Below are 57,671 nucleotides of genomic sequence, written 5' to 3'. Positions count from 1 at the left end.
GCCGTCCCGCCGCTCTCCCTGAGCTCCTCCTGGCCGGCGGCCCCGGAGGCCGGGCCACCCGGCCTGCTCGCCGCCCCCGACCCGGCTCCGTCGCCGTACCCCGCGGCTTCCCCGGCCGCCTCCTACCCTCCGGTTCGCTGACGGGATCTGCGCGCCGGTCCGCGGACCTGATTGAATCCGGGGTGGCGCCAGAGCCCTTGGAGCCGACGATCTGCGGCCAGCTGCGGGGGAGAACATGAACGAGGGGAAGCCCACGAAGGCGAAGTGGTGGAGTCGTCCCCGCTCGTCCGAAGACGCACCCGACGGCGACTTCGAACTGGAACGCCCCCGCCCGCCATACACCACGGGCACGGCCCCCGGCGACCGGGCGGCCGACGGGGGCGACTTCGAGCTGGAACGCCCGGCGGCACCTCGCGCGACCGACGACGGCGACTACGAGCTGGACCTGCCCACGCCCGAGCGCGACGATCCGACGGGCGCACCCCCGCACCCCCGCACGGCCCGCGACGCCGACCCCGCGGCAGCCCCGGACCCGCACCGTCAGCCGGGCGGCGGCGCCCCCGAGCCGGCGGAGGCCGCTGGGCTCGGGCGGGACGGCCTTTCCTCCGGTCCTCAGCGGCAGCAAGGCGCCGAGATCCCCGAGCCGCCGCAGGACGCCGGTCTCCCCCGGCAGGGCAACCGGCTCGCCACCCCGCCGGCGGACGCGGTGCCGCCACCCCACACGGGACCCGACTCCGCACCGGCTGCCGATGCCGCGCCCGGGGCCGCGCCTGCCGCCGACGCCACGGCTGGCTCCGCGTGGCTCGCCGACGGCGCGTCCGGGTCCGTACCGGCTGCCGATGTCACGCCCGGGGCAGTGCCTGCCGCTGACGGCACGGCTGGGTCCGTATCGGACGCCGGCGGCTCGTCCGGCGTCGAGCGGCCCAAGCCGTTGCACGAACCTGATCCGTACAGCACCCCGCCGTACGGGGAGCCCGGTCCATGGGCTCCCGCGCCGCCGGTTCAGCACCCCGCGGCCACCCCGGCGCACGGCACGGCGTCACCACCCGCACCCGCGCCGGTGTCTCCGCCTCCGGGCGCGGTGCCGGACCCGGCGTTCGCGGACGCTCCGCCTCCGGTGGCGCGGGGGCAGCACGCGGGGCCCACCCCGGCGCACGGCAGGGTGACGGCGTCGGTGCCGCCTGCCCCGGTCCCGTCCGCGACGGCGGACTCGCACGCCCCGGCCCCGCTTCCGCCCCCGAGCGCGTCGTCGGTGTCCCCGACTCCCGGGGCGGCACCCGACCCGGCGTTCGCGGACGCCCCGCCTCCGGTGCAGCGGGCCGCACAGGGGCAGCACCCGGCGGCTGCCCCGGCGTACGACACGGCGCCCCACGCCGTCGCTCCGGCGTACGACACTGCGCCTCACCCCCTCGCCCCGGCGGCTGCCGCGGCGTCCGCCGCGCCGCCCTCCGACCCGTGGGCCGGGCCGGCGGCCCCGGCGGCCGGTGCCGAACCCGCCGCCGATCCGTGGGGGCGTTACGACCCCTGGGCCGCGGCCCAGCACCACGACGCGGCCGACCGCGCACCCGGGCGGCGACGGCGTCCGGCCGCGAAGGTGCTCGTCGGCGGGGCGCTGCTCATCGCCCTGGTCTCCGGCGGCATCGGCGGCGCCGTGGGCGCCCACCTGGAACGGAACGGCGGTGTGGGCACCGTGGAGCTGCCCCAGGCCGGACCCGAGGCCGCCGGGCGGGACCCGGACAGCGTCGCCGGCATCGCCGCGCGCGCCCTGCCCAGCGTGGTGACCCTGCACGTGAGCGGCAGCGAGGCGGCCGGCACCGGCACCGGGTTCGTCCTCGACGACCGCGGTCACATCCTCACCAACAACCACGTCGTGGAGCCGGCCGGCTCCGGCGGCGAGATCACCGTGACCTTCAACAGCGGCGACACCGCCGAGGCCACCGTCGTCGGCCGGGACAGCGGGTACGACCTGGCCGTGGTGAAGGTCAAGGGCGTCACCGGCCTCACCCCCATGCCCCTCGGCAACTCCGACAATGTCCGCGTCGGCGACCCCGTCGTCGCCATCGGCGCCCCGTTCGACCTGGCCGGCACGGTCACCTCCGGCATCATCAGCGCCAAGGAGCGGCCCATTACCGCGGGCGGCGAGGAGGGCGACGCCAGTGACGTCTCGTACGTCGACGCCCTTCAGACCGACGCGCCCATCAACCCCGGCAACTCCGGCGGCCCCCTCCTGGACACGCGGGGCCGGGCCATCGGCATCAACTCCGCCATCCGCTCCGCCGACAGCGGCAGCGCCGAGTCGGACGGCGGCCAGGCCGGTTCGATAGGGCTGGGCTTCGCCATCCCGATCAACCAGGGCAAGCGCGTCGCCGAGGAGCTGATCAACACCGGCAGGGCCACCCACCCGGTCATCGGCATCACCCTCGACATGAACTACACGGGTGACGGCGCCCGCGTGAGCGCCAAGGACGGCGACGGCGGCCCCGCGGTCACCACCGGCGGCCCCGGCGCCAAGGCCGGCATCAAGCCCGGGGACGTGATCACCGCCGTCGACGGGCAGCGCGTGCACTCCGGCGAGGAACTGATCGTCAAGACCCGCGCCCACCGCCCCGGCGACCGCCTGGAGCTGACCCTGGAACGCGGCGGCAAGGAGACGAAGGTCTCACTGGTACTCGGCTCCTCCGGCGGCGACTGACCGTCCGGAAGGCCCCGACAACGTGCCAGGAAGGCAAATAATTCGGAAAGCGGTCACGTACACCCAGTCAGGGCTCTCGGGACAGTACCGGTCGGACGGGGTCGGCGGGTACCGTGGTGGCGGCCCGGCATCCCAAGGAGCTTCAGGTGTTCAATGACATAGGCGCACTCGAGCTGGTGACGCTCGTCGTCCTCGCCGTGCTCGTCTTCGGTCCGGACAAGCTCCCCAAGGTCATCCAGGACGTGACCCGCACCATCCGGAAGATCCGGGAGTTCTCGGACAGCGCCAAGCAGGACATCCGCGAGGAGCTGGGCCCCGAGTTCAAGGACTTCGAGTTCGAGGACCTCAACCCCAAGACGTTCCTCCGCAAGCAGCTGGACAACGACGAGCTGGGGCTCAAGGAGATCCGCAACGGCTTCGACCTGAAGAAGGAGATGGCCGAGGTCACCGACGCGGTCCACGGCCGTGACCCGGAATCGTCGTCGTCCGGATCTTCGTCGTCCGGATCGTCGTCCTCCGCGTCCTCCGGCTCCGGCGGCGGTCGGATCGACATGTCGAAGAAGCCCGAGACGCCGGGCAGGACCGACAAGCCCGGCGACGACCGTCCGCCCTTCGACATGGACGCCACCTGATCCCACCCGTCCGCGGCCGGCCCGTCGGCCGCGAACGTGACGTGTCTCATACTCCGGACGGGGCGCACAGGCCCCGAAGGCGACGCCCGCGCGGCTCACGCGCCGGGCGATTTCCCGGCTGCCGCCAGCGGGGTGGCTATGCTGCCCGAGTTGTTGTGCGGACCGGACGAGTGCGCCCGAAGGGGGGCGGGCCGTTCCGGCCCGACGAGAGCGAGGAGGCGTCCGGGCACATGGAGACGACGAGTCGGGCAGTCGCGCAGGCGCCGGCCGCGGAGGGCGGACCACAGTCCCCCTCCGGCCGGCGTACGGTCGACGGCTACCTGCGTGCGCCCTTCCCGTGGTACGGCCTCGACGAGGCCTTCACGGGACGGCGCTGGCTGATGCAGATCGGTACGGCGGCCGACGGGGCCGTGGAGCACGGCTCGATCGGGCACGGCGACGAACCGTCGGTGCGCAACGAGCACGTGGCGGGCGACGAGCAGGACGCCAAGGAGAAGTTCGCGGTCGTCGTGACCGTCGCGGCCAACCCCGACCGGCGCAGCGCCGACGGCACCGGCCTGCTGGAGGCCACCTCGGTGTCCTCGGCGGCCTGGCTCGCCGGAGTGGGCCTGCTGTCCTTCACCTGGCCCGGCCAGATGGACCACTCGCTGCGCGACGACTGGCTGGAGCAGCAGACGGAGACCGCGTGGGTCCTCGCGGACGACCTCGACGGCGAGGACTGGACGGCGCTGTCTCTCCCGGTGGACGGCGTGCCGACGCCCTTCCACTACCGGGAGTCCGAGTTCGGCTGGGTGCTGGCCGGCTCGACCGAGCAGGGCGTCCACCTCGGCGCGTACGGGCGGGGCATGAGCGCGTACGGGCTGGCCTTCGCCGTCGTCAAGGACATCGCGGCCTACGCCTAGCCGTCGGTCGCGCGTACGACGAGGGGCGCCGTCCTGCCGGACAGCGCCCCTGCGTGCCGTACGCGGGTCCCGTACGAGCGTCCCGTACGGGTCGTCAGAACTTGTTCTTCGGCGTGATCCCCAGCGACAGCCCGGAGAGGCCGCGCTGGCGGCCGCCGAGCTTGCCGGCGATCGAGCGCAGGGCCGCGCCCGCCGGGGAGTCCGGCTCGGACAGGACGACGGGCTTGCCCTCGTCGCCGCCCTCGCGCAGCCGCACGTCGATCGGGATGGCGCCGAGAACCGGCACCGACGCGCCGGTCGTGCGGGTCAGGCCGTCGGCGACCGTCTGCCCGCCGCCGGTACCGAAGACGTCGACCATCTCGCCGCAGTGCGGGCAGGGCAGCCCCGACATGTTCTCGACGACGCCGACGATCTTCTGGTGGGTCTGCACGGCGATCGCGCCCGCCCGCTCCGCCACCTCGGCGGCGGCCTGCTGAGGGGTCGTCACGACCAGGATCTCGGCGTTCGGCACGAGCTGCGCCACCGAGATCGCGATGTCGCCGGTGCCGGGCGGCAGGTCCAGCAGCAGGACGTCCAGGTCGCCCCAGTACACGTCCGCCAGGAACTGCTGGAGCGCGCGGTGCAGCATCGGGCCGCGCCAGACCACCGGCGCGTTGCCCGGGGTGAACATGCCGATCGAGATGACCTTCACGCCGTTGGCCGAAGGCGGCATGATCATGTTCTCGACCTGGGTGGGCCGCCCGTCGGCGCCCAGCATGCGCGGCACCGAGTGGCCGTAGATGTCGGCGTCCACGACACCGACCTTCAGGCCGTCGGCCGCCATCGAGGCCGCCAGGTTCACCGTCACCGAGGACTTGCCGACACCGCCCTTGCCGGACGCCACCGCGTACACCCGGGTCAGGCTGCCCGGCTTGGCGAAGGGCACCTCGCGCTCGGTCTGCCCGCCGCGCAGCGCGGTGGCCAGCTCCTTGCGCTGCTCGTCGCTCATCACGTCCAGCTCGACGTCGACGCGCGTGACGCCCTCGACCCGCGCCACCGCGTCGCTCACGCGCTGCGTGATGGTGTCCCGCATGGGGCAGCCGGAGACCGTCAGGTACACGGCGACCGCGACCGCTCCGTCCGCACCGATCTCCACCGACTTGACCATCCCCAGCTCGGTGATGGGCCGGTTGATCTCGGGGTCGTTCACCGTCGCCAGTGCTTCGCGCACCGCGTCTTCCGTAGCCATGGGGTCGATGGTACGGCGCCGCCCACGGGGCACGGAAAGCCCCGTCAGCGGTCGCGTACGTCACGCCCCGCGGACCGATCCGCCGGGAATACCCCGCGGTCGGGGTGATGGCCGTTCTGCCGCTCCTCCAGGTCCCTGACGAGGTCCTGGAGCTCGGAGCGGATCCAGTCCCGCGTCGCGACCTCGCCGAGCCCGATGCGCAGGGCGGCGATCTCCCGGGTCAGGTACTCGGTGTCCGCGATCGACCGCTCGTTCTGCTTGCGGTCCTGCTCCAGGTTGACCCGGTCCCGGTCGTCCTGCCGGTTCTGCGCGAGCAGGATCAGCGGGGCGGCGTAGGAGGCCTGGAGCGACAGCATCAGCGTCAGGAAGATGAACGGGTACTCGTCGAAGCGCAGCCCGCTCGGCGCGGACACGTTCCACACCACCCACAGGATGATGACGACCGTCATCCAGACGATGAACCGTCCGGTGCCCAGGAAGCGCGCGACGCGCTCCGAGAGCCGGCCGAAGGACTCCGGGTCCCACTCGGGCAGCAGCCTGCGGCGCGGCGCGCGGGGCTGGTCGAGGCGGGCCCGGGCACGGGAGGACGCGGTGGCCCCCGACGTGGCGCGCTCCCGGGTCGTCGTCTCGCGCTCAGGCACCATCGGCGCCCACCTCCCCCGTCGCCTCGGCCGTGTCGTCCAGGTGGTACTCGGTCTCCCGCCAGTCGTCGGGAAGCATGTGGTCCAGTACGTCGTCCACGGTGACCGCGCCGAGCAGCGCCCCCGAGTCGTCGACGACGGGCGCCGCGACCATGTCGTACGCGGCGAAGAACCCGGCGACCACGGGCAGCGCGGCGTCCGGCTCCAGGGGTTGCAGGTCGTCGTCGAGGATCGAGCCGACCAGCGTGTACGGGGGATCCCGCAGCAGGCGCTGGAAGTGCACCGTGCCCAGGTACTTGCCGGTCGGCGTCTCCTCGGGCGGCCGGCAGACGTAGATCTGGGCGGCGTGCGCCGGAGACAGGTCGGGGTTGCGGATGCGGGCCAGGGCGTCGGCGACGGTCGCGTCGGGCCGCAGCACGATCGGCTCGGTCGTCATCAGACCGCCGGCCGTGTGCTCCTCGTACGCCATCAGGCGCCGCATGTCGGCCGCGTCGTCGGGCTGCATCAGGCTCAGCAGCCGCTCCTTGTCCGCCTCGGGCAGCTCGCCGAGCAGGTCGGCCGCGTCGTCGGGGTCCATCGCCTCCAGGACGTCCGCGGCGCGCTCCTCCTTGAGCTTGCCGAGGATCTCGATCTGGTCGTCCTCGGGCAGCTCCTCCAGCACGTCGGCCAGCCGGTCGTCGTCGAGGGCGGCGGCGACCTCGGCGCGGCGCTTGGCGGACAGGTGGTGCAGGACGTTGGCGAGGTCGGCGGGGCGCAGCTGCTCGAAGGTGGCCAGCAGGTTCTCGGCGCCCTGCCCCTGCTCCTCGACGGAGAACCCGGAGACGCCGGACCACTCCACGGTCAGCGTCTCGCCCTTGTTGCGGCGGAAGGCGCCGCCCTTCCTGCCCTTGCGGACGAAGACCTTGTCGATCTCCCAGTCCCGGCGGGCGGGCAGCTGCTGCACCGACAGGTCGAGGACCGTGACCTCCTCGCCCGTCTCGGTGAGGGTGACGCGCCGGTCGAGCAGCTCGCCGAAGACGAGGCGCTCGGTGGGCCGCTGCTCGAAACGCCGGACGTTGAGCACGCCGGTGGTGATCACCTGGCCGGACTCGATGCCGGTGACCCGGGTCATGGGCAGGAAGATCCGGCGGCGGGTGGTGAGTTCGACGACCAGCCCGAGGACGCGCGGGGGTTTGCGGCCGACGCGGAGCATGACGACCAGATCGCGGACGCGTCCCACCTGGTCACCGGCCGGGTCGAAGACGGCGATGCCGGAGAGGTGGGAGACGAAGATCCGGGGGGCGCCCGCTGCCATGGCCGCGGCCTCCTTTCCTCACGCTGCGCGGAGTCGAGTGGGAGTGCGTGAAAGTCGAGTGGGAGTGCGTGAAGGCTGATTCGTACGGTGTCTCTTTTCCGAATTGCCCGCTCGGACGCGCTTCAGGCTAGCCCGTCCCGATCGGCCTCGCCCTGGTGGCCGGTCCGGACGGACTGGGTCCGTTCGCCCCGCACGGCCCCGGTACGCTGCGCCGTGGCCCGGTCGGTTCGCCGCCGACGTCCGTCGGCCCCGTGTCCGCCCTGTCAGAAAGGCAGTCCTCCCTGTGTCTGTGACTCCCCGGCGCCGAATCCGCAGGGCCGCCTGGCTGGGCGCGGTGTGCGCCCTGTCCGTGGCGGGAGCCGGGCTGACGGGATGCAGCGGCGAGGACCCCGACGCGGGCACCAACGGGATCGGGAAGCTCCCGGCCGACAAGATCCAGGCGAAGGCCGGCGCGGCCGCGCAGGCCGCCGACACGGTGCGCCTGCACGGCACGGTGGACGCGGGCGGCAACAGGTACACCCTGGACATGCGGCTGAAGGCCGACGGCGGGACCGGTTCGGTCGCCGCCCAGGGGACCACGTTCGGACTGCTGCGCGTCGGCGAGCAGCTCTTCCTCAAGGCCGACGCCGGGTTCTGGAGCCACGACGACGGCGACGCCAAGGCGGCCGACAAGCTCGCCGGCAAGTACGTGAAGGTGCCGCAGAGCGACCCCGTGTACAAGAAGTTCAGCGGCTTCACGGACAAGGACGTCCTCCTCGGCGGTCTGCTGACCCTGCACGGCACGGTGAAGACGGACGGCCGCCACGAGCAGGCGGGCGTGCGCACCATCCGGATCACCGGCGACGACGGCGACGGCGGCTCGCTGGACGTCTCCCTGGAGGGCACTCCCTACCCGCTGCGCCTGGTGCGGGCGGGCAGCGCGGGCACGATCGGCTTCTCGGACTGGAACAAGGACTTCGCGCTGGAGCAGCCGGCCAAGGACGAGACCCTGGACTACGGCAAGCAACTGCCGTCGTCCTGAGACCTCCCGCGGCCGGCCGCCCGCGGCCGCCCGCGGCCGTCAGCGCCGTCAGCGCCGTCAGCGCCCTCAGCGCCGTTTGCGGCGCTTCAGGAGCAGGCGCGGCAGCCCTGCCGGCGCCGGCTGCCGGGTCGTCGCCGGGCTCGGCAGCGGTGCCTCGGCCAGCGAGGCGTCGGGCAGCGGCGCTGTGGTCCCCGTCGGCTCCAGGCGCAGCACCCGGCACTCGCGGGCCCAGCGGTCGGTCATGGCCTCGCCGTCCGGGGCGTTCAGCCGCTTGCCCTTGAGGTCGCCGACGGCCGCCTGCCACGCCTCGGAACCGGCCGGCAGCTCCACGACCCGCGCGGCCCAGGAGACCAGCCGGCCGCCCTTGTCCTTGCTGCGCACCGTCACCTCGGCCGCCGCCCCGTCGGACAGCCCCGGCAGCGGCTGCTCGCCCGGCCCGTCGCCGACGACGCAGGCCGCGCCCTCGTGCCAGACGTGCCACAGCGCCCGGGCGGGCACCCCGGGGCCCTTGACCCAGATGAGCCCGGACTTCTTCGTGGCCTCCTCGACGAGGACCTGTGCCAGCAGCTCGCTTGTCATGCGCTCAGCCTATCCAGGGGCCCGGGCACGGCTTCAGAGCCAGCCGTTGCGCTTGAGCGTGCGGTGGATGCCCAGGCAGATGCCGACCGTGATCGACAGGACCAGCGGATAGCCGTACCTCCAGTGCGTCTCCGGCATGTGGTCGAAGTTCATGCCGTACACCCCGCACACCATCGTCGGCACGGCGATGATCGCGGCCCACGAGGTGATCTTGCGCATGTCCTCGTTCTGCGCGACGGACGCCTGGGCCAGGTTGGCCTGGAGGATGGAGTTCAGCAGTTCGTCGAAGCCGATGACCTGCTCCTGCACCCGCGCCACGTGGTCGGCGACGTCCCGGAAGTACTTCTGGATCTCCGGGTCGATCAGCCGCATCGGCCGCTCGCTGAGCAGCAGCATGGGACGCAGCAGCGGCGCCACCGCCCGCTTGAACTCCAGTACCTCGCGCTTGAGTTGGTAGATCCGGCCGGCGTCCGTGCCGCGCGGGCTGCCCTTGCGGCCCGGCGAGAACACCTCCGTCTCGACCTCGTCGATGTCGTCCTGCACCGCGTCGGCGACCGCGATGTAGCCGTCGACGACGTGGTCGGCGATGGCGTGCAGCACCGCCGAGGGGCCCTTGAGCAGCAGCTCGGGGTCCTCCTGGAGCCGGCGGCGCAGCGCCCGCAGCGAGCCCTGCCCGCCGTGCCGGACGGTGATGAAGAAGTCCCGCCCGGTGAAGCACATCACCTCACCGGTCTCGACCACCTCGCTGTTGGCGGTGAGCTGGTCGTGGTCGACGTAGTGCACGGTCTTGAACACCGTGAACAGGGAGTCGTCGTAGCGCTCCAGCTTGGGCCGCTGGTGGGCCTGGACCGCGTCCTCCACGGCCAGCGGGTGCAGCCCGAACTCCCGGGCGATACCGGCGAACTCGTCCTCGGTGGGCTCGTGCAGACCGATCCACACGAACCCGCCGTCGCGGCGCACCTGGCGCATCGCCGTGTGCGGGGTCAGCGGGACGTCGGTCTCGACGCGGCGGCCGTCGCGGTAGACGGCGCAGTCGACGACGGCCGAGGTGGCCGCCGGGTCCCGGGTGGTGTCGTAGGGGCCGCTGTCCTTGTGCAGGGAGACGCGGGACGGGCGGACCGCGGCGCGCAGGTCACGGATCATCGACATGGCAGGCTCCTTCGCGGCAGGCAGCGAACGAGGCCGGTGACGGGTGGAACCACCCGGAATGAGGACGTCCTGACCACGCGTGCTCGGCGCGTCCACAAAGCGGGGGGCACCGCGCCGTCGCGGTGGCCGACTTCGCTGCTGATTCAGCTGCTGACACGGATCGATGCGGTCGACGCGGATCGACGGTGAACGCATCGATGGATCGGATCAGACAAAAGATCAGGAAAAAACGGGACGAAGTGCTCTTCCGTGGGAAGGCGCGCAGGAGACGCTGCGGCAGGAAGGCCGGAACAGCCGCGTCAGCGGTCGGAAGAGCGGGTGGTACTGCACGGTCGACTTCGGTCCATGCCGCCCACCTCCTCCGGTCGGTCCCTCGTGAGGGACGATCCATTCCCCTTGTTTGAAGGGGTTCCCCGTAGGGGAGAGTTCACAGCGTCGGGGGCTTGATCGCGACGCGCTGCGTGCTGCCCCGAACCGCTGGCCCACAGTACCAGCCGTGCGACGTGTCAAGGCGCCGCTTTGCCTCTTCAGGACGAGTTCTATGCTCGCCGCATGGCTGATGTTCTTCCTCTGGTCGAGGCCCGGTTGCACAGTGCGCTGGGCGAGCCGGACGCGCGCGCGGCGGTCACCTTCCTCGGTACCGACCGCATCGAGGTGCTGCGGTTCCCCGCCTCCGGCCAGGAGGGCGACGTCGTCCGCTACGCCACCCTCGGCATGTCGGCCCAGCCCATGGCGGACCCCACGGCCGCGCTCGCCGACCCGGTCAAGGGCCCCCGCGCCGAGCTGCTGCTCTCCGTGCGGGCCGGGGCGGCCGACACCGACAAGGTGCTCCGCCCGCTCGCCGTACTGGCCGCGTCCCCGCAGGTCGAGGGTGTGATCGTGGCGCCCGGCGCGTCCCTCGACGTCGGGGAGCCGCTGTGGCCCGGGGCCCCGTTCACCTCGGTGCTGGTCGCCGAGCCGGGGGGCCTGGTCGAGGACCTGGAGCTGGACGCCCCGCTGGACCCCGTGCGGTTCCTGCCGCTGCTGCCGATGACGCCGAACGAGGCCGCCTGGAAACGGGTGCACGGCGCGCCCGCCCTCCAGGAGCGCTGGCTGAACCACGGGACGGACCTGCGCGATCCGTCCCGCAGGTCCGTCCCCCTGGACTGAGGCAGCCGAGTCACGGGACCGGGTGACGCAACTCACCGGCCCCGTCTCGTCAGTTGGCGAAGACCGTGACCGAGTCCTCACTGGCGTGCCTCGGCTCCAGCTCCTCGGCCTCGTGCGTGAGCGCGCGACGCCGTACGACGACCACGACCGCGCCGAGCAGGGCGGTCACCGCGGCCACCACGAACGGGATGTGGACGTCGGTCCACTCCTCGATCTTCGGCGCGAAGTAGGGCGCGGCCGCCGCGGCGAACCAGCGCACGAAGTTGTAGCCCGCGCTCGCCACCGGACGCGGCGCGTCCGAGACCCCGAGGGCCAGCTCGGTGTAGACGGTGTTGTTCACGCCGATGAACGCGCCGGACAGGATCGTGCAGACGATCGCCGCGGTGTGGTTGCCGTAGCCGAGGACCAGGACGTCGGCCGCGAGCAGCACCAGTGAGCCGCCGAGCACCTTGAGCGAGCCGAACCGCCGCTGCATGCGCGGCGCCACCAGCACCGAGAAGACGGCGAGCAGCACGCCCCACGCGAAGAACACGGCGCCGGACTTGTACGGCGTCATGTTCAGCACGAACGGGGTGAAGGCCAGCACGGTGAAGAACGTGTAGTTGTAGAAGAAGGCCGAGACCGCGGCGGAGGCGAGGCCGCCGTGGCCCAGTGCCCTGATCGGGTCGAGCAGCGAGGTCTTGCGGGCCGGCTTCGGCTGCTCCTTCAGGAACACCGTGATGCACAGGAAGCCGATCGCCATCAGGAAGGCCGTGCCGAAGAACGGGTAGCGCCAGCTGGCGTCGCCGAGCAGCGCGCCGAGCAGCGGGCCGCAGGCCATACCGAGGCCGAGGGCGGACTCGTAGAGGAGGATCGCGGCGGCGCTCCCGCCGGCGGCCGCGCCGACGATCACCGCGAGGGCCGTCGAGACGAACAGCGCGTTGCCCAGGCCCCAGCCGGCCCGGTAGCCGACGAGCTGGCCGACGGTGTCGGAGGTGCCGGCGAGGCCCGCGAAGACCACCACGAAGGCCAGGCCCAGCAGCAGGGTCTTGCGCCCGCCGATGCGGCTGGAGACGAAGCCGGTGACCAGCATCGCCAGCGCGGTGATGAGGAAGTACGAGGTGAACAGGAGGGAGACCTGACCGGCGCTCGCGTCCAGGCCCTTGGCGATGGACGGGAGGATCGGGTCCACGAGCCCGATGCCCATGAAGGCCACGACGGACGCGCCCGCGGTCGCCCACACGGCCTTGGGCTGCCGCAGGATGCCGCCCGCACCGGCGTCGAAGGGATCCATGCTTGCTCTCCAATACCGAGAGGTCGATGCCAAATGGTTGGTGTATACACATAGTAAGTTAGCTCCGCTAATTAATGCAACATGCACCTAGTTGTTCGGGGGGCTGCCTGGTCGGAGCCCTTCCGTCCGGATGGGTGATCGTCCTTGACGTGGGGGAGCGAGGGTAGGACCGTGGGGCTCTATGAGGGGCGAACCCAGTTGCCCGAAGTGTGGTGGCCGGGTCAGGGCTCCCGGCCTCTTCGCCGATTTCTGGCAGTGCGACCTGCACGGCACCGTGCACCCGGTCCAGCCCGTGATCCCGCCCAGCGTCGAGGCGCTCGGCGTCGTGGTGCACCGCACGCAGGTGCCGGTGTGGATGCCCTGGCCGCTGCCGGTCGGCTGGCTGTTCACCGGCGTGGCCTGCGCGGGCGACGACCGCAGCGGGGGCCGGGCCACCGCCGTCGCCTGCTCCGGACCCGGTCCGCTCGGGGGCATCGGTGAGCTGATCCTGGTCGCCGAGGAGCTCGGCGTCGGCCTCGGCGCCCGGTACGCGGGCCTCGACGCCCCCGACCCCGGGCCGTACCTGGACGTCGGGAAGCCGCCCCAGGTCAAGGTCCTGGCCGCGGGCCGCCCCACCCCCCTCTGGCACGTCTCCGGCGGTCCGGTCGACCGGGCCGTCTTCGCCGGGGAGGCCCTCGGCATGTGGCTGTGGGCCGTCGTGTGGCCCGAGCGGTCCGGGCTGCTGATGTACGAGGAGCTGGTGCTGACCGACCTGCGCGACGCGGGCGCCGAGGTGGACCTGGTGCCCTGCGGGGCGCTGTCGCCCCGGCTGATCGAGCCGACGGTGCCGTAGTGCCGTGCCGCGCGGGGTTCCTCGACGTGCGGGGCAGGGCGTAGCGGGGGTTCCTCGACGTGCGGGGCAGGGAGTAGCGGGGGTTCCTCGACGTGCGGGGCAGGGGGCGTAGGGGGTGCAGGGGTGCTGCGGGTGTGACGGCGGGGGGCCGAGTTCCGGTTATCCTTGAGCGTCCCCGTCCGTCCCGTCACCGCTTGGAGTCAGCGTCGTGCGCATCGATCTGCACACCCACTCCACCGCGTCCGACGGCACGGACACACCGGCCCAGCTCGTGCGCAAGGCCGCCGCGACCGGTCTCGACGTCGTCGCGCTGACCGACCACGACACCACCCGCGGCCACGCCGAGGCCGCCGCCGAGCTGCCCGAGGGACTCACCCTCGTCACCGGCGCCGAGCTGTCCTGCCGCCTCGACGGCATCAGCATGCACATGCTGGCCTACCTCTTCGACCCCGAGGAGCCCGCCCTGCTCGCCGAGCGCGAGCTGGTCCGGGACGACCGGGTGCCGCGGGCCCGGGCCATGGTCGCCAAGCTCAACGAACTGGGCGTGCCCGTCACCTGGGAGCAGGTCGCCCGGATCGCCGGGGACGGCTCGGTCGGCCGGCCGCACGTGGCCACCGCCCTCGTGGAACTGGGCGTCGTCCCGACGGTGAACGACGCCTTCACCCAGGACTGGCTGGCCGACGGCGGCCGGGCGCACGTGGCGAAGCACGAGACCGACCCCTTCGAGGCGCTCCGGCTGATCAAGGGCGCGGGCGGGGTCGCCGTGTTCGCCCACCCGGCCGCCGCCAAGCGCGGCCGCACGGTGCCCGAGGCCGCGATCGCCGGCCTGGCGGCCGCCGGGCTCGACGGCATCGAGGTCGACCACATGGACCACGACGCGGCGACGCGGGCGCGGCTGCGCGGGACGGCGAAGGAACTGGGCCTCCTGGTGACCGGCTCCAGCGACTACCACGGCAGCCGGAAGACCTGTGTGCTCGGCGAGTACACGACCGACCCCGAGGTGTACGGGGAGATCACGCGACGGGCGTTCGGGGCGTTCCCCGTGCCGGGGGCCGGCGGGGCCTGAGCCTCACCTCCCGCGCGACCCCTTCCACCTTTCCCACTCCTCCGCAAGGCCAGTAGCTCACCCATGTTCGACGTCGCCGTCTTCGGCTCCCTTTTCCTGACCCTTTTTGTCATCATGGATCCCCCCGGGATCACCCCGATCTTCCTCGCGCTGACCTCCGGCCGCCCCGCCAAGGTGCAGAAGCGGATGGCCCTCCAGGCGGTCTGCGTCGCCGGTGGCGTGATCACGGTGTTCGGCCTGCTCGGGCACCAGATCCTGGACTATTTGCACGTGTCCGTGCCCGCCCTGATGATCGCGGGCGGGCTGCTGCTCCTGCTGATCGCCCTCGACCTGCTCACCGGCAAGACGGACGAGCCGAAGCAGACCAAGGACGTCAACGTCGCCCTCGTACCGCTGGGCATGCCGCTGCTCGCCGGGCCCGGGGCGATCGTGTCGGTCATCCTGGCCGTGCAGAAGGCGGACAGCGTGACCACGCAGGTCTCGGTGTGGGCTGCGATCCTCGCCATCCACGTGGTGCTGTGGCTGGTGATGCGGTACTCGCTGCTGATCATCCGGGTCATCAAGGACGGCGGTGTGGTCCTGGTGACCCGCCTCGCCGGCATGATGCTCTCCGCGATCGCCGTACAGCAGATCATCAACGGGGTCACCCAGGTGATCCAGGGCGCGTGAGCACGAGAAAGGGCCCCGCACGGAGTTCCGTGCGGGGCCCTGTTCTCGTGTGCGAAGGTCCGCGCTACAAGGCCGAGGGCTCGGCGGGGCGGATCCACAGGCGCTGCCCGATGGCGGCGGCCTGCTGAACGATGCGGTTCACGGAGGCGGCGTCCACGACAGTCGTGTCCACGGGGGTCCCGTCGACGTCGTCGAGTCGCATGACTTCAAAGCGCATGGCCTCTCCCTTGATCTGGTCATCCTCCTGCGGAGAACTACTGGTGTGGCTCCTGGGTCGTCGGTGCCCGGGCTTCCGTAGGGATCAACGGCATGCCCTCTGCAAACATTCCCTACGCTAAGGAAATTTTTCGCACGACTAATTACTGACAGATAAGTGGCTTGTTACCGCGCGATAGGTGTCTCGTACAAGACTGACCGGGACCGGTTGTGTTCGTAGCGTGACCGCCGGGACAATGGAGGCGATGAACGACGACCTCGCGCCCCTCAACGCTCGTATCGATCGCACGAACGAGCTGCTCCAGCGCATGCTCGCCGAGGTGGCCAAGACCCCCTCGACCCACGCGATCTTCGTCGACGCCGGCTATCTGTACGCGGCGGCGGGGCGGCTGGTGGCCGGGACCGAGGACCGCCGGGCCTTCGACCTGGACGCCGAGGGGCTCATCGAGGCTCTCATCGACCGGGCACGGACCATCTTCGCGGACAGCCGCCTGCTGCGCGTGTACTGGTACGACGGCGCCCGTCGCCGCATCCACACCGCCGAGCAGCAGTCCATCGCCGAGCTGCCGGACGTCAAGGTGCGCCTGGGCAACCTCAACGCCAACAACCAGCAGAAGGGCGTCGACTCCCTCATCCGCACCGACCTGGAGTCCCTCGCCCGGCACCGCGCCATCAGCGACGCGGCCCTGCTCGGCGGCGACGAGGACCTCGTGTCGGCGGTCGAGGCCGCCCAGGGGTTCGGCGCCCGCGTCCACCTGTGGGGCATCGAGGCCCCCGAGGGCCGCAACCAGGCCGAGCCGCTGCTCTGGGAGGTCGACAGCCAGCGCACCCTCGACCTCGACTTCTTCAAGCCGTACGTCTCCCGGCGCACGACCCACACCGGCGAGGCGCCCGGGGCACTGCGCCCCGGCCGCGAGGACGTCCGCTTCGTGGGCGCGCAGATCGCGGCGAAGTGGCTGGCGTCCCGAGGGCGCGACTCCCTGGTGGAGCTGCTCCCGGGCCACCCCTACCTCCCCGGCTCCGTGGACCAGGACCTGCTGGTGGAGGCCGAGGGACTGCTCCAGTACTCGCTGCGCGGCCAGGCCGACCTGCGCCGGGCGCTGCGGGACGGCTTCTGGGAGCATCTGCGGGCGCAGTACTAGGGCATGTCCGCGGAGTGCCTGGGGCCTGTCCGGCGGCGAGCCGCGAGCGGGGTGCGGCGAGTGGGGCGCGGCGAGCGGGGAGTGGGGCGCGGGAGCGCCGCCGCGGCCTCAGCGCACGTACGGCCGGGGCGGTGCGGGGTGGTCGTCCCAGAAGTCGGCCAGCGCGCGGGCCGTGGGCAGGGGCTGGTCCGTGTTGGGGGAGTGCTCGGCGCCCGCGACGACCGTACGGCGCGCGTTCAGTCGCGTCGCCATCTCGTCCAGAAGGGGCACCGGCCAGGTGTCGTCGAAGGCGCCCGACAGCACATGGAAGGGCAGCGGTGCGGCGGCCAGCTCGGCGACACGGTCCGGCTCGGTGCACAACTGGCGCCCGGTGGCGAGCAGTTGCGCCGGCCTGGTGCCCAGCCAGCGGTCGCGCAGCCGCCGCGGGTCCTCCGTGCCGTGGGCGGGGTCCGGGGCGCCGGCCTCCTCCGGCGGTCCCATGGCCTGCATCACCTTCCAGACCTCCGCCATCGTCATCGTGTCCAGCGCGTCCCGCAGGAGCTTCACCCGCTGCCGCTGCGACTCGGAGATCCGCGCCGGGCCCGAGGACATCAGGGTGAGGGACAGGAACGGGGCGGCGTCGAGCAGGACGGCGGCCCGGGCGATCTGGCCGCCCAGGGAGTGCCCGACGAGATGCACGCGCGTCCCGAGGACGGCGGCCTGCGCGAGCACGTCCCGGGCCAGCTCGGGCCGCGCGTACACGGACTCGTCGTGCTCGGGCCCGTCCGACTCGTACTGCCCCCGTCCGTCCACGGCGACCGTGCGGTAGCCGCGTGCGCCGAGCGGCCGGTGCAGCAGCGTGAAGTCCTCCTTGCTGCCCGTGAACCCGGGCAGCAGCATCACCACGCCCCTCGGCGCGACCCCGTCGGCCACCGGCGAGTCGACGACGGCGAACTCACCGCGCGCGGTACGCAGTCGGTACGCGCGGGCGTCCGGGGGCGGGCTGAAGGCGGCGTTCCTGCTCACGGACAGAGGCTATCGGGCGGGGACCGCCGGGCGGTGACACGGGCGGTGGCACGGGGTGGCAGGGGCGGTGGCAGGGGTGGCGGCATGGGGTGGCACGGGGTGGCACGGGGGTGACAACGCCGTCGGCCCGGCCCCGCGTGGATCGCGGGACCGGGCCGACGGTCTGGGTCGAGCGGTGAGGATCAGCTCTCGCCGGCCTCCGCGGGCTGCGTGGTGGCGGCGGCCGCCTTGCGGGTGCGGCGGGCCTTGGGCTTCGCCTCCGCCGGGTCGGCGGCCGCTGCCGGCGCCTCGACGGCTGCCGCTGCCTTACGGGTCCGGCGCCGCGGTGCGGCCTCCGGCTCCTGCGAGGCCTGGGCCGGGATCTCGGCGGCGGCCTCGGGGGCCGCGGCGGTCTTCCGGGTGCGGCGGGCCTTCGGCTTCGCCTCCGTGGCCTCGACCGTGTCGGCGGCGGCTTCCGCCTTGGCGGCGGCCGTCTTGCGGGTACGGCGGGGCTTGGCCTCGGCCGCTGCCTCCTCCGGAGCCTGCACGGCAGGCTCGGCGGTCTTGCGGGTGCGGCGGGTCTTGGGCTTCGCCTCGGCGCCCTCGGCGGTGTCCGCTGCGGCCTCCGCCTTGGCGGCAGCCGTCTTCCGCGTGCGGCGGGGCTTGGCCTCGGCCGCTGCCTCCTCCGGAGCCTGCGCCGGGATGTCGGCCGCGGCCTCGGTGACCTCGGCAGGCTCCGCGGTCTTGCGGGTGCGGCGGGCCTTCGGCTTCGCCTCCGTGGCCTCGACCGTGTCGGCGGCGGCTTCCGCCTTGGCGGCGGCCGTCTTGCGGGTACGGCGGGGCTTGGCCTCGGCCGCTGCCTCCTCCGGAGCCTGTACGGCCTCGGCGTCGGCGGCGGCCGCCTTGCGGGTGCGGCGGCGCGGCTTGGTCTCGGCCGGGTCGGACGTGGGCTCGGTCGCCCCCTCGGCCGTGTCGAGCGCGGCCTCGGCGGCCGTGGCCTTGCGGGTGCGGCGGCGCGGCTTCTCGGCGGGCGCCTCGGCGCCGGGTGCCTCGACGACCGTCGGGGCCGCCACGGCCGCGGGGGTCTCCACGACCGTCGCCTCGGTGGTCGCCGTCGCAGCGGTTTCCAGCGGGGCCTCAGCGGACTTACGGGTGCGGCGGCGGCGCGGCTTCGCCGGGGCCTCCACGACCTCCGTGGCCTCCGCCGTTTCGACGACCGTGGCCTCGGAGGGCGCGAGCGCGGCTTCCTCGACGGTCTGCGCCGCCGGGGTGTCGACCGTCGCGGCGGCCTCCGGGCGGCGCGACGGCTCACCATTGCGCGTACGGCGCCGGCGGCGCAGGGTGCGGGGACCCTGCGCGGCGTCGGTGCCCGCGTCGACGGCGCTGTCGGCACCGCCGGTCACGGCCTCGGCCGCGGCCGTCGCGGTGGTGGCGGTGTTCTCCGCGTCCACCGGCGCACCGCCGCGCATCCGACGGCGGCGGCGCGGTGTCGTACGGGAGGAACGGTCGCGGTCGCGGTCGCCGGAGCGCGCGTCGTCGCGGCCACCACGGCCACCGCGGTCGCCCCGGTCGCCGCGCCCGCGGCCACCGCGGCCGCCGGGCTCGCCCAGGTCCTCCAGCTCCTCCGCTTCGAGCCCGGCGCGGGTGCGCTCCGAGCGCGGCAGGACGCCCTTGGTGCCCTCGGGGATGCCGAGGTCGGTGTAGAAGTGCGGGGAGGTGGAGTAGGTCTCCGCCGGGTCGCTGAAGCCCAGGTCCAGCGCCTTGTTGATCAGCTGCCAGCGCGGGATGTCGTCCCAGTCGACCAGCGTGATCGCCGTACCCTTCGCGCCCGCGCGGCCGGTGCGGCCGATGCGGTGCAGGTACGTCTTCTCCTCTTCCGGCGACTGGTAGTTGATGACGTGTGTCACGCCCTCGACGTCGATGCCGCGGGCGGCGACGTCGGTGCAGACGAGGACGTCCACCTTGCCGTTGCGGAAGGCGCGCAGGGCCTGCTCGCGGGCGCCCTGGCCGAGGTCGCCGTGGACCGCGCCGGAGGCGAAACCGCGCTGCTTGAGCTGGTCGGCCAGGTCGGCCGCGGTGCGCTTGGTGCGGCAGAAGACCATGGCCAGACCGCGGCCGTCGGCCTGCAGTATCCGGGCCACCATCTCGGGCTTGTCCATGTTGTGCGCGCGGTAGACGAACTGCTTGGTGTTCGCGACCGTCGCGCCCGCGTCGTCCGGCGAGGTGGCGCGGATGTGCGTGGGCTGCGACATGTAACGGCGGGCGAGTCCGATGACCGCGCCCGGCATGGTCGCCGAGAACAGCATCGTCTGGCGCCGGGCCGGAAGCAGGTTGATGATCTTCTCGACGTCGGGCAGGAAGCCCAGGTCGAGCATCTCGTCGGCCTCGTCCAGGACCAGGCTCTTGATGTGCTTCAGGCTCAGCTTCTTCTGGCCCGCGAGGTCCAGCAGACGGCCCGGGGTGCCGACGATCACGTCGACGCCCTTCTTCAGGGCCTCCACCTGCGGCTCGTAGGCGCGGCCGCCGTAGATGGCGAGGACCCGCACGTTGCGGACCTTGCCGGCGGTGAGGAGGTCGTTGGTGACCTGCTGGCACAGCTCGCGCGTCGGGACGACGACGAGGGCCTGCGGAGCGTCGGTCAGCGACTCGGGCGCGGCCCGGCCCGCCTCGACGTCGGCGGGAACGGTGACGCGCTCGAGGAGCGGGAGGCCGAAGCCCAGCGTCTTGCCGGTGCCGGTCTTGGCCTGGCCGATCACGTCCGTGCCCGACAGGGCCACGGGGAGTGTCAGCTCCTGGATGGGGAAGGGAGTGGTGATGCCGACGGCTTCGAGGGCTTCGGCGGTCTCGGGGAGGATCCCGAGGGATCGGAACGTCGTAGTCAGGGTGCTGCCTCTTCTGTGTACGTGGTGCGAGGCGAGCGCGCGGGTCGTGCCGGACCGTGTCGGGGACGTCGGCTGCCTTACGGGTGAGCCGTAGGACACGGGACCTCTGTCGACGCTCCAGCGCTCGTACCACTGAGGGTCCCCCTCCGGATTCCGTACGCAGTGTGGCGTACGGCAGGGAGGGCTGTCGGGTCGGAGCCGATCGGGCCACCGACCGGGCATCCTCATGCGTGCGGCCCGACGACGATGTCACGTACCCGTACGTCACATACTCGGCAGGCGCATTACCACCATACCCCGGATTCGCGCACACGCGATGGCCGATTTGCTCACGTAGTCGTCGTCACACTGATTGACCAGGGACTTACCACCGGCGAAGAGCGGGCTATTGTGCGCTGCATGACGAGCTCTGACAAGCCTGGCACCGCCGCAGACGCCCCCGCCGAGACCGCCGGAACCACCGGTGCCGCCGGAGGCACGTCGGTCGCCGCCCGCGACTGGGCGACGGCCGCGTCCGACCCGCAGTACCGCGCCGCGGTCGTGGACCTGCTCGGCGCGCTCGCGTACGGCGAGCTGGCGGCGTTCGAGCGGCTCGCGGAGGACGCCAAGCTCGCGCCCACGCTGGCGGACAAGGCGGAGCTGGCGAAGATGGCGTCGGCGGAGTTCCACCACTTCGAGCGGCTGCGCGACCGGCTGGCCGAGATCGGCGAGGAGCCGACGGGTGCCATGGAGCCGTTCGTGGCCGCCTACGACGGCTTCCACAAGCAGACCGACCCCTCGGACTGGCTGGAGGGTCTCGTCAAGGCCTACGTCGGCGACTCCATCGCCAGCGACTTCTACCGCGAGGTCGCCGCCCGCCTGGACACGGACACCCGCGAGCTGGTCCTCGCCGTGCTCGACGACACCGGGCACGCCGGTTTCGCCGTGGAGAAGGTGCGCGCGGCGATCGACGCCGACCCGCGTGTGGGCGGGCGGCTCGCGCTGTGGGCGCGGCGGCTGATGGGGGAGGCGCTCTCGCAGTCCCAGCGGGTGGTGGCCGACCGGGACGCGCTGTCGACGATGCTGGTGGGCGGGGTCGCGGACGGCTTCGACCTGGCCGAGGTCGGCAAGATGTTCTCCCGGATCACCGAGGCGCACACGAAGCGGATGGCGGCCCTGGGCCTGGCGGCCTGAGCGCGGCCGGTTCCCCTGGCTCCGTCGGACACGGATCCGGCGCGGTCCGGCGGCCGTCGGTCATGCGCCCGCCGGACCGGTCGGAGGGCCGGACAGTCGCCGGTCCGAGGGTCGGTTTCTGAGGGCCGCCGTGCGGAGGGCCGCCGTGCAGAGGGTCGCTGGTCGGGGGCGTCGGGTGGAGGGCTGCCGGTCGGGCGGCGCCGGTCAGGCGGCCGCCGAGCTGCGCCGGAGTCGTCCCGCGGGGCGCAGCAACAGCGACAGCGAGGCAGCGGAGAGCGTCGCCGAGCCCAGCAGCACCAGCACGAACCCTCCGGCGCCCAGCGCGGAGTGCGTGACGAACGCCCCGAAGAGGGCCCCGGCGACGCCGGTCGGCAGGACCAGGAGCGGGGCGGGCAGGCGGTGGGGCAGACGGTGCGCGGCGGCCCATGCCAGGGCGAGGCCGAGGATTACGGCGCTGAGCGCTTCCAAGATCATGTCGGGGTCCCTCCCACATGGCCTGCCTGCCCCAAACGGTCACAGCCGACTTACCCCTGACCTGCGGAATGCAATCCTCCCCCTGTGGGTGAACTGTGCTTCGCCCGTGAACGGCCTACAGCGGCGAAACGGGAGGGGGGCAGGGTGGGGACGGGAAGACGGGTGGGGCCCGGCGGTGTGTCACCGCCGGGCCCCACCCGTCTTCGTCAGTCGTCCCGCGTCGGCGGCTACAGCGCGCCGAAGCCCACCTTGCGCGGGGCCGGCTCACCGATCTCGACGTAGGCGAGCCGGTCGGCCGGCACCAGGATCTTGCGGCCGTGTTCGTCCACCAGGCTCAGCAGCTGCGACTTGCCGGCCAGTGCCTCGCCCACCACGCGCTCGACGTCCTCGGCGCTCTGACCGCTCTCCAGAACGATCTCGCGGGGCGCGTGCTGCACGCCGATCTTGACCTCCACGGCTATGTCCCTCCGACGGTCAGTAAGTGCGCGATCTTCCGCGCCGTACCAGCACACATTAGCCCGGTGAGGGGACGTACACGCTGCGTCGGAGAACGCCAGGAGCGAACAGCCGACGGGAACAGCACCGGCGCCGTGGCGGTCAGTGCTGCTCGGTGCCGTGCAGCGGGAAGCCGGCGATGCCCCGCCAGGCCAGCGAGGTCAGCAGCTGGACCGCCTGGTCGCGGGGCACGCTGCGGTCGCTGTGCAGCCAGGAGCGGGCCACCACCTGCGCGAGGCCGCCCAGGCCCGAGGCCAGCAGCATCGACTCCGCGCGCGAGAGGCCGGTGTCCTCGGCGATGACGTCGCAGATCGCCTCGGCGCACTCGTTCGTCACCTTGTCCACGCGCTCGCGCACGGCGGGCTCGTTGGTCAGATCCGACTCGAAGACCAGGCGGAAGGCGCCGCCGTCGTCCTCGACGTAGGCGAAGTAGGCGTCCATCGTCGCCCGCACGCGCTGCTTGTTGTCGGAGGTCGACGCGAGCGCGCTGCGCACGGACTGGATCAGCGCCTCGCAGTGCTGGTCCAGCAGGGCGAGGTAGAGGTCGAGCTTGCCGGGGAAGTGCTGGTAGAGCACCGGCTTGCTGACGCCGGCGCGCTCGGCGATGTCGTCCATCGCGGCCGCGTGGTACCCCTGGGCCACGAACACTTCCTGTGCGGCGCCCAGCAGCTGGTTGCGTCGGGCTCGGCGGGGAAGGCGTGTGCCCCGCGGGCGTACCGCCTCTGTCTGCTCGATGGCTGTCACGCCGCCTCCCATAGTCGTCCTCGTGCGGTGTGCGCCGCGTCGACATCGTACTTTTCGGTAACCGTGGTGTGTGTGCTGCGAGCGCAGAATTTCACGGACCGGACGGTGGCGATAGCCGCACAACAGGTTTCAAAAGGGGCCAGGCCGGGCAAAGATCTGCCTCCCTTCCTGTCCGACGAGGCTCGTCTCAGCGGTAGTCGTCCTCGTCGTGCGGGACGACCCGGGCCTGCTCGGCCAGGTCGGCCTCGTTGGCGCGGTCCGGCTCGACGCCGGTCAGCGGATCGTCGCGTTCCTGTCCGATGTCCGCCCGCTGCTCGGCGGTGTCGGCCTCGGGTGCCTCCACGTCGCGGTCCTCGGGGTCCGGTGCCTGTGCCTCGTCGTCGAAGGTCTCGGGGTCGGTCGGGTCGACGGTCATGCTGGGCTCCCTTCCTGCTTCCTGCGGACGTCCCCGGGATGCGGGGGTCACACGCGGGTGCCCACCTCACGAGCCTAGGAGACACCCGATCCGGACGCCATGCCTCGCCGGCATCCGTACCCCGCGGGCGCGCCGCCTCAGCGCCGCTTGTGGCGGCGAACACATGAACCAGTGCGTGATCGTCTCGTAACATTGCCACATGCCTTCGACCGAGCCGCCGTCCGTGCCGCCCGCCAACGTGCTGCCGAAGGTCGCGGCCGTCAAGGCTACGGACGGCGAGCGGCTCAGGGCGGTGCACCTCCCCGGCATGACCCTGACGGTGCGGTCGAGACGGCCCGCTCGCGAGGGGCTGCCGCCCGCCCTGTACGTCCACGGCCTCGGCGGCTCCTCGCAGAACTGGTCGGCGCTCATGCCGCTGCTGGACGGCGTCGTCCACAGCGAGGCCCTCGACCTGCCCGGCTTCGGCGACTCCCCGCCGCCGGACGACGGCGACTACTCGATCACCGGTCACGCGCGCGCGGTCGTCCGTCACCTCGACGCGTCCGGGCGCGGTCCCGTGCACCTGGTCGGGAACTCGCTCGGCGGCGCCGTCGTCACCCGGGTGGCCGCGGCGCGGCCCGACCTGGTGCGGACGCTGACCCTCGTGTCGCCCGCACTGCCGGAGATCCGCGTGCAGCGCAGCGCCGTCCCCACGGGGCTGCTGGCGGTGCCGGGGGTGGCGGCGCTGTTCACCCGGCTCACCCGGGAGTGGACCGCGGAGCAGCGGGTGCGCGGCGTCAGGGCGCTCTGCTACGGCGACCCGGAGAGGGTGAGCGAGGAGGGCTTCCGCAACGCCGTCGAGGAGATGGAGCGGCGGCTGCAACTGCCGTACTTCTGGGACGCGATGGCGCGTTCCGCGCGGGGAATAGTGAACGCCTACACGCTCGGCGGCCAGCACGCGCTGTGGCGGCAGGCCGAGCGGGTTCTCGCACCCACGCTCCTGGTCTACGGTGGACGGGACCAACTCGTCGGCTACCGCATGGCCCAACGGGCCGCACGCGCGTTCCGCGACTCCCGGCTGCTGACCCTGCCGGACGCGGGACACGTGGCGATGATGGAGTATCCGGAGGCCGTGGCCACGGCGTTCCGCGAACTCCTCGCGGACACCGCGGACACCGCGGACACGGTGGGCACCGGGAAGCCGGCGGGTGGCGAGAGGACCGACGGGGCCGTCGACGGCGAGCCCGCCAACCAGACCACAGGAGGCTGAGGCGCGACGTGGGACGCCACAGCCGCCGCGGGCCCGCCCCCAAGGCAGATGCCGCGGACACCGCCGCAACACGTGAGAACCGGTCCGGGCCGCCCGATCCGCGCCGGACGAACGGCCCGTCGCGGGATCCGCAAGGGCCGCGCCCGGCGAACGGCCCGTCGCAGGAACCACAGGCGCCGTACCGGCCGCAGGGGCCCGAGTCGACGCCCCGCGGGGCGGTGCCGGGCGACGCTCCCGGCGTCCGTCAGGGGTACCCGGGACCCGGCCCCGGCCCGGGGCGGTTCCCGGGAGCGCGGTTCCCGGACGCGACACCGGCCCACGGCTTCCCGCGAACGGCGGACGGCACGCCCGCGCGGGGCGTCCCGAGGCTCCCCGACGGCACGCCGGCGCACGGTGTCCCGAGGTTTCCCGACGGCACCCCGGCGCACGGTGTGCCGCGGGTCCGGGGCGGTCACCCCGAGCAGCGGGAACCCGGCGGAGGCTGGGGCGAGTCGGGCGGGCGGCCCGGTGCCGGGTACGGACCGTCGGCGGGGCCGCGTGCCGCGACGCCCGGGGCCGCCGGGTCTCCGGCGTCCTTCGCGCCGTCGTCGCCGTCCGGGCCGTCGGCGCCCTTCCCGCGGCAGCGGCGGGCGCCCGCAGAGGGACCGCGGCAGGACTATCTGGACGCGTTCGGTCAGGACGACGACGTCTTCGCGACCCGTCCCCAGCGACGTGCTCCCGGTGCGGCGCGGCCCGCCGACCCGTACGCCTCGGTCACCGACTGGAGCGCCGCCGACGGAGGCGGCGCCGGGAACGGCGGCATTCCCGCCGACGCGGATGCGGACGCCGACGACCAGCCGCCCACGGGGGACCCCGCACTGGTCAAGGGCGCCAAGGGCCGGGCCTTCACCGGAATCGCGGCGGCCGCCGTCACCACCGTGTTGGCCGTCGTGGTGGCCGGCCAGGTCGCCGACGGCTCGGACGGGGGCGACATGCGTGCCCAGTCCGCCACCGACCAGGCCCGGGGCGCCCACGACCCGGCGTCACGGAACGACGAACGCCCGACGCCCTCCGCGTCCGAGACCGCGAAGCCGCTGACGTACGAGCAGAAGATGGGCAAGACCTACCCGCTCGGCGCCACCCTCAAGGCCTCCGGGAAGTTCGACGCGATCCCGGGCATCGCCAAGGGGACCGGGAAGGGGGAGCGGTACACCTACCGCATCGACGTGGAGCAGGGACTCGGCCTCGACGGCGAACTCTTCGCCGAGGCCGTGCAGAAGACTCTCAACGACGACCGGAGCTGGGCCCACAACGGCGCCCGCACCTTCGAGCGCATCGAGTCGGGGCAGCCCAGCTTCGTCATCACGCTGGCCAGCCCCGGCACCACCGCCGAGTGGTGCGCCAAGTCGGGCCTGGACACCACCGAGGACAACGTGTCCTGCGACTCGGCCGCCACCCAGCGCGTGATGATCAACGCCTACCGCTGGGCCCAGGGCGCCGCACCGTACGGCGACGCGATCCACGCGTACCGGCAGATGCTGATCAACCACGAGGTCGGCCACCGCATCGGCTACAACCACGTCACCTGCGACAAGGACGGCGAACTCGCCCCCGTCATGCAGCAGCAGACGAAGTTCGTCGACCACGACGGCATCGACTGCCGCCCCAACCCCTGGGCATACCCGAACGGCTGACCGAGCCAGGCCGCCACCAGGCCGGACCGGACCGGCCGGAGGGGCCGGGCCGGAGGAGCCGGGGGGAGCCAGACCGGGTTGGGCCAGGGCGTCACGTGTGGTGACTGGATGATCTCTTAGCGCGACCGAACGCGCCTCGCACGGGAAAGTTACGACCGTTCACCCCTTTTGGTGGCGCGATGGACAACCGTCCATCGCGCCACCTCCTTGTCCGCATACGTTCGTCCCGCTGCGAGCCGCCGGGCCAACGGCGGCTCCCCAAACGGGAGATCGGGGGTGCGCGCGTGCGCATCGGACTGCTTACGGAGGGTGGCTATCCGTATGTGAGCGGTGAGGCCGGGCTCTGGTGCGACCGGCTCGTACGCGGCCTGGAGCAGCACGAGTTCGACCTCTACGCGCTCAGCCGCAGCGAAAGCGAGGAGACCGAGGGCTGGGTCCCGCTGCCGCCGCAGGTCGGACGGGTGCGCACCGCCCCGCTGTGGGAAACCGTGGACGACCACATCGTCCTCGGACGGCGTGCGCGCCGGCGCTTCGTCGAGTGCTACGGCGAGCTGGCCACGGCCCTGTGCACGGCGGGCCCGGGGAATCCGTCCGGAGGGCCGGAGGGAGAGCCGGAAGGGCAGTCGGCCCTTGAGGCGGACCGTTTCGCCAGTGCGCTGTACGGCCTCGCCGAACTCGCCCGCGACGAGGGCGGCCTGCCCACCGCACTCCGCTCGGAGACCGCCGTACGGGCCCTGGAGCGCGCCTGTCGCGCGCCCGGCGCCCACCGCTCCGCGCGCGAGGCGCGCGTTCCCGATCTGCTGACCGTCACCGCGCGCCTCGAACGCGCTCTGCGCCCCCTGTCCCTCGACTGGTACGAGGACGACGACCTCGGTTCGGTGGACCTGTGCCACGCGGCCTCCGGCGGCACGGCGGCCCTGCCGGGCCTGCTCGCCCGGCACTTCTGCGACGTGCCCCTGCTGGTGACCGAGTACGGCGTGCGGCTGCGGACCCACTACCTGACGGAACCCGACTCCTCGCCCGCGATACGGTCGCTGCTCGCCGCCTTCCACGGTCGGCTGGCCACCGAGACCTACCGGCGTGCGGCCGTGATCACCCCCGGCAACACGCACGCCCGACGCTGGCAGGAACGCTGCGGCGCCGACCGCGCCAAGCTGCGGACGGTCCACCCGGGCATGGACGCGGCCCCGTTCGCGGAGGCGGGGGAGTCCCCGGAAGGCGCCGACCCGCAGACCCTCGTCTGGGTCGGCCGCGTCGAGCCGGCCAAGGACCTGGTCTCGCTGCTGCACGCCTTCGCCGAGATCCGCAGGGCGGAGCCCGGCTCCCGGCTCAGGATCGTCGGCGCCCCCTCGGGCCCCGAAGGCGCCGCGTACCTGGTCCACTGCAAGGCACTGGCCGCGCAGCTGTTCCCCGACGAGGCCGACGGTCCGCACGCCGTCGGCCGCAACCCGGTCTCCTTCGAGGAGACCGGCGGTCCCGAACTGCCGTCCCGCGCCGACGCGTACGCCTCGGGCGCCCTGGTGGTGCTCTCCAGCGTCGTCGAAGGGTTCCCGGCCGGGCTCGTCGAGGCCATGTTCTGCGGCCGGGCGACGGTGTCCACGGACGTCGGCGCGGTGGTCGAGGCCATCGGCGGCACCGGACTCGTCGTGCCCCCGCGCAATCCGCGGGCGCTCGCGGAGGCATGCGTCGCGCTGTTGCGCGACCCCGAGCGCCGGGCCCGACTGGGTGCCGCCGCGCGCGCCCGCGCGCTGGAGCTGTTCACCGTCGAGCAGAACATCACGGCATTTCACGGCATTTACCTGGAGATCCTCTCGCGTACGCCGGTGCGCCGCGTCCTTCTCGACGACACCGGCGAACCCCTGCCCTTCGGTGTCCCCGCTGAGGCCCACGTCCCCGGTCGCTGGAGTGACCCCGCGGCCCGTATCGCGGCCCGGGGCGGTCTCGGCACCGCTCGCAGCGGTCCCGGCTGGGCCACGGAGTCCGGACCGGACCGTGCGAAGACGTCGGTTGCGGCGAGCGAGGGAGCGGCCCGATGAACGGCCTCGGCGGCGAAGGCACGGGTCGCGAGGAGACCGGCCGCGAGGGGAATCGTCGCGGGTCGACTCATCGCGAAGGTGCCGGTCGCGAAGGTGCCGGTCGCGAAGGTGCCGGTCGTGAAGGTTACCCTCGGGCGGTGGGTGTCGCCGTCGGGGAGGCCCGTGACGCCGGGAAGTCGGCGTCCGCGTCCGCCGTCCGCCGTTCCGGCGCGGACCCCGTGAAGGAACTGCTGCACCGGCACCGCGACCTGTGCGAACGCGCCGTGGACCCGCTGGAGATCGCCGCGGGCCTCGAGGCGCACGGCGTCACCGACCGGACCGCCGCGCGCTTCCGCCACCGGGACGTCTTCTCCCTCGCGGAGGAGATGTACGCCCGTGTCCCGCGCGACCGCGACACTCCCGCGAGCCCCGAGGACGCGCCGACACCCGGGCCACGCCGGCCACGCACCGCCGGAGTCGTTCTCGCGCTGCTGCCCGGTGCGCTGTGCGCCGCCGCGGTGATCGGACTGCGCCTGACGGAGGGCCGGCCGCGCCTGATCGCGGCCGTCGTCGCGGTCCTCGCCCTCGCCCTCGCCCTGGGCGCGGCTCTGCGCCGCGGGCCGCTGAGCGCCGCCACGCGCACCACCAGCACCTGGACCTGCTGGCTCGTCGGCTACGCCCTCCTCGGCGACGGACTCCTGCGCACCGCGCTCAGCGGCGGGCCCGACGGTCTCCCCGACGGCAGCGCCGACGGACCGTGGCCCGTCACCGTCGCCCCCGTCCTGGCCCTCGCGCTGTCCTACGCCCCCGCGGCCGGATGCGCCCACCTCTTCGCCGCCGGAGCCCGCGGCAAACTGACGTCCAGCCGGGGCCTGGCCGACTTCTCCGCCGCCGTACGCCCCCTGCTGCTCGGCGCGTTCGTCCTGTACATGGGCGCACTCGCGGGACTGCTCGCGGCGACCGGAGCCGTGCTCGGCGAGCCCGCCGGACTTCCCCAGGGCCTCAGCCTGGGCGCCCTGCTGCTGCTCGCCCGGCTGCTCATCGTGCACGGGCACGCCCACGCCCCCACGCTCGTCCTCACCGCCGCGGCCAGCGCGGAAGCAGTCGCCCTGGCCACCCTCTTCGCCGGCCGCCTCCCCGGCTGCGGTTTCCTGACCGCCCCCGTCGAGGCGCTGGTCACCGCCTGCGGCCCGGCCGGTGTCCCGACGGCCGCCTGCGGCATCGGCGCACTGACTCTCCTGATCCACGCGTGCCGTCGCCTGACCAGGGCGTCGGCCCACGCGTCGACGGAGCGAACGAGATGAGCGCGCGCTCGGACAACCCCCCACACGCCCCCAACCCCCTCGCATCACCCCTTGAAGGAGCCCCCAGATGACCACCTCCCGACCCGACGCCTCGGCACCGGGAGCCGCCCGATGAGAGTCCTGCTGATCGGAGCCAACGGCTACATCGGCCGCTTCGTCGCCGACCGTCTGCTCGCCGACCCGGCCGTCCAGCTCACCGCCCTCGGCCGGGGTGACGACGCCGACGTCCGCTTCGACCTCGCCACCGGCAGCCCCGGCGCCCTCACCCGCTTCCTCGACGCGGTGCACCCCGGAGTGGTCGTCAACTGCGCGGGCGCCACCCGGGGCGGCGCCCGCGAACTCACCCGGCACAACACCGTCGCCGTCGCCACCGTCTGCGAGGCCCTGCGCCGCAGCGGCTGCGGCGCCCGCCTGGTGCAGGTCGGCTGTAGCGCCGAATACGGTCCCAGCCAGCCCGGCTCCTCGACCGCGGAGGACGCCGTGCCCCGCCCCGGCGGCCCCTACGGCGTCAGCAAACTCGCCGCGACCGAACTCGTCCTCGGCTCCGGCCTGGACGCCGTCGTCCTGCGGGTCTTCTCGCCCGCGGGGCCCGGCACGCCCGCCGGTTCCCCGCTGGGCCGGCTCGCCGAGGCGATGCGCCGCGCGATGCAGTCCGGCGACGGCGAACTGCGGCTCGGTGGCCTCGGCGCGCAGCGGGACTTCATCGACGTCCGCGACGTCGCCCGCGCGGTGCACGCCGCCTCCCTCTCCGCTGCCCAGGGCGTCATCAACATCGGCTCCGGCCGCGCCGTCCGCCTGCGCGACGCCGCCGCCACCCTCGCCCGCGTCGCCGGTTACGGCGGCGCCCTGCACGAACTCGACGCCCCACCCGGTGCGTTGCGGCCCACCATCGGCCACCCCCGTACGGAGTCCGTCGGCCACCGCGTCGACGCCCTCGGTCACCATCGGGCCGACGTCCTGGGCCATCACCGCCCGGACCCCCTCGGAAGCCGCGGCGAGCGCACCGACTCCGAGCACGCGGCACCGGCCGCCCCCCACCCGTACCCCGACGGCTGCGGCAGCTGGCAGCAGGCCGATGTGCGCACCGCACGCGACCGGCTCGGCTGGCGGCCCCGGATCGCCCTCGAAGAGTCCCTCGCCGACATCTGGATGGAGGCGGCATGCCGTATCTGACCAGTACCAGAGCGGGCACCGCGACCACCGGTGTCCGGACCGGCCTCGGTGTCCCGGGGCTGGCCCACCCACTCGTCGCCCCCGACGAGTGGGCCGGCCTCACCTGCCCCGGCACCCCGCTGCACTGGGTCGTCCTCAACATCGCCTGCGGTCCCGGCGCGCACCCCGACCCGCGGTGCCTGGAGGCCGCCGGTCGCCTGCGCAACGCGGGCGTCCGTGTCCTCGGCCATCTCGAGGCCGCCTACGGAGCCCGCAGCCTGGGCGAACAGCTCTCCGACGCCCACCGGTACCTCGACTGGTACCAGGTCGACGGATTTCTCCTCGCCCACTGCCCGTCCGACCGGGCCGCCCTCCCGGAGGTCCGCCGCACCGTCACCACCCTCCGGACACTCCGTGACGATGCCCACATCGTCCTGGGCCACGGCACCCACCCCGCCCCCGGCTACGCCGAGAACGCCGACCAGCTCGTCACCTTCTCCGGCACCTGGGCCGACTACCGCTGGTCCCAGGCGGCCGAGTGGAGCGCCGACTATCCGCCGGAGCGCTTCTGCCACTTCGTGCACGGTCTGCCGCGCGGGCACCTGGAGGAAGCACTGCGCATCGCCCGCTGGCAGGGAGCCGCGACGATCTACTTCACCGACCGCACGGACCGCGGCGGCCGGGCCGACCCCTGGGAGACGATGCCCGGCTACTGGGACGAAATCGTCTCGCGGGTCGGGACGGGTGTCTCGGAATGAAAAAGGCCGTGGCAGTGTTACTGGGAGAACAACCGTAATTACTGACCGACCAACGGAGTCCCCGTGTCGCTGCCACCCCTGGTCGAGCCGGCCGCCGAGCTCACCGTAGACGAGGTCCGCAGGTACTCCCGCCACCTGATCATCCCCGACGTGGGGATGGACGGGCAGAAGCGGCTGAAGAACGCCAAGGTGCTCGCCGTGGGCGCGGGCGGCCTCGGTTCGCCGACCCTGATGTACCTGGCGGCAGCCGGTGTCGGCACGCTCGGCATCATCGAGTTCGACGAGGTCGACGAGTCGAACCTGCAGCGGCAGGTCATCCACAGCCAGGCCGACATCGGCCGGCCGAAGGCCGAGTCCGCCCGAGACACCATCAAGGGCATCAACCCGCTGGTGGAGGTGATCCTGCACCAGGAGCGGCTCGAGGCCGACAACGTGATGGACATCTTCAACCAGTACGACCTGATCGTCGACGGCACGGACAACTTCGCGACCCGCTACCTGGTCAACGACGCCTGCGTGCTGCTGAACAAGCCCTACGTCTGGGGCTCGATCTACCGCTTCGACGGCCAGGCCTCCGTCTTCTGGTCCGAGCACGGCCCCTGCTACCGCTGCCTCTACCCGGAGCCCCCGCCCCCCGGCATGGTCCCCTCCTGCGCCGAGGGCGGCGTGCTGGGCGTGCTGTGCGCGTCCATCGGCTCCATCCAGACCAACGAGGCCATCAAGCTCCTCCAGGGCATCGGTGAGCCGCTGGTCGGCCGCCTGATGATCTACGACGCCCTGGAGATGACCTACCGCCAGGTCAAGGTCCGCAAGGACCCCGACTGCGCGGTCTGCGGCGAGAACCCGACCGTCACCGAGCTCATCGACTACGAGGCCTTCTGCGGCGTCGTGTCCGAGGAGGCCCAGGCGGCCGCCGCCGACTCCACGATCACTCCCAAGCAGCTCAAGGAGTGGATCGACGACGGCGAGAACATCGAGCTCATCGACGTCCGCGAGCCGAACGAGTTCGAGATCGTCTCCATCCCGGGCGCCCGCCTGATCCCGAAGAACGAGTTCCTCATGGGCTCCGCCCTGGAGAACCTCCCGCAGGACAAGAAGATCGTCTTGAATTGCAAGACGGGTGTCCGCAGTGCGGAAGTCCTCGCGGTCCTCAAGTCCGCCGGCTTCTCGGACGCGGTCCACGTCGGCGGCGGCGTGATCGGCTGGGTCAACCAGATCGAGCCGGCGAAGCCCGTCTACTGACCGGCTCCCGGACCCGCTTCCCGGACGGCGGGGGTTTCGCGCACCGCAGGTGCCCGAAGCCCCCGCCGCCGTCATGAGCAGACCTTGCCGTCCCTCGGCACCGTCCCCTTCAACAGGTAGGCGTCCACCGCGGAGTCGACACAGTCGCTCCCGCTCCCGTACGCGCCGTGTCCCTCGCCCTTCCAGGTCAGCACCACGCCGACGTCCTCGCCCAGCTCGTCCGCCATCCTGCGGGCGCCCTCGTAGGGCGTCGCCGGGTCGCCCGTGTTCCCGACCACCAGGACCGGGGCCGCGCCGGGCGCGCTCACCTCCGGTGTCTCGTGCCGGCCGGCCACCGGCCAGTCGTGGCACCAGCCCGCGGTGTCCCAGCCGAGGAAGGCGCCGAAGACCGGCGACACCTTCTCGAATTCCGGCAGCTGCTTCTTCGTCTCCTCCACGGTCGGCCGCTGCTTGTCGTCCAGGCACGATATGACCCGTTGCGAGTGGGTCGTCGTGCCGTAGCGCCCCGAGGGATCACGCTCGTTGTAGCCGTCGGCGAGCGCCAGCAACTCCGAGCCGTCGCCCTCCTCGGCCGCCTCCAGCGCACTGGTCAGGGCCGGCCATCCGCTCTCGCTGTACAGCGGCAGCACGATTCCGGTGAACGCGAGCGTCTGCGTCAGCTTCCGCCCCGGCGAGGAGGTCGGCAGCGGCTCCGCGTCCAGGCGTTCCATCAGGTCGGCGATCTTCCGGGAGCCCTGCGCGGGGTCCTGCCCGGTCGACTTCAGGTAGTCGTCCAGCGCTCGCTGGAAACCCCTGGCCTGGTTCTCGGCGTGGCCCATCGTGTCGGCGCCCGGATCGACCACGGCGTCGAGGATCACGCGACCCACGTGCTGGGGGAACAGGTGGGCGTAGACGCCGCCGAGTTCGGTGCCGTAGGAGATGCCGAAGTAGTGCATCCTCGCGTCGCCCAGCACATGCCGCATCAGGTCCATGTCGCGAGCGGTGTCCGTGGTCGAGACGTGCTCCATGAGCTTGCCGACGGCCTTCTCGCAGCCCTGGCCGAAGTCCGCGGCGTCCTTCAGGTAGGCCTGCTCCTCGGCCGGGGTGTCCGGCGTGGAGTCCACCGACTCGGCGGCTTCGATCGCCTCGTCGGAGCGGCAGCGGACGCCCTCGCTGGCGGCCACCCCGCGCGGGTCCCAGCTCACCAGGTCGTACCGCTCGTGCAGGGAGGAGACGGTGTCGGCGTAGGACGGCATCATGGAGACGCCGGATGCGCCGGGGCCGCCGAAGTTGAACAGCAGGGAGCCGATGCGGTCGTCCCCGCTCGCCCGGGACCGGATCAGTGCGAGATCGATCGTCTCGCCGTCCGGGTCGGACCAGTCCAGCGGTGCCTCGAGCGTGGCGCACCGCCAGTCGCCGTCCGGGGCCGGGGCGTCGTCGGTGCCCTTGCAACGGCCCCATTCCAGCGTCTGGGACGCCAGGGACTCCGGCACTCCGGACGGGGCCGGCGCCGAAGGTCCCGCGCTGCTCCTGCCCCCGTCGTCCTTGTCCTCGTCGGACGAGCCGCCGGTGCAGCCCGCCGTCAGCAGTGCGGCGGCGGCCGTCAGAGCCGTCCACCGGACGAGACGCGCCATGTCCTCTCCCCCCTGGCAAGCCGTCCGCGCCGTGCGGCGGATGGCGTTCCTGCCATGGTAGGCGGCCCGGGCAGCGCCCGCCGACGCCTGTGGATAACGCTCTGACCTGCCCGTTCGTCCGATCCGTGGTGCCGTCAGCGGTCAGGAGCACACAGTTCCGGCCGCCGGTACCCGGCCGTCGAGCAGGTAGCCGTGCACCGCGTCCTGCACACACTTGTTCTTGCTGTCGTAGGCGCCGTGCCCCTGGCCCTTGTAGGTCAGTTCCACGCCGACGCCCTTGCCGAGCGCGTCCACCATCCTCCCGGCGCCCTCGTACGGCGTCGCGGGGTCGCCGGTGTTGCCGATCACCAGGATCGGCGGTGCGCCCGGGGCGCTGACGTCCGGATGGCCGGCGGCTCCGGCGACCGGCCAGTCGGTGCAGCTGAGCAGGGACCAGGCGAGGTAGTCGCCGAACAGCGGGGAGGCGTCCCGGAACTCGGGCAGCTTGCCCTCCACGTACGCGGGGTCGTAGCGGGGTTTGTCGTCGGCGCAGTTGATGGCGACGTTCGCCGCGGTGATGTTGCTGTACTCGCCGTCCTCGTTGCGCCCGTTCAAGGCGTCCGACAGCACCATGAGGACCCGTCCGTCCCCGTCGTACGCCTGCTCCAGGCCCTCGGTGAGGTACTCCCAGAAGTCCTTCGAGTACAGCGCCTGGGCGATGCCGCCGGTCGCGGCCGTCTCGGTGAGTTCGCGGGGGAAGACGCCGGGGATCGGTTTGCGGTCGAGGTCCTTCAGCAGCCGGGCGATGCGTGCCTTGACGTCCTCGGCCGTGTCTCCGACCGGGCAGTCCTCGGTCTTGGACACGCAGTCCTCGGCGAAGTTGTCGAGCGCCAGCTGGAACCCCTTCGCCTGGCCCAGCGAGCTCTGCTCCGCCGTCTGCGTCGGGTCGACCACCGCGTCGAACACGGCCCGGCCGACGTGCTCGGGGAAGAGGTGGGCGTAGACGCCGCCGAGTTCGGTGCCGTAGGAGATGCCGAAGTAGTGGAGCTCGTCGTCGCCGAGGACCTGGCGCATCAGGTCCATGTCCCGGGCCGCGTCGGTGGTGCGCACATGCGGCAGGATCTTCTTGGAGTTCTTCTCGCAGGCCGCGTTGAACTTCTCCGTGTTGTCCACCAGCTCGGTGCGCTCGGCCTGGTCGTCGGGGGTGGCGTCCTGCTGGAAATAGGTGTCGAGCTGCTCGTTGTCCAGGCACTCCACGGGGTCGCTGCGGCCGACGCCGCGCGGATCGAAGCTGACCAGGTCGTAGCGGGTGCGCAGTTTCGCGTAGTCCTGGCCGAACGCGGGCAGGGTGGTGACCCCCGACCCGCCCGGTCCGCCGAAGTTGAAGACGAGCGAGCCGATCCGCCGGTCCGCCGCGCCGTCGGCCTCGGCGCGGATCAGCGCCAGTCCGATCGTGTCGCCCTCGGGGTCGTCCCAGTCGAGCGGGGCCCTCATCGTGGCGCACTGCCACGCGTCGCCGTCCGGCAGCGGAGAGGGGGCCGCGCCGCCGCCCTCGGCCTCGGATGGTGCCGGGCAGTCCTTCCAGTCCAGTTTCTGGCCCGTCAGATCCTCGTCGTCCTCCTGCGACCCGCCGCCGCAGCCCGCCAGCAGGGCGGACAGCACGAGGGCGGTGGCGGTCAGGACGGCGGCGCGCAGCCGGGAGGGATTCGGCATGCGTCCATCGTGCGGTCGCGCGGGAGCACCTGCTCGGGGCCAGGGCCGTACGGGGTACGGAGCGTCTCCCCCCGTGTCCGGTTATAGGGCCTCTTTGCGCGTGAGGTGGTTGAAGACGAGCCAGCCCGGCAGTACGGGCAGCCACAGGGTGAGCAGCCGGTAGAGCAGGACCGCGGGCGCGGCGACCTCCTTGGGCAGGCCGACGGCGATCAGACCGACCGTCAGCGTCGCCTCCACCGCGCCCACACCGCCCGGCGTCGGCGCGGCGGACCCCAGGGCGTTGCCGGCGAGGAAGACGACGGCGACGCTCGCCAGACTGATCGACGACGACTCGTCGCCGAAGGCGCGGATCGAGGCGTCCAGGCACATCACGAAGCAGGCCGTGAGCAGCAGCATGCCGCCGATGCCGGTGATCAGCTTCTGCGGCCGCTGCAACACGTCCAGCATGCGCGGTACGACCCCGGCGAAGAGCGACCTCACGCGCGTGACGACGAATTTGCGCAGGAACGGCACCGACGTCACCACGAGCACCAGCACCGCCACCGTCAGCAGGCCGGCGATGACCGTCCTCGACGGCGACAGCGATGGCGTCTTCTCGGTGCCGGTCAGGTAGCCGAAGGACAGCAGCATCAGGATGTGGCAGCCGAGCCCGAACAGCTGCGACGCGCCGACACTCGCCACCGCGAGCCCGGGGCGCACGCCCGCGCGTTGCAGGAAGCGGGTGTTCAGGGCGACGCCACCGACGGCGGCGGGGGCGACGATCTTCACGAACGACCCGGCGACCTGCGCGGCCACGGTCCGCAGGAACGGCACCTTCTCGGGCACGAAGCCCAGCAGGGACATCGCCGCCGCGACGTAGCTCGCCGCCGAGAACAGCACGGCCGCCGCCACCCAGCCCCACTGGGCGTTCGAGATCAGGGGGCCGAACTCGATGTGGGTGAGCTGCGTCAGCAGGAAGTAGGCGCCGATCGCACCGGCGATGAAGCTGATCAGCGTGCGCGGCCGCACCCGCTCCAGCCGGGCCGGCTCGACGGGGGCCTGCGGCCTGATGCGCAGCACCGCGTGGCGGATCTGGGTGAGCAGATCCTCCTCGCGCGCCTCCTCGATGGCCTCGTCCACGGCCCGCTTCTCGGCCCGCTGCTCGGCGCGTACGGCCTTCTTGTCCGCTTTGTCTGTAGGGGGGCTGTCGGCTTCCTTCGGCGCGTGGCTCGTCACGTCGTGACCGGCCGCCTCCGCGCGGGCCAGCTTGGCCTGCCGGGACGACTCCAGCACCGCCTCGCGCTCGCGCTGGGCCCGTTCCCGGGCCAGCCTGCGCAGGGTCGCGCGCGTGGAGCGGCTGAGCGCGATGGGCTGGAGCATGGGCAGGCAGTCCGCCACCGTGTCGGGACCGAGGACGGCCACCGCCGACGCGACCGCGCGTTCGGCGCCGACCCGCAGGCCGAGCGTCACCAGGAGCTGGGAGATGTCCATGCGCAGCAGCAGGTCGCCGGCCGCGATCTCGCCGATGCGCAGGTCGGTGAGGATCACCGTGCCGGAACGATCCACCAGGATCGCGTCGCCCACCAGCCTGCGGTGCGCGATGCGCCGGGACTGAAGGGCTTGTACCTGCTCCCAGGTGCCGCGCAGCAGGTCGTCGGTGATGTCCTCGTCCGCCAGCGAGTCCAGGGTGCGCCCGCCGGTGTGCTCGTAGACGAGCATCACGGCGTCGGGACCCAGCTCCGAGGTCGCGATCAGCTTGGGGGCGTTGGCACCGGCCGCGATGGCGGCGTAGGCGAGCAGGGCCTCCTGCTCCAGGGCCTGCCGCAGCGAGGGGAGGCTGCTGCGGGTGGCGAAGCCGCGCAGCGTCAGGTTGCGCCAGGCGCGGTAGAAGAAGCCCTGGGCCTGCTGTTCGCGGTCCACCACCGTCACGTCGAGGGGCCGGCCGTCCTCCAGGGTGACGAAGTAGCGGCGGCCGCGGTCCCCGGTCTCGACGCTGTCGGACGGCGCCTCCTGCCGGGCGGCGGTCACCGGCCGGAAGCCGACGTGCCGCAGGCCCGCCATCAGCGTCCGGCCGGTGGGCCGGACGTTTGGGGAGCCGACGGCGTACAGGGTGCCGTAGGCGACGGTCCAGCCGATGAGGACGGTCAGGATGATCGAGAACGGCGTCGTGTAGCCCGTGACGAGCATCGAGAAGGCGTCCAGGAGCAGCACGATCCACAGCACCGCGCGCCAGCGGGGTCTGCGGGACATGCCGACGGCCGTCATGTACGCGATGACCGGGGCGAGGTAGCCGTGCACGGGGTCGGTCAGGGCGTGGATGTCGCCCGGGGACGGCTGGGTGAGCGCCTCCTGGATGGAGCCGGGAGCGGCCTTGGCGACCCACAGGTCGGTGGCGAGGGTCACTCCGTGCGCGAGGACCGCCGCCAGGACGCCGTCGGCGATCCGCAGCCCGTCCCGTTTGATCAGCCGCTCGATCGCGAACGCGACGGGCACCAGGAGGATCGCGATGCTGGAGGCCAGCCCGGCGATCTTGATGAGGAGGTCGGGGGCCTGCCCGGTGCCCTTGTTGATGTCCTGTTCGAGGCCCGAGGTGGTGCCGTGGGCGAAGGCGGCGATGGCCAGGAGTACGGCGACGGCGAGTACGCCCACCAGGAGGCGCACCAGGTCGGAGGGGCGGTGCACGCGCGCGGGGAGCAGTGGTTCGTCGCCCTCGACCTCGTCGATGTGCGCCACGTCGTCGGGATCGGCGGCGGTCGCCGACGGGCCCTCGGCCACCCGCTCGCCGCTCTCCCTGGCGTCTGCGTCCGCGGCGTCCGGGCGCGACGAAGCGTCAGAGGTGCCCTCGGCGTCCTCGGGGTGCGCACCCTGCTGCTTCATCGCCTCTTCTTGCTCTCGTATCACTGGTCACCGCCCGCACGATGGTGGCATGCCGCGTCGGACTCGGCAGGCATCAGGGTGCTCGTGCGGGCCGCACAGTCTGCCCGAAGAGCTGCTTGTGGGCGAGGGACGCGGGCCTTCGGGAGTGCGTCGCGTTGTCGGCGGGGTACGGCAGGATGGGGCGGATGAGCGAGCAGAGCCTGCCGGACGGCGTCCGTCCGGAGAACGCGGACGCGCTGCCCGAGTACGCCGAGCGGGTCCTCGACGTGACCGAAGTGATCCCGCCGGGCCGCGTCATGACGTATGGGGACGTGGCCGAGTACCTGGAGGAGGGGGGACCCCGCCAGGTCGGCCGGGTGATGTCCCTCTACGGGGGAGGTGTCCCCTGGTGGCGTGTCGTCCGCGCGGACGGGGTCCTGCTCGCGGGGCACGAGCGGGAGGCCCTCGACCGCTACCGCGAGGAGGGCACGCCCCTGAAGGAGGCGAGCAGAGCCACCCAGGGGCACCTGCCGCGCCTCGACCTGAAGCGGGCGCGGTGGGACGGCGGTGCACGCGCACCGGAGCACGGCTGACGCGCACGGGGTCACATCCGACAGCTTCCGCCATGCGACCGGCCGATGTGTGACGTGTGATCCGTACGAGGTACACCGGACACTTCGGGCATGTCCGTGGCATGACGTACGTTCGTGGGGCAGGGGGCGTTCGTGCCAGGAGTGACCCGAGGGAAGAAGAGGAAGCACTGCTTCCGCCTCTTTCGTCGGCGTAGCGTCGGCCGCACGTGTCCCCCTCATCCCGTGGCCACCGCCCCACCCGGGGCGCGGACGGCCCACCAGCACACCCACCAGGACCGGCGAACCACGTGAGCTCCTCTTCCTCCACCGGACACCCGTCGCACCCCCAGGTGCGACGGGGGAGCCGTGGTGCTTACCGGCTGGTGCGTACCCCGCCGGCACGCGTGGACCCCCCTCGTCTGGACGCCGCACAGCGCGCCGTGGTTGACCACCGGGCCGGACCGCTGCTCGTCCTGGCCGGGCCCGGCACCGGCAAGACGACCACACTGGTCGAGTCGGTGGCGGAGCGGATCGCCGGGGGCGGCGACCCCGAGCGCATCCTGGTGCTGACCTTCAGCCGCAAGGCGGCCGTCGAACTGCGCGACCGGATGGCGCTGCGCATCGGCGCCGCGCGCGCCCCCCGGGCGACGACCTTTCACTCCTTCGGCTACGCCCTGGTCCGCGCCCACCAGGACAGCGACCTGTTCGTGGAACCCCTGCGGCTGCTGTCCGGCCCGGAGCAGGACGTGACCGTGCGCGAACTGCTCGCCGGCCAGGTCGACCTGGAACGGCTCGGGCTCGCCCATGTGCGCTGGCCCGACGAGCTGCGGGCCTGCCTGACCACACGCGGCTTCGCCGACGAGGTCCGCGCGGTGCTCGCCCGCAGCCGCGAACTGGGACTCGGTCCGGACGCGCTCGGGGCCTTCGCCCGGCGTATCGGCCGCCCCGACTGGCGCGCCGCCGCCCTCTTCCTCGCCGAGTACCTCGACGTGCTCGACCTCCAGGGCGTGCTCGACTACGCCGAACTGGTCCACCGCGCGGTGCTCCTCGCCCGCCGCCCCGAGGTCGCCGCGCACCTGTCCGCCCAGTACGACGCGGTATACGTCGACGAGTACCAGGACACCGACCCGGCCCAGGTGCGGCTGCTGCACGCCCTGGCGGACGGCGGGCGCACCCTCGTCGCCTTCGGCGACCCCGACCAGTCGATCTACGCCTTCCGGGGCGCGGACGTCAACGGCATCCTGGACTTCCCGACCGCCTTCCCGCGCGCGGACGGCCGTCCGGCGCCGGTCGAGGTGCTGCGGACCGCACGCCGGTCCGGGGACGCCCTGCTGGCCGCCACCCGGCTGCTGACCCGGCGCATGCCGCTGACCCGCCTTCCCGCCGACAAGGTCCGGGCACACCGTGAGCTGACCCCGGCGCGCGACGGCGGCCGGGTCGAGGTGTACACGTACCCGACCTCCGGCACCGAGCTGGACAACATCGCCGACATCCTGCGCCGGGCGCACCTGGAGGACGGCGTCCCGTGGGGCGAGATGGCCGTCCTGGTCCGCGCCGGATCGCGCACGATCCCCACGCTCCGCCGGGTCCTCACCGCGGCCGGCGTCCCCCTGGACATCGACGGCGACGACCTCCCCCTGCGCCACGAGCCCGCGGTGGCGCCCCTGCTGACGGCGCTGCGAGCCGTGGCGGAGGCGGTGGCGGGGGCGGGGGAGCAGCCCGGGAGCGGCGAGGACGGGCAGGCGGCGGCCGGGAAGGCGAGGGAGGCTCAGCCCGACGGCCCGCCCGGTGGACAGGCCGACGGTGCGGACAGGGCCGACACCAGCACCGAGACCGACGCCGACACCGGCGCGGGCGATCAGGCCGTACCCGAGGCGGCGTCGAACGACGCACCCGTGCGCGAGCCCGCGGCCGACACGGAGGCCGACGCCACCACGGCTCCCGCCACGGCCTCCACCACGGTCCCCACCGACGACGCCACCACGGACCCTGCCAAGAACGCCGCCCCGGACGCCGATACCGAGGCGAAGCCCGCGCCCGGTGAACGCGCACACCGCGCGGACGAGCCGTGCTGGCTGTCCACCGAGACCGCCCTCACCCTGCTCACGTCCCCCCTCGCCGGGATGGACGCCGCGGACCTGCGCCGCCTCGGCCGCGCCCTGCGCGACGAGCAGCGCGCCGCGGGCAATCCGCTGCCGCCCCCCTCGGACGAACTGCTCGCGCGGGCGCTGGCCGAGCCGGAGCGGCTCGCCGTGCACGACCCCGCGTACGCGCGCGGGGCCCAGCGGCTCGGCGCGCTCCTGCGCACGGCACGTGAGCGCCTGGCGGGAGGCGGCAGCGCCGAGGAGGCGCTGTGGGACCTGTGGGACGGCACCCCCTGGCCCAGCCGCCTGGAACGCTCCGCCCGGCGCGGCGGCGCGGCCGGGCGCAACGCGGACCGCGACCTGGACGCCGTGTGCGCGCTGTTCGCGACGGCCGCCCGCGCGGAGGAGCGTTCCGGTGGCCGGGGCGCCCTGAACTTCCTGGAGGAGGTCGACGCCGAGGACATCGCGGCCGACACTCTCGCGCGGCGTGCGGTACGCCCCGACGCCGTCCGCCTGATGACCGCGCACCGGGCCAAGGGCCTGGAGTGGCGGCTGGTCGTCGTCGCGGGCGTCCAGGAGGGCCTGTGGCCGGACCTGCGCCGCCGCGGCTCCCTCCTGGAGGCCGACCGGATCGGCCGCGACGGACTCGCCGAACCCCTCACCCCCGGAGCCCTGCTCGCCGAGGAGCGCCGCCTGTTCTACGTGGCCGCCACGCGCGCGCGTGAGCGACTCGTGGTGACCGCGGTGAAGGCACCGGCCGACGACGGGGACCAGCCCTCCCGGTTCCTGACCGAACTCGGCGTCGAACCCGCCGACGTCACCGGCCGTCCGCGCCGCCCCCTGGCCGTCGCGGCGCTCGTCGCCGAACTGCGGGCCACCACCGTCGACCCCCGCGTCTCCGCCTCCCTGCGGGAGGCCGCCGCGCGCCGTCTGGCCCGCCTCGCCGCGCTGACCGACGAGGACGGCCGCCCCCTGGTGCCGTCCGCGCATCCCTACCGCTGGTGGGGTATGTGGGACCCGACCGAGAGCAAGGTGCCGCTGCGCGACCGCGACCAGCCCGTCACCCTCTCCGGGAGCGCCCTGGACCAGTTGGCCAACACCTGCGCCCTGCAATGGTTCCTCGGCCGCGAGGTGAAGGCCGACGCGCCCGCGACGACGGCCCAGGGCTTCGGCAACGTCGTGCACGTGCTCGCCGACGAGGTGGCCTCCGGACACACCCCGGCCGACCTCGCCGTCCTCATGGAGCGCCTGGACTCCGTGTGGAACGCGCTCGCCTTCGACGCGCCCTGGAAGTCGGCCCAGGAGAAGGCCAACGCGCGTGTGGCGCTCGAACGCTTCCTGAAGTGGCACGTCATGGACCGTGCCGGGCGCACCCCGGTGGCGAGCGAGCACGACTTCGACGTGACCCTGGAGGCGGGCGACTACCAGGTGCGCATCCGCGGCCAGATGGACCGCGTGGAGGCCGACGGCGACGGCCGCGCCTACGTCGTCGACTTCAAGACCGGAAAACACGCCCCCACGTCCTCGGAGGTGGCCCGCCACCCCCAGCTCGCCGTGTACCAGCTCGCCGTCCGCGAGGGTGCCGTCGACGAGGCCTTCGACGGCGTACGCCCCGAACCGGGCGGCGCCGAGCTCGTCCACCTGCGCCAGGGCGCGCCCCAGCGGGACGGCGGCGAGACCCTGCCCAAGGTGCAGGCGCAGGACTCGCAGGAGGGGCCCGGGGGCGAGTGGGTCGGCGACCTGCTGGCCACGGCCGCGGGCAAGGTCCTCGACGAACGGTTCACCCCGACCACGGGCCAGCACTGCACCCACTGCGCCTTCCGCGCGTCATGCAGCGCACGGCCCGAGGGGCGGCACGTCGTCGAGTGAGCGACGGGAGCCGGGGACCGGCGGAGGAGACGGAAGTCGCGCCGGCGAAGCCGAGCGACCGGTGTGACACGTCGCACCACGTGCGCTGACCTGCGCTTCCCCCGGCCCGAGAGGCCGTCCGGCACCCGCTGTCAGTGGTCGCCGCTAGCCTCTCTGACGTGCCCGCCCACATCACCGATCCCGAGCAGCTCAAGGAGCTCCTCGGCATCCCCTTCACCCCGGAGCAGACGGCCTGCATCGTCGCGCCGCCCGCACCGCAGGTGATCGTGGCCGGAGCCGGGTCGGGCAAGACGACGGTGATGGCCGCGCGCGTGGTGTGGCTGGTCGGCACCGGCCAGGTCGCCCCGGAACAGGTCCTGGGCCTCACGTTCACCAACAAGGCGGCCGGCGAACTCGCCGAACGCGTCCGCAAGGCCCTGATCAGAGCGGGCGTGACCGACCCGGACGTGATCGACCCGGACGACCCGCCGGGCGAGCCGTCGATCTCGACGTACCACGCCTTCGCGGGCCGCCTCCTGACCGACCACGGCCTGCGCCTCGGTCTCGAACCGACATCCCGCCTGCTCGCCGACGCCACCCGCTACCAGCTCGCCGCGCGGGTCCTGCGCGAGGCCCCCGGGCCCTACCCGGCGCTCACCCGGTCCTTCGCCGACCTGGTCAGCGACCTCCTCGCCCTCGACGCCGAACTCGCCGAGCACCTGGTACGCCCCGAAGACCTGCGCACCTGGGACGCCGGCCTCCTGGACACCCTGGAGGGCGTCCGGCTCAGCAACGCCGATCTGCGCAAGGTCCCCGAGGCCGCCGCCGCCCGCCGCGAGCTGGCCGACCTGGTGATCCGGTACCGCGCCGCGAAGCGTGAACGGGACCTGCTCGACTTCGGCGACCAGATCGCCCTGTCCGCTCAGCTGGCCGGGCTCCCCGAGGTGGGCCGCGTGCTGCGCGACGCGTACCGGGTCGTGCTGCTCGACGAGTACCAGGACACCTCCGTGGCCCAGCGCATCCTCCTCGCGGGCCTGTTCGGCGACGGCACCGGCCATCCCGTGACCGCCGTGGGCGACCCCTGCCAGGCCATCTACGGCTGGCGGGGCGCCTCCGTCGCCAACCTCGACGACTTCCCCGAACACTTCGCCCACGCGGACGGACGACCCGCGGCCCGGCAGGCGCTCAGCGAGAACCGCCGCAGCGGCGGCCGCCTCCTCGACCTCGCCAACGGCCTCGCCGAGCCCCTGCGCGCCATGCACGCGGGCGTGGAGGCCCTGCGCCCCGCCCCCGGCGCCGAACGCGACGGCATGGTCCGCTGCGCCCTGCTGCGCACCCACGCCGAGGAGATCGACTGGATCGCCGACTCCGTCGGCCACCTCGTGCGCACCGGCACGGCGCCCGGTGAGATCGCCGTCCTGTGCCGCACGGCGACCGACTTCGCGGAGATCCAGGGCGCGCTGGTGGCCCGCGACGTCCCCGTCGAGGTCGTCGGCCTCTCCGGGCTGCTGCACCTGCCCGAGGTGGCCGACCTGGTCGCCGTCTGCGAGGTCCTCCAGGACCCGGGCGCCAACGCCTCCCTGGTGCGCCTGCTCTCCGGCCCGCGCTGGCGCATCGGCCCGCGCGACCTGGCCCTCCTGGGCCGCCGCGCCCGGCTGCTGGTGAGCCACGCGCGCGTGGAGGGCGACGACGACCCCGACCGGAGGCTCGCCGAGGCCGTCGAGGGAGTCGACCCGTCCGAGGTGATATCGCTGGCGGACGCCCTGGACACCTTCCTGGAGACGCCGCTGGACGGCACCGGGGACGACGACGGGCTGCCCTTCTCGGCGGACGCGCGCGTGCGGTTCGCCCGGTTGGCCACCGAGCTGCGCGATCTGCGCCGGTCCCTGTCCGATCCGCTCATGGACGTCCTGTACCGCGTCCTCGCCGTCACCGGTCTGGAGGTCGAGCTGTCGGCGTCCCCGCACGCCCTGGCGGCCCGCCGCCGCGAGACCCTGTCCAACTTCCTCGACGTCGCCGCCTCCTTCGCCGCGGGCGACGGGGAGGCCACCCTGCTCGCCTTCCTGGGCTTCCTGCGCACCGCCGCGCAGTACGAGAAGGGCCTGGACAACGCGCTGCCCGGCGGCGAGAACACCGTCAAGGTGCTCACCGCGCACAAGTCCAAGGGCCTGGAATGGGACGTCGTCGCCGTGCCCGGCCTCGTCACCGGGACCTTTCCCAGCGGTCAGGGCCGGGAGAAGTGGACCGCCCAGGGCAAGGTCCTGCCGCACGGTCTGCGCGGCGACGCCGAGACCCTGCCCGACGTCGCCTCCTGGGACTCCCGCGGCCTGAAGGCCTTCCACGAGGCCATGAAGGACCACCAGCACACCGAGGAGCTGCGCCTCGGCTACGTCACCTTCACCCGCCCCCGCTCCCTGCTCCTGGGCTCCGGGCACTGGTGGGGACCCAGCCAGAAGAAGCCCCGCGGCCCCTCGGACTTCCTCACGGCCCTGTACGAGCACTGCGCCGCCGGACACGGCGAGATCGAGGCCTGGGCGGACGAACCGGCCGAGGACGAGGAGAACCCGGCCCTGCACGGGGCGACCCTCGACGAGGTCTGGCCCCTGCCCCTGGACGACGAGGCACTCGCCCGGCGCTGGGCCGCCGCCGAGACGGTCCTCGCCCACCTGGACGGCCTCGCCTCCGGGGAAGGCGGCCTCCCCGCCGACCCCGGCCCCGACACCTACGACGACCCGGACTGGCCGCCACCCCCGGAGGACGCCGAGGCGCTCCCGGAGGAAGGGGATCCCGACTGGGCGGGTGACCCCGCGGACCGGGACGCGACGGGCGACCCCGCCGACTGGGACACCTGGACCACGGACCGCCCCGCCACCGAGCGGGAGAGCCCCACGGTTCCGCACCAGGCGACGCCCCGCGAACAGTCACCGGGCGCCGCCCCCGCATCCCCACCCCTCCCGGCACCCGTCCCAGCACCCGTCCCGGCACCCTCACCCGGTCGCCTCACGCCGGAGGAGGCACGCACCGTCGCCTCCTGGGACCGCGACCTGGACGCGCTCACCGGCGAGCTCCTGCGCGCCCGCGAGAGCGTCACCGAAGTGCCCCTGCCGGCGTCGCTGACCGCCTCCCAGCTGCTGAGTCTGGCCGCCGACCCGGACGGCTTCGCCCAGGAGCTGGCCCGCCCCATGCCCCGCCCGCCGCAGCCCGCAGCCCGCCGCGGCACCCGGTTCCACGCCTGGGTCGAGGCCCGTTTCGAACCCCTGACGCTGCCCCTGCTGGAACCGGAGGAGCTGCCCGGCGGCGACGCGGAGATCGCCGACGAACAGGATCTGGAGTTCCTGAAGGACGCCTTCGAACGCACCGAGTACGCCCGCCGCACCCCCTTCCGCGTCGAGGCGCCCTTCCAGCTCTCCCTCGCCGGCCGGGTCGTACGCGGCCGCATCGACGCCGTCTACAAGGAGGGCGACGGAGACACCGCGACGTACGAGATCGTCGACTGGAAGACGAACCGCGCCGCCACCGCCGACCCGCTCCAGCTTGCGCTCTACCGCGTCGCCTGGGCCGAGCAGCAGGGCGTACCGGCCACCTCTGTGACGGCCGCCTTCCTGTACGTGCGCACCGGCGAGGTCGTCCGCCCCCAGGGGCTGCCGGACCGGGCGGCGCTGGAGAAGCTGCTGCTGGCCGAGCCGGTCGGTGACGAACCGCACGATCGGGGTGTCCGCGCGGGCCGATAGGCTCGTCAGCATGAGCCACCCCGTTGACAATGCTGTCAGCGCTGTCCGCACGTACATCGAACAGCACCGCGCCGCCTTCCTCGACGACCTCGTCGACTGGCTGCGCATCCCGTCCGTGTCGGCCCAGCCCGAGCACGCGACCGATGTGCGCCGCAGCGCCGACTGGCTCGCCGCCAAACTGAAGGAGACCGGCTTCCCGACCGCCGAGGTCTGGCCCACCCCCGGAGCCCCCGCGGTCTTCGCCGAGTGGCCCTCCGGGGACCCGCAGGCGCCGACGGTCCTCGTCTACGGCCACCACGACGTACAGCCCGCCGCCCGCGAGGACGGCTGGCACAGCGAACCCTTCGACCCCGTCGTCCGTGACAACCGCCTCTACGCGCGCGGGGCGGCCGACGACAAGGGGCAGGTGTTCTTCCACACACTCGGTGTCCGCGCCCACCTCGCCGCGACCGGCCGCACCGCCCCCGCGGTCAACCTCAAGCTGCTGATCGAGGGCGAGGAGGAATCCGGCTCCCCGCACTTCCGCACCCTCGTCGAGGAGCGCGCCGAGCGGCTCGCCGCCGACGCGGTGGTCGTCTCCGACACCGGCATGTGGTCCGAGGACACCCCCACCGTCTGCACCGGCATGCGCGGCCTGGCCGAGTGCGAGATCCAGCTGCACGGACCCGACCAGGACATCCACTCGGGCTCCTTCGGCGGTGCGGTCCCCAACCCGGCCACCGCCGTCGCCCGCCTCGTGGCCGCCCTGCACGACGAGCACGCGCGCGTGGCTATCCCCGGCTTCTACGACGGAGTGCAGGAGCTCACCGAGCGCGAACGCGAGCTCTTCGCCGAGCTGCCCTTCGACGAGCGGCAGTGGCTGCGCACGGCCAAGTCGTACGCCGCCCACGGCGAAGCCGGACACACCACCCTGGAGCGCATCTGGGCCCGTCCGACCGCCGAGGTCAACGGCATCGGCGGCGGCTACCAGGGACCGGGCAGCAAGACGATCATTCCGTCGTCCGCCATGGTGAAGCTCTCCTTCCGTCTCGTCGCGGGCCAGGACCCGGGCGACGTGGAGAAGGCCGTCCGCGCCTGGGCCGCCGACCGGATCCCGTCGGGCATCCGCTGGGAGATCACCTTCAGCTCCGCCACCCGCCCGTGCCTGACGCCGCTGGACCACCCGGCGCTGCGGTCCGTGGTCCGCGCCATGGGCCGGGCCTTCGGGAAACCGGTCCGCTTCACGCGCGAGGGCGGCTCAGGCCCGGCCGCCGACCTCCAGGAGGTGCTCGGAGCGCCGGTGCTGTTCCTCGGCATCTCCGTCCCGTCCGACGGCTGGCACGCCCCCGACGAGAAGGTGGACCTGGACCTGCTCCTCAAGGGCGTCGAAACCTCCGCCCACCTCTGGGGCGACCTGGCGGAGCACTGGCGTCCCGTGCCCTGATCGCCGCGCACGGTCCGGGACCCGACCGGCGTCGCGCGCGGCACACTGGAAAGGCCGCCCCGCACCGCCGAGCCCTCCCGGACCCGGTCACCGCCCGCCGTACGAACCGCTGAACCCGCCTGCCGAACCGAACCGCTCACCGGGGGAGTTGGAAGCACCCGTGACCACCTGGACCGACCACACCGCCGACCGTCCCATCTCGCTCACCGCTCCCAGCGGCATCGACCGCGCCGCCCATCACCGCCTCGACGAGGCCTGGCTCGCGGCGGCGTGGAGCCACCCCTCGACGCGCTGCTTCGTGGTCTCCGGCGGCCAGGTCCTGATCGACGAGACACCCGACGGGGCCACCGAACTCGTCATGACCCCCTCCTTCGAGGCTCCGCTCACCGAGGCGCACCGCTACTTCCTGGGCACCGACGAGGACGGCACCAGCTACTTCGCCCTCCAGAAGGACTCCCTGCCCGGCCGCATGGACCAGTCCGCCCGGCCCGCGGGCCTGCGCGAGGCCGGCCTGCTGCTGTCGCCCCGGGACGCGGGGCTGATGGCCCACGCGGTCGCCCTGGAGAACTGGCAGCGCCTGCACCGGTTCTGCTCCCGCTGCGGAGAGCGCACCGTCATCGCCGCGGCAGGACACATCCGCCGTTGCCCCGCCTGCGGCGCCGAGCACTACCCGCGCACCGACCCGGCGGTGATCATGGCGGTCACGGACGAGGAGGACCGCATCCTGCTCGGCCGCCAGGTGCACTGGCCCGAGGGCCGCTTCTCGACCCTCGCCGGGTTCGTGGAGCCCGGGGAGTCCATCGAGCAGTCGGTGCGCCGCGAGGTCCAGGAGGAGGTGGGCGTCACCGTCGGTCCGGTCGAGTACGTCGCCAGCCAGCCGTGGCCCTTCCCGTCCAGCCTGATGCTCGGCTTCATGGCCCACGCCACCTCGACCGAGATCAACGTCGACGGCGACGAGATCCACGAGGCCCGCTGGTTCTCCCGCGAGGAACTGGGCGCCGCCTTCGAGTCCGGCGAGGTACTGCCGCCCTACGGGATCTCGATCGCGGCCCGCCTCATCGAGCTCTGGTACGGCAGGCCGCTGCCGACGCGCGGCGCCTTCTGAGCCCGACGTCACAAGAGGGGCGGCCCACTCCCGCAACGGGAGTGGGCCGCCCCTCTCGACTTCTGCGCCTGCCTGCGTCCTGGCCGGCCGGCTACGCGCCGATCTTCTGCTTCACCTGCGCCAGCGACGGGTTCGTCAGCGTCGAACCGTCGGGGAAGAGCACGGTCGGCACCGTCTGGTTTCCGCCATTCGCCTTCTCCACGAACGCGGCGGACTCCGGGTCCTGCTCGATGTTGACCTCGGTGTACGCGATGCCCTCGCGGTCCATCTGGCTCTTCAGCCGACGGCAGTAGCCGCACCACGTGGTGCTGTACATCGTCACAGTGCCCGACATGTCTCTCGTGCTCCTTCGGCGACTCGGAAAGCGGCGTCTCGGGGGTGAGGTCGCAGGAGGGGAACGTCCGCGGCGGCGCGACCATTCCCGTCGCATTCCCCGTCACGGGACGCCCGCGGCGTGATGCCGGTCGCATCGGTACGACTATCGGTGCGTGCCTGTGGACAACCGACTCACCCGTCTCGCGAGACCTGGCAGCATGGCGGTGTGACAGCAGCAACGCACTCCACCCTCTTCCCGCAGGTACCGGACTCGGCCGACGCGGTGCTCGAAGGGCTCGACCCCGAGCAGCGCGAGGTGGCGACCGCCCTGCGCGGCCCGGTGTGTGTGCTGGCGGGAGCCGGTACGGGCAAGACCCGGGCGATCACCCACCGCATCGCCTACGGGGTGCGGGCCGGGATCCTCCAGCCCTCCAGCGTGCTCGCCGTCACCTTCACCAACCGCGCGGCCGGTGAGATGCGCGGCCGGCTGCGCCAGCTCGGCGCCTCCGGTGTCCAGGCCCGCACCTTCCACTCGGCGGCGCTGCGACAGCTCCAGTACTTCTGGCCGAAAGCGATCGGTGGCTCCCTGCCCCGGCTCGTCGACCGCAAGATCCAACTCGTCGCCGACGCGGCCGCCGCCTGCCGCATCCGCCTCGACCGGGGAGAGCTGCGCGACGTCACCGCGGAGATCGAGTGGTCCAAGGTGACCCAGACCGTCCCCGCCGACTACGCTCCGGCGGCGGCCAAGGCCGGCCGGGAGGCGCCCCGCGACCCGGCGGAGATCGCGCAGCTGTACGCCGCCTACGAGGATCTCAAGCGCGCTCGCTCCGTCATCGACTTCGAGGACGTGCTGCTGCTGACGGTGGCCGTCCTCCAGGACCGGCACGACGTCGCCGAGCAGGTCCGCGCCCAGTACCAGCACTTCGTGGTCGACGAGTACCAGGACGTCAGCCCCCTTCAGCAGCGCCTGCTGGAGCTGTGGCTCGGGGACCGCGACGACCTGTGCGTGGTGGGCGACGCCAGCCAGACGATCTACTCGTTCACGGGAGCAACCCCCGACCATCTCCTCGACTTCCGCGTCCGCCATCCCGGCGCCACCGTCGTCAAGCTCGTCCGCGACTACCGGTCCACCCCTCAGGTCGTCCACCTCGCCAACGGGCTGCTCGCCCAGGCCCGGGGCCGGGCCGCCGACCACCGCCTGGAGCTGGTCTCCCAGCGTGCCGCGGGCGCCGAGCCCGTCTACACCGAGTACGCCGACGAGCCGGCCGAGGCCGAGGGCGCGGCCCGCCGCATCCGCGAGCTCATCGACTCCGGCGTCCCCGCCGCCGAGATCGCCGTCCTGTTCCGCACCAACTCCCAGTCGGAGACCTACGAGCAGGCACTCGCCGACGCCGGGGTGCCCTACCAGCTGCGGGGCGCCGAGCGCTTCTTCGACCGGCCCGAGGTGCGCAAGGCCGGCAGCGCCCTGCGGGCCGCGGCGCGCTTCGGCGGCAACGACTCGCTCCTCGACGACGTCGTCGACCTGCCCTCGCAGGTGCGCGCGGTGCTGTCCGGGGAGGGCTGGACGACCGAACCCCCGGCCGGATCGGGTGCCGTGCGGGAGCGCTGGGAGTCACTGGCCGCACTGGTCGGCCTGGCCCAGGACTTCGCCGCCGCCCGAGCGGGGGCCACCCTGAGCGACCTGGTCGTGGAACTCGACGAGCGGGCGGGCGCCCAGCACGCGCCGACGGTGCAGGGCGTCACGCTCGCCTCCCTGCACTCGGCCAAGGGCCTGGAGTGGGACGTCGTGTTCCTGGTCGGCGTCGCCGAGGGCATGATGCCGATCACCTACGCAAAGACCGACGAGCAGATCGAGGAGGAGCGCCGCCTTCTCTACGTCGGTGTCACCCGCGCGCGTGAACGCCTGCACCTGTCCTGGGCGCTGGCCCGGTCGCCCGGCGGCCGGCCGAGCCGCAGGCCCAGCCGCTTCCTGAAGGGTCTGCGGCCCGGTTCGGGCACGGCAGGCGGGCGTGCCGCCGCCGGGGGATCCGCAGGCGTGGAGCGCGGGTTCCGGGGCGGCGGTGGCGGTGCGGAGGCCGCCGCGCCGAGACGGACCGCGCGGACACCGGCCCGCTGCCGGGTCTGCGGGCGCACGCTCACCGACGCCGGTGAGATGAAGCTGATGCGCTGCGAGGGCTGCCCGTCCGACATGGACGAGGGCGTCTACGAGCGGCTGCGCGAGTGGCGGGCGGTGCAGGCGGGACGCAGCGGACAGCCCGCGTTCTGCGTCTTCACCGACAAGACACTGATGGCGATCGCCGAGTCCGTCCCGGAGGACGAGCGGGAACTGGCCCGGATCCCCGGGGTCGGAGCCCGCAAGCTCCACCGCTACGGGTCCGACGTCCTGGCCATCTGCGCAGGCCAGGAAGGCGTGGGGCTTGACGGGGACGACTGATACAAACTCGTCGAGAAAATAGTTTGCGCATGCCCCGGGAATCCCCATAGGTTCTTGGTCACGGGAACAGCGGCCTTCCCGGAGGCCCTGAATCCGTGTTGTACTTGCATATCCGCGGACTGGTTCGTCCCAGTCCCCCGAGACGCCGAGAGGAGGCGAGTCCAGTGATCAGCATCAACAGCAGCTTCATCGTCAGCTCCACCGCCAAAATGACCGATCGCTCGGCCGTCTCCCTGTGCACGCTCGGCGCTTCTCACTCGGGCACCGGTCTGTCCGGCATTCGTGCCGTGCGTCCGGCCGCCGCCGCTGCCCCCGCGGGCCTTCCTGTCCGCGAGCGCAATGAGCGACCGACCAAGGCACTGGAAGCAGCAGTAGCGGCACAGGCGCAGGCCTATGCCTTTACCGCGACCGGTGCCGGATTCCGGAAGCAGACGACGCAGCACCACCTGATGTGGGCCTTCCGTGGGCCAGAACCCTGGAGTGATCCAGCCTGATCGTCGATCAGGCCGGCGCCTTCAGGGCCGCGGAACCCCACCCGGGATCCGCGGCCCTTCTGTTTGTCCCCGAACGGGGGCGACAGCACGAAGGAGCCTCGGGACAAGAAAAGAACCCGGTACCAAGCCGCCACCCGGTCAACCGGCCGGAACGAACAGACGAGGAAGACCACCCGTGCAACTCGAAGCGCACGCCCCGTCCGTACCGCCTTCCGACACGATCCCCAAGCCCTGTTCCACGGAGGACTCCACCTTGACCCCGCTCACCGCGCTCACCGCGCTCGACGACGCCATCGAGAACCTCGGCGTGCCCGTCCCCTGCCGCTCTTACGACCCGGAGGTCTTCTTCGCCGAGTCGCCGGCGGACGTGGAGTACGCCAAGTCCCTCTGCCGCACCTGCCCGCTGATCGAGGCCTGCCTCGCCGGTGCCAAGGAGCGGCGTGAGCCCTGGGGTGTCTGGGGTGGCGAACTGTTCGTCCAGGGTGTCGTCGTAGCCCGGAAGCGGCCCCGTGGCCGCCCGCGCAAGAACCCGGTTTCGGCATGAACACCGCAGGAACGATCGACCGCCCCCTCACGTACGACCCCCAGAAGCAGGCCCCGATGAAGCCGTCCACCCACGACATCGCAGGCACCGCGCCTGAAGACTTCACCACCAGTGGCGCGAAGGACTCGCGTCAGAACAGGACCCGTGAAATGCAACTCATCCCAGAAGCCCTGGCACGTGCGCATATGCACGAGCGCCTGCATGCGGCCGAGCAGGAACGCCGGGCGCTGCGCCTGGTGACCGCTCGCCGGATGCAGCGCCGGGCGGAGCGCGCCTCGCTGCGTGCCCGGCGTGCGCTGGCCATGGCGGTCATGCAGTAACCGACACACCTGAAGCGGTGGTCTCCCGGCGGGAGACGAAGCTCCGCACGTGGGGGCCGGTCCGTCCGAACGGACCGGCCCCCACGGCGTGCACGGCCCCGGTGGATCAGGCCTCGGCGGCCGTCTCCGCCACCCCGGCGGCGTCCTCGCCGTCCTCGGTGAGGTCCTCCTCCACTTCCCCGGCCTCGTCCTCGGCGAGGAAGCCGACCAGCCACTCCTCCAGCTCGTCGCGCAGTCGAACGGTGGCCCCCAGCTGGCACAGCACACCGATGGTGCTCAGGGTCACGCGGTGGATCAGGAGGTACGCCGGCGGCAGATTGAGCTGCTTGGCCAGCTGGTAGGCGGGGGAGCGGGGATCACCGATGCGGGCGGCCTGGCTCCGCATCCAGCCGCGGGTGAAGGTGAACGCGTCGACCCTGGCCGGCTCGATGATCGGCAGGAGGTAGTCGAGCACGGCGTCGGGGTCCAGCTCTATCGACTCCTTGACGAAGCCCTCCGCGCAGAGCATCTCGTAGACGGCCTCCGCCTCGCCGTCCAGCGTCATGCGCAGCGCCTGGCCGATGGGCTCGGGGAGGCCGCCCGGGAGGCGGTCGACCGTGCCGAAGTCCAGGACGCCCAGGCGCCAGTCGTCCTCGCCCTCGGGCCCGCCGGGCAGCAGCCGGAAGTTGCCGGGGTGCGGGTCGGCGTGCAGGAGTCCGGTGCGCGCGGGACCGGAGAACAGGAAGTGGGCCAGCAACTGGCCGGCCCGGTCGCGCTGCTCCTGCGTACCGTCCGTGATGATCTCCGACATCGGGATGCCGTCGATCCACTCGGTGACCAGCACCTGCTCGCACTGGTGGACGACGCCCGGCACCACGATGTCCGGGTCGTCCTGGAACACCTCGGCATGCGTCCGCTGGGCCTGCGCCTCCAGGTCGTAGTCCAGCTCCTCCGAGACCCGGTCCTTCAGCTCCGTGATCAGCGGCTTGATGTCCATGCCGGGGACCAGCGGCCCGAGCAGCCGGGCAAAGCGGCTGAGCTGGTTCAGGTCGGAGAGCAGGGCCTCGCCGGCACCCGGGTACTGCACCTTGACCGCCACCTCGCGGCCGTCGTGCCACACCCCCCGGTGCACCTGCCCGATCGAGGCGGCCGCGGCGGGCTTGTTCTCGAACTCCAGGAACAGCTCCTGCCAGTCCGCACCGAGCCGCTCCGCGAGCACGGCGTGCACGGTGCGCGTCGGCATCGGCGGTGCCGCCTCCTGGAGCTTGGTCAGCGCGGCCCGGTAGGGGCCGGCGACCTCCTCGGGCAGCGCCGACTCGAAGACGGACAGCGCCTGCCCGAACTTCATCGCCCCGCCCTTGAGCTCGCCCAGCACCTTGAACAGCTGATCCGCGGTGCGCTGCTGAAGTTGCTGGCCGACGATCTCCGCGGACTCGCCCACGATCCGCTTGCCCAGCCCCCAGGTGGCCCGCCCGGCGAAGCCGAGCGGAAGCGCGGCGAGCTTGGCGGTCCGGGTGACCGCCTTGCGCGGAAGATCAGACATGCGCCCTCCAAGTCCCAGCCGGCCGTGTCGGTTCCGCCTCGTGGCGTACTTCCGTTGACGGCCCTTGCCCCGCCATTGTCGCGCGCCGCGCCCCGTCCTCGGGGCTGTGTTCCTGCCCACCTTTACCGGCTGCTCCGCACGGGCACCCGGGATGCGGCCGGACCGGCCGCGGTTGCCATCGCAGACCGGGCAGCGCGATCTCCCAGCGGGCGCCGATGCTCGACGGTGCCCGGCCGTCCAGGAAGGCGAGGGCCTGGGCCGCCGCGAACCCGGCGACGGTCGTCGCGAGGGTGAGGTCGCAGGGCGGTACGCGGTGCTGCCGGCCCGAACGCCACTGCGCCACGAGTCGCGGCCAGGCCGCGTCCCGGTCGGTGCGGTCGGCGTGCAGGCATCCGGCGCACCCCGTCTCGCCGGGTAGGACGAGGGGGCCGACGACACCGGTCCCCTCCACGACCCCGGCGTACAGGTGGGGTGTGCCGGAGGCCATCAGGGACTCCGCGGCGGCGGGGTCGGGTGTGTGCACCGCGACGTCGTCGCGCGGGGCGACGACCACCAGGGACAGGCCCGGGGCGGCTTCCTCGGGCGGAGTGGCCGGGCCCCGGCGCGGCGGCCGGTCGGGGGCGGCCCGGCGGACGACACGGCGGGCCGCCTCGTCCCGTCGGTCGCCCACGGACTCGGTGGGCAGGCCGCCCGGAGCGACGTCCCACGGCTCGACGCGTCCCACGTCGCGCACGTCGATCCCGCCGACCCCCGCTCCCGACAACAGCCCCGCCAGTACCGCACCCACGCGTCCCGCACCCCGCACGCCCACCCGCAGGGCCCGCCGGGCGGCCAGGTGCCGGATCGCGTCGCCCGGGTCCGAGGTGGTCAGGGACAGTGAGGCCAGGTCGGGGCGGAGCCGGTCGAGGACCTCCTTCTTCGCCCGCAGAGCGTCGGCGGCCGGCCCGCCGCCCCGGGAGTCGTCGAGGAGACCGGCCCGCGCCAGTCGCTCCACGACCCGGTCGACATGCCCGTCCGGCAGGTCCATGCGCTGCCCCGCCTCCCGCAGGAGCGCCGTGCCACGCGTGCCGTTGAGCAGGTCGAGGAAACTTCCCGTCGCCGTGTCCACCGGGGCCAGCGTCAGTGCGTGCGCCGGTGTCATCCCGAACTGCACGGTGTTCAGATCGCGCCAGCCGCGCCTGAGCGCGGGCTTCACCATCGGATGCATGCCAGGTCCCCCGTACGTGTTGCGCATGGTCGGCCGCGCCGGCGCGCGTCGCCCCGTGTCCGGCTGCGGAGTCGTCGCCGCATCCGGGCGCGGATCCGGCGACGAGAGCCAGCATGCCCGGATCCGCTCGGAGGCGTCGAAAGTTGTCCACAGGCAGTGGGTATTCGTCGTACGAATCGGCCGCACGTCTGTCAGGACGGGTGGCGGATCGGCACCGATGCGTCCCGGAGCCGGGACTTCCCCGTGTGCAGCGGGTAACGTCGTGGCGTGTCCGCCGACCCACTGCACCGTGCCGGGGCACCCCCGCGCACACCGACGAATCCGCCTCCGAACGGCTCGGGGACGAGCGCGATCGAGGTGCGCAGGAGCACCCGGCGACGCCGGACGGTATCCGCGTACCGCGAGGGCGATCGCACCGTCGTGCTGATCCCCGCCCGGATGTCCGAGGCCGAGGAGCAACGCTGGGTGAGCGTCATGCTGGACAAGCTGGCCGCCCAGGAGAGCAAGCGCGTCCTCGGCGACGCCGAGCTGGCCGAGCGTGCGGAGCGCCTGTCGGGGCAGTACTTCGCGGGCCGGGCCCGGCCCACCTCGGTCCGCTGGGTCACCAATCAGAACACCCGCTGGGGATCGTGCACCCCGTCCGAGGGCAGCATCCGGCTGTCGCACCGCCTCCAGGGCATGCCCGAGTACGTCGTCGACTACGTCCTCCTGCACGAGCTGGCGCATCTGCTGGTCCCCGGGCACGGGCCCCGGTTCTGGCGGCTCCTGGAGGCCTATCCGCGCACCGAGCGTGCCAAGGGCTACCTGGAGGGTGTGGTCGCCGCGGACCGGCTGCCGCACGTACCGGGCGCCCGCAGCGAGTAGCCCGCGAGCCCCGGGCGGGCGTT

The 57,671-nt window shown here is 73.0% G+C and carries 47 protein-coding genes (1 of these 47 running past the window's edge); 28 read left to right on the top strand and 19 right to left on the bottom strand.

Features of this window, described 5'->3' with window-relative positions; all coding sequences use genetic code 11:
- The 4 genes from B9W62_RS13265 to B9W62_RS13250 form a co-directional block, all read left to right on the top strand.
- On the top strand, positions 1-141 hold the 3' portion of the coding sequence (locus B9W62_RS13265; protein WP_087807375.1) for an anti-sigma factor family protein. 864 nt of this gene lie to the left of the window's left edge; only the last 141 of its 1,005 coding nucleotides appear in the window; the start codon falls outside the window, past its left edge; it ends in the stop codon at positions 139-141.
- A 565-nt stretch (positions 142-706) separates the two neighbouring features.
- Complete coding sequence (locus tag B9W62_RS13260) at positions 707-2,692, top strand: trypsin-like peptidase domain-containing protein (protein WP_373433736.1); 1,986 nt, start codon at positions 707-709, stop codon at positions 2,690-2,692.
- Between the two features lie 146 nt (positions 2,693-2,838).
- Positions 2,839-3,324: a sec-independent translocase gene (locus B9W62_RS13255; protein ID WP_087807374.1), complete on the top strand. Its 486-nt coding sequence runs from the start codon at positions 2,839-2,841 to the stop codon at positions 3,322-3,324.
- A 230-nt stretch (positions 3,325-3,554) separates the two neighbouring features.
- Positions 3,555-4,226 (top strand): hypothetical protein, encoded by a 672-nt coding sequence (locus tag B9W62_RS13250; protein ID WP_179235474.1) that lies wholly within the window; start codon positions 3,555-3,557, stop codon positions 4,224-4,226.
- Between the two features lie 94 nt (positions 4,227-4,320).
- On the opposite strand, the gene B9W62_RS13245 is transcribed toward B9W62_RS13250, so the two are convergent.
- The 3 genes from B9W62_RS13245 to B9W62_RS13235 are packed head-to-tail and all read right to left on the bottom strand — an operon-like array spanning position 4,321 to position 7,389.
- Positions 4,321-5,454, bottom strand: coding sequence for an Mrp/NBP35 family ATP-binding protein (locus B9W62_RS13245; RefSeq protein ID WP_087807372.1), 1,134 nt, complete (start codon positions 5,452-5,454; stop codon positions 4,321-4,323).
- A gap of 44 nt (positions 5,455-5,498) precedes the next feature.
- Positions 5,499-6,098, bottom strand: coding sequence for a DUF1003 domain-containing protein (locus B9W62_RS13240; RefSeq protein WP_179235473.1), 600 nt, complete (start codon positions 6,096-6,098; stop codon positions 5,499-5,501).
- Complete coding sequence (locus tag B9W62_RS13235; protein ID WP_087807371.1) at positions 6,088-7,389, bottom strand: magnesium transporter MgtE N-terminal domain-containing protein; 1,302 nt, start codon at positions 7,387-7,389, stop codon at positions 6,088-6,090. Before B9W62_RS13235 ends, B9W62_RS13240 begins: the two co-directional genes overlap by 11 nt.
- Before the next feature lie 283 nt (positions 7,390-7,672).
- Between B9W62_RS13235 and B9W62_RS13230 the strand changes: the two genes are divergently transcribed.
- A complete protein-coding gene (locus tag B9W62_RS13230) occupies positions 7,673-8,410 on the top strand; it encodes a hypothetical protein (RefSeq protein ID WP_179235472.1) in 738 nt (245 codons plus the stop codon).
- A 66-nt stretch (positions 8,411-8,476) separates the two neighbouring features.
- On the opposite strand, the gene B9W62_RS13225 is transcribed toward B9W62_RS13230, so the two are convergent.
- Both B9W62_RS13225 and B9W62_RS13220 read right to left on the bottom strand, forming a co-directional pair.
- Positions 8,477-8,989, bottom strand: a complete 513-nt coding sequence (locus tag B9W62_RS13225) for a hypothetical protein (protein ID WP_087807369.1) — start codon at positions 8,987-8,989, stop codon at positions 8,477-8,479.
- Between the two features lie 33 nt (positions 8,990-9,022).
- Positions 9,023-10,138 (bottom strand): magnesium and cobalt transport protein CorA, encoded by a 1,116-nt coding sequence (locus B9W62_RS13220; RefSeq protein WP_087807368.1) that lies wholly within the window; start codon positions 10,136-10,138, stop codon positions 9,023-9,025.
- 552 nt (positions 10,139-10,690) lie between these two features.
- Between B9W62_RS13220 and B9W62_RS13215 the strand changes: the two genes are divergently transcribed.
- Positions 10,691-11,287 (top strand): suppressor of fused domain protein, encoded by a 597-nt coding sequence (locus B9W62_RS13215; protein ID WP_087807367.1) that lies wholly within the window; start codon positions 10,691-10,693, stop codon positions 11,285-11,287.
- 49 nt (positions 11,288-11,336) lie between these two features.
- Here B9W62_RS13215 and B9W62_RS13210 read toward each other — a convergent pair whose 3' ends face one another.
- Positions 11,337-12,560 (bottom strand): MFS transporter, encoded by a 1,224-nt coding sequence (locus B9W62_RS13210; protein ID WP_087807366.1) that lies wholly within the window; start codon positions 12,558-12,560, stop codon positions 11,337-11,339.
- 181 nt (positions 12,561-12,741) lie between these two features.
- On the opposite strand from B9W62_RS13210, the gene B9W62_RS13205 reads away from it, so the two are divergent.
- The 3 genes from B9W62_RS13205 (at position 12,742) to B9W62_RS13195 (ending at position 15,127) form a co-directional block, all read left to right on the top strand.
- Positions 12,742-13,392: a DUF6758 family protein gene (locus B9W62_RS13205; RefSeq protein WP_087807365.1), complete on the top strand. Its 651-nt coding sequence runs from the start codon at positions 12,742-12,744 to the stop codon at positions 13,390-13,392.
- Positions 13,393-13,600: 208 nt separating this feature from the next.
- Entirely contained in the window at positions 13,601-14,458 is an 858-nt protein-coding gene (locus B9W62_RS13200; protein ID WP_087807364.1) for a PHP domain-containing protein, read from the top strand.
- 63 nt (positions 14,459-14,521) lie between these two features.
- Entirely contained in the window at positions 14,522-15,127 is a 606-nt protein-coding gene (locus tag B9W62_RS13195) for a MarC family protein (RefSeq protein WP_076976158.1), read from the top strand.
- Between the two features lie 64 nt (positions 15,128-15,191).
- Here the strand turns inward: B9W62_RS13195 and B9W62_RS13190 are convergent, their stop codons facing one another.
- Complete coding sequence (locus tag B9W62_RS13190) at positions 15,192-15,344, bottom strand: hypothetical protein (protein ID WP_087807363.1); 153 nt, start codon at positions 15,342-15,344, stop codon at positions 15,192-15,194.
- Positions 15,345-15,588: 244 nt separating this feature from the next.
- Between B9W62_RS13190 and B9W62_RS13185 the strand changes: the two genes are divergently transcribed.
- Complete coding sequence (locus B9W62_RS13185) at positions 15,589-16,485, top strand: NYN domain-containing protein (RefSeq protein WP_179235471.1); 897 nt, start codon at positions 15,589-15,591, stop codon at positions 16,483-16,485.
- Between the two features lie 108 nt (positions 16,486-16,593).
- Here B9W62_RS13185 and B9W62_RS13180 read toward each other — a convergent pair whose 3' ends face one another.
- Both B9W62_RS13180 and B9W62_RS13175 read right to left on the bottom strand, forming a co-directional pair.
- Positions 16,594-17,490, bottom strand: a complete 897-nt coding sequence (locus tag B9W62_RS13180; RefSeq protein ID WP_087807361.1) for an alpha/beta fold hydrolase — start codon at positions 17,488-17,490, stop codon at positions 16,594-16,596.
- A gap of 182 nt (positions 17,491-17,672) precedes the next feature.
- Positions 17,673-20,246, bottom strand: a complete 2,574-nt coding sequence (locus B9W62_RS13175; RefSeq protein ID WP_256976315.1) for a DEAD/DEAH box helicase — start codon at positions 20,244-20,246, stop codon at positions 17,673-17,675.
- Between the two features lie 504 nt (positions 20,247-20,750).
- Between B9W62_RS13175 and B9W62_RS13165 the strand changes: the two genes are divergently transcribed.
- Positions 20,751-21,524: a ferritin-like domain-containing protein gene (locus B9W62_RS13165; RefSeq protein ID WP_087807360.1), complete on the top strand. Its 774-nt coding sequence runs from the start codon at positions 20,751-20,753 to the stop codon at positions 21,522-21,524.
- A 204-nt stretch (positions 21,525-21,728) separates the two neighbouring features.
- Here B9W62_RS13165 and B9W62_RS13160 read toward each other — a convergent pair whose 3' ends face one another.
- From B9W62_RS13160 to B9W62_RS13145, 4 genes are all read right to left on the bottom strand, one after another.
- The gene (locus B9W62_RS13160) at positions 21,729-21,998 is read right to left on the bottom strand and encodes a hypothetical protein (protein ID WP_087807359.1); all 270 of its coding nucleotides are present in this window, start codon (positions 21,996-21,998) and stop codon (positions 21,729-21,731) included.
- 227 nt (positions 21,999-22,225) lie between these two features.
- On the bottom strand, positions 22,226-22,453 hold the full coding sequence (locus tag B9W62_RS13155; protein ID WP_031033260.1) for a DUF3107 domain-containing protein: 228 nt from the start codon (positions 22,451-22,453) through the stop codon (positions 22,226-22,228).
- Between the two features lie 142 nt (positions 22,454-22,595).
- Positions 22,596-23,237: a TetR/AcrR family transcriptional regulator gene (locus tag B9W62_RS13150; protein WP_030400709.1), complete on the bottom strand. Its 642-nt coding sequence runs from the start codon at positions 23,235-23,237 to the stop codon at positions 22,596-22,598.
- Positions 23,238-23,424: 187 nt separating this feature from the next.
- The gene (locus tag B9W62_RS13145) at positions 23,425-23,652 is read right to left on the bottom strand and encodes a hypothetical protein (protein ID WP_087807358.1); all 228 of its coding nucleotides are present in this window, start codon (positions 23,650-23,652) and stop codon (positions 23,425-23,427) included.
- A gap of 199 nt (positions 23,653-23,851) precedes the next feature.
- On the opposite strand from B9W62_RS13145, the gene B9W62_RS13140 reads away from it, so the two are divergent.
- From B9W62_RS13140 to moeZ, 7 genes are all read left to right on the top strand, one after another.
- Positions 23,852-24,901, top strand: a complete 1,050-nt coding sequence (locus tag B9W62_RS13140) for an alpha/beta fold hydrolase (RefSeq protein ID WP_087807357.1) — start codon at positions 23,852-23,854, stop codon at positions 24,899-24,901.
- Between the two features lie 8 nt (positions 24,902-24,909).
- Positions 24,910-26,574, top strand: coding sequence for a DUF3152 domain-containing protein (locus B9W62_RS13135; protein ID WP_087807356.1), 1,665 nt, complete (start codon positions 24,910-24,912; stop codon positions 26,572-26,574).
- Between the two features lie 284 nt (positions 26,575-26,858).
- Positions 26,859-28,610 carry a DUF3492 domain-containing protein gene (locus B9W62_RS13130; RefSeq protein WP_087807355.1) on the top strand — a complete coding sequence of 584 codons (1,752 nt, stop codon included), beginning with the start codon at positions 26,859-26,861 and terminating at the stop codon, positions 28,608-28,610.
- A gap of 218 nt (positions 28,611-28,828) precedes the next feature.
- Positions 28,829-29,893 (top strand): hypothetical protein, encoded by a 1,065-nt coding sequence (locus B9W62_RS13125; protein WP_087811884.1) that lies wholly within the window; start codon positions 28,829-28,831, stop codon positions 29,891-29,893.
- Positions 29,894-30,004: 111 nt separating this feature from the next.
- Positions 30,005-31,066, top strand: a complete 1,062-nt coding sequence (locus B9W62_RS13120) for an SDR family oxidoreductase (RefSeq protein WP_087807354.1) — start codon at positions 30,005-30,007, stop codon at positions 31,064-31,066.
- Positions 31,054-31,803, top strand: coding sequence for a spherulation-specific family 4 protein (locus B9W62_RS13115; protein ID WP_087807353.1), 750 nt, complete (start codon positions 31,054-31,056; stop codon positions 31,801-31,803). Before B9W62_RS13120 ends, B9W62_RS13115 begins: the two co-directional genes overlap by 13 nt.
- Positions 31,804-31,866: 63 nt before the next feature.
- Positions 31,867-33,045, top strand: coding sequence for an adenylyltransferase/sulfurtransferase MoeZ (gene moeZ / locus B9W62_RS13110; protein ID WP_087807352.1), 1,179 nt, complete (start codon positions 31,867-31,869; stop codon positions 33,043-33,045).
- A 71-nt stretch (positions 33,046-33,116) separates the two neighbouring features.
- Here the strand turns inward: moeZ and B9W62_RS13105 are convergent, their stop codons facing one another.
- The 3 genes from B9W62_RS13105 to B9W62_RS13095 form a co-directional block, all read right to left on the bottom strand.
- The gene (locus B9W62_RS13105; RefSeq protein ID WP_087807351.1) at positions 33,117-34,658 is read right to left on the bottom strand and encodes an alpha/beta hydrolase; all 1,542 of its coding nucleotides are present in this window, start codon (positions 34,656-34,658) and stop codon (positions 33,117-33,119) included.
- Between the two features lie 141 nt (positions 34,659-34,799).
- Positions 34,800-36,350, bottom strand: a complete 1,551-nt coding sequence (locus tag B9W62_RS13100; protein ID WP_087807350.1) for an alpha/beta hydrolase — start codon at positions 36,348-36,350, stop codon at positions 34,800-34,802.
- 81 nt (positions 36,351-36,431) lie between these two features.
- On the bottom strand, positions 36,432-39,206 hold the full coding sequence (locus B9W62_RS13095; protein ID WP_087807349.1) for a lysylphosphatidylglycerol synthase domain-containing protein: 2,775 nt from the start codon (positions 39,204-39,206) through the stop codon (positions 36,432-36,434).
- A 185-nt stretch (positions 39,207-39,391) separates the two neighbouring features.
- Here B9W62_RS13095 and B9W62_RS13090 point away from each other — a divergent pair, with 185 nt between their 5' ends.
- The 5 genes from B9W62_RS13090 (at position 39,392) to nudC (ending at position 49,948) form a co-directional block, all read left to right on the top strand.
- A complete protein-coding gene (locus B9W62_RS13090; protein WP_306426452.1) occupies positions 39,392-39,778 on the top strand; it encodes an MGMT family protein in 387 nt (128 codons plus the stop codon).
- A gap of 287 nt (positions 39,779-40,065) precedes the next feature.
- Positions 40,066-43,710 carry an ATP-dependent helicase gene (locus tag B9W62_RS13085; RefSeq protein WP_087807347.1) on the top strand — a complete coding sequence of 1,215 codons (3,645 nt, stop codon included), beginning with the start codon at positions 40,066-40,068 and terminating at the stop codon, positions 43,708-43,710.
- A 158-nt stretch (positions 43,711-43,868) separates the two neighbouring features.
- Positions 43,869-47,420, top strand: a complete 3,552-nt coding sequence (locus tag B9W62_RS13080; RefSeq protein ID WP_087807346.1) for an ATP-dependent DNA helicase — start codon at positions 43,869-43,871, stop codon at positions 47,418-47,420.
- 10 nt (positions 47,421-47,430) lie between these two features.
- Entirely contained in the window at positions 47,431-48,843 is a 1,413-nt protein-coding gene (locus B9W62_RS13075) for a dipeptidase (protein ID WP_087811883.1), read from the top strand.
- A 160-nt stretch (positions 48,844-49,003) separates the two neighbouring features.
- Positions 49,004-49,948: an NAD(+) diphosphatase gene (gene nudC, locus B9W62_RS13070; RefSeq protein ID WP_179235470.1), complete on the top strand. Its 945-nt coding sequence runs from the start codon at positions 49,004-49,006 to the stop codon at positions 49,946-49,948.
- Between the two features lie 91 nt (positions 49,949-50,039).
- Here the strand turns inward: nudC and B9W62_RS13065 are convergent, their stop codons facing one another.
- Positions 50,040-50,282: a mycoredoxin gene (locus tag B9W62_RS13065; RefSeq protein WP_003973789.1), complete on the bottom strand. Its 243-nt coding sequence runs from the start codon at positions 50,280-50,282 to the stop codon at positions 50,040-50,042.
- A 207-nt stretch (positions 50,283-50,489) separates the two neighbouring features.
- Between B9W62_RS13065 and B9W62_RS13060 the strand changes: the two genes are divergently transcribed.
- The 4 genes from B9W62_RS13060 (at position 50,490) to B9W62_RS13045 (ending at position 54,055) form a co-directional block, all read left to right on the top strand.
- Complete coding sequence (locus B9W62_RS13060) at positions 50,490-52,697, top strand: ATP-dependent DNA helicase UvrD2 (protein ID WP_087807345.1); 2,208 nt, start codon at positions 50,490-50,492, stop codon at positions 52,695-52,697.
- A 164-nt stretch (positions 52,698-52,861) separates the two neighbouring features.
- Positions 52,862-53,191 (top strand): hypothetical protein, encoded by a 330-nt coding sequence (locus B9W62_RS13055; protein WP_174256465.1) that lies wholly within the window; start codon positions 52,862-52,864, stop codon positions 53,189-53,191.
- 175 nt (positions 53,192-53,366) lie between these two features.
- Complete coding sequence (locus tag B9W62_RS13050) at positions 53,367-53,735, top strand: WhiB family transcriptional regulator (protein WP_003973786.1); 369 nt, start codon at positions 53,367-53,369, stop codon at positions 53,733-53,735.
- On the top strand, positions 53,732-54,055 hold the full coding sequence (locus B9W62_RS13045; protein ID WP_087807343.1) for a hypothetical protein: 324 nt from the start codon (positions 53,732-53,734) through the stop codon (positions 54,053-54,055). Before B9W62_RS13050 ends, B9W62_RS13045 begins: the two co-directional genes overlap by 4 nt.
- Before the next feature lie 106 nt (positions 54,056-54,161).
- Here B9W62_RS13045 and B9W62_RS13040 read toward each other — a convergent pair whose 3' ends face one another.
- Complete coding sequence (locus tag B9W62_RS13040) at positions 54,162-55,577, bottom strand: ABC1 kinase family protein (protein WP_087807342.1); 1,416 nt, start codon at positions 55,575-55,577, stop codon at positions 54,162-54,164.
- Positions 55,570-56,784: a TOMM precursor leader peptide-binding protein gene (locus B9W62_RS13035; protein ID WP_087807341.1), complete on the bottom strand. Its 1,215-nt coding sequence runs from the start codon at positions 56,782-56,784 to the stop codon at positions 55,570-55,572. The genes B9W62_RS13040 and B9W62_RS13035 overlap by 8 nt, the downstream gene beginning before the upstream one ends.
- Before the next feature lie 267 nt (positions 56,785-57,051).
- Between B9W62_RS13035 and B9W62_RS13025 the strand changes: the two genes are divergently transcribed.
- Positions 57,052-57,648 (top strand): M48 metallopeptidase family protein, encoded by a 597-nt coding sequence (locus B9W62_RS13025; protein WP_179235469.1) that lies wholly within the window; start codon positions 57,052-57,054, stop codon positions 57,646-57,648.
- Positions 57,649-57,671 lie beyond the last annotated feature (23 nt).

The organism is Streptomyces sp. CS113, from assembly GCF_002188365.1.
In the GTDB taxonomy this organism is placed as follows: domain Bacteria; phylum Actinomycetota; class Actinomycetes; order Streptomycetales; family Streptomycetaceae; genus Streptomyces; species Streptomyces tendae.
This window is presented reverse-complemented; position numbering and strand designations above follow the sequence as displayed.

Excerpts from the sequence above, each read along its gene's own strand:
- B9W62_RS13040 (WP_087807342.1), bottom strand. The coding sequence starts at position 55,577 with ATGTCTGATCTTCCGCGCAAGGCGGTCACCCGGACCGCCAAGCTCGCC.
- B9W62_RS13235 (WP_087807371.1), bottom strand. The coding sequence starts at position 7,389 with ATGGCAGCGGGCGCCCCCCGGATCTTCGTCTCCCACCTCTCCGGCATC.
- B9W62_RS13095 (WP_087807349.1), bottom strand. The coding sequence starts at position 39,206 with ATGAAGCAGCAGGGTGCGCACCCCGAGGACGCCGAGGGCACCTCTGAC.
- B9W62_RS13140 (WP_087807357.1), top strand. The coding sequence starts at position 23,852 with ATGCCTTCGACCGAGCCGCCGTCCGTGCCGCCCGCCAACGTGCTGCCG.
- B9W62_RS13220 (WP_087807368.1), bottom strand. The coding sequence starts at position 10,138 with ATGTCGATGATCCGTGACCTGCGCGCCGCGGTCCGCCCGTCCCGCGTC.
- B9W62_RS13210 (WP_087807366.1), bottom strand. The coding sequence starts at position 12,560 with ATGGATCCCTTCGACGCCGGTGCGGGCGGCATCCTGCGGCAGCCCAAG.
- B9W62_RS13035 (WP_087807341.1), bottom strand. The coding sequence starts at position 56,784 with ATGCATCCGATGGTGAAGCCCGCGCTCAGGCGCGGCTGGCGCGATCTG.
- B9W62_RS13165 (WP_087807360.1), top strand. The coding sequence starts at position 20,751 with ATGACGAGCTCTGACAAGCCTGGCACCGCCGCAGACGCCCCCGCCGAG.
- B9W62_RS13195 (WP_076976158.1), top strand. The coding sequence starts at position 14,522 with ATGTTCGACGTCGCCGTCTTCGGCTCCCTTTTCCTGACCCTTTTTGTC.
- B9W62_RS13100 (WP_087807350.1), bottom strand. The coding sequence starts at position 36,350 with ATGCCGAATCCCTCCCGGCTGCGCGCCGCCGTCCTGACCGCCACCGCC.
- B9W62_RS13075 (WP_087811883.1), top strand. The coding sequence starts at position 47,431 with ATGAGCCACCCCGTTGACAATGCTGTCAGCGCTGTCCGCACGTACATC.
- B9W62_RS13185 (WP_179235471.1), top strand. The coding sequence starts at position 15,589 with ATGAACGACGACCTCGCGCCCCTCAACGCTCGTATCGATCGCACGAAC.
- B9W62_RS13105 (WP_087807351.1), bottom strand. The coding sequence starts at position 34,658 with ATGGCGCGTCTCGTCCGGTGGACGGCTCTGACGGCCGCCGCCGCACTG.
- B9W62_RS13240 (WP_179235473.1), bottom strand. The coding sequence starts at position 6,098 with ATGGTGCCTGAGCGCGAGACGACGACCCGGGAGCGCGCCACGTCGGGG.
- B9W62_RS13045 (WP_087807343.1), top strand. The coding sequence starts at position 53,732 with ATGAACACCGCAGGAACGATCGACCGCCCCCTCACGTACGACCCCCAG.
- B9W62_RS13090 (WP_306426452.1), top strand. The coding sequence starts at position 39,392 with ATGAGCGAGCAGAGCCTGCCGGACGGCGTCCGTCCGGAGAACGCGGAC.
- B9W62_RS13215 (WP_087807367.1), top strand. The coding sequence starts at position 10,691 with ATGGCTGATGTTCTTCCTCTGGTCGAGGCCCGGTTGCACAGTGCGCTG.
- B9W62_RS13225 (WP_087807369.1), bottom strand. The coding sequence starts at position 8,989 with ATGACAAGCGAGCTGCTGGCACAGGTCCTCGTCGAGGAGGCCACGAAG.
- B9W62_RS13245 (WP_087807372.1), bottom strand. The coding sequence starts at position 5,454 with ATGGCTACGGAAGACGCGGTGCGCGAAGCACTGGCGACGGTGAACGAC.
- B9W62_RS13120 (WP_087807354.1), top strand. The coding sequence starts at position 30,005 with ATGAGAGTCCTGCTGATCGGAGCCAACGGCTACATCGGCCGCTTCGTC.
- B9W62_RS13145 (WP_087807358.1), bottom strand. The coding sequence starts at position 23,652 with ATGACCGTCGACCCGACCGACCCCGAGACCTTCGACGACGAGGCACAG.
- B9W62_RS13115 (WP_087807353.1), top strand. The coding sequence starts at position 31,054 with ATGCCGTATCTGACCAGTACCAGAGCGGGCACCGCGACCACCGGTGTC.
- B9W62_RS13190 (WP_087807363.1), bottom strand. The coding sequence starts at position 15,344 with ATGCGCTTTGAAGTCATGCGACTCGACGACGTCGACGGGACCCCCGTG.
- B9W62_RS13250 (WP_179235474.1), top strand. The coding sequence starts at position 3,555 with ATGGAGACGACGAGTCGGGCAGTCGCGCAGGCGCCGGCCGCGGAGGGC.
- B9W62_RS13065 (WP_003973789.1), bottom strand. The coding sequence starts at position 50,282 with ATGTCGGGCACTGTGACGATGTACAGCACCACGTGGTGCGGCTACTGC.
- B9W62_RS13160 (WP_087807359.1), bottom strand. The coding sequence starts at position 21,998 with ATGATCTTGGAAGCGCTCAGCGCCGTAATCCTCGGCCTCGCCCTGGCA.
- B9W62_RS13205 (WP_087807365.1), top strand. The coding sequence starts at position 12,742 with ATGAGGGGCGAACCCAGTTGCCCGAAGTGTGGTGGCCGGGTCAGGGCT.